The sequence below is a fragment of the Bacillus litorisediminis genome, from assembly GCF_022808645.1.
Classification (GTDB): Bacteria; Bacillota; Bacilli; order Bacillales; family JC228; genus Bacillus_BF; species Bacillus_BF litorisediminis.
In genome coordinates, this window is record NZ_JAKZKT010000037.1 from 1 (window position 1) to 43,712 (window position 43,712).

The following is a 43,712-nucleotide window of genomic DNA, read 5'->3' on the forward strand; positions in this document are numbered from 1 at the left end:
AAGAAATGGGAAGGTGGACACATCCAACAATGGGCCATGATCATGAATCAACTATTAGTTCACGACCACCTGAAGAAACGTGTGAAGAAATATCTAGAATAACTTACACACTTTTCTTGACAAGCCCATATTATAAACCATTTAGTTGTGATACCTGCAGATTCTTAAGCCCCTTCAACCTTAAAAATAACCACATATTTTTCCCCCTCAAATTCTTCAATTCTATAAAAAATACACATAAAAATTTGTTAGGATTCAACAAACTCCTCTAACGGCTCCATTTCATTTATATCAATCAATTTTTTTTCTGGTTCGAGTTCAATTTCTTCACCGTTTATTTCCTTGAAAGGATAAATGTATAAATATAGTTCTTCTATCTCTTCCAGATGAATATTTTTCGTAAGATTTAATTTTTATCAAACAAAAAGTTTGACTCTTTTCAACGCAGATAATTTAAAATAAAACCGTGAACAAATTTAAGAGAAAAAGAGGATTACGATGGAAAAAATAGTACTGTTGTTATTAGCCGTTATGGGTGGCGCTGCGGTAGCTATGCAAAGCCAGGTAAATGGGGGGCTTGGCAGAAAGATTGGAGTTCTTGAAGGATCTTTTATTTCTTTTTTAGTGGGGACTTTGATTCTATTTTTCGCTGTATTGTTTTTTGGAAAAGGGAATTTGCTGGCAACCTTCGAGGTACCGAACTGGCAGCTAATCGGCGGGTTATTAGGGGCATTATACGTTGCTATTACAATCTTTGCTGTTCCCAAAATCGGTGTCGCGTCCACATTGATTGCCGTGGTGGCTGGACAGATTGTAGTTGGCGCGATTATCGATCATTTTGGTCTTTTTGGCGGAACGCGAATTCCAATCGACCTTACGAAATTATTTGCGATTTGCCTGTTGTTTGCCGCTATTTATTTGTTTAATAAATGACATGATAAGACTTTACTGTACATAAGAAGATAGCACCTATTAATTAAGGTATACTGGTTGATGGAATATCCTAATTTTATAAGATGAAAGACGCTCAGAACGAACATTCTGAGCGTTTTGACTTTTAGCACTAGCGGACAGGGGAGTAGTCAGGGGACCTGTTCATTTCTAAAAACGAATCTCCTACACCTGATAATCCCTTTCAATTACAAAATGAGCACGATCTCCCCTAAAAATAGTTTTTGAATATTCTATTGGAGTTTCATCTGGAAGGTATGCATACGTTTCTAAAGCAAAACAAGGGGCCCCCATTTTAATTTGCAGCTTCTCTGATATATCTTGATCAGCGATGAATAATTCCAGGTGCTCAATTGTTTTTTTGATTTTTAATCCAAAGTGTCTATTTAATAACTGATATAACGATTTTTCGCATTCTTTTGCATTTAAGCCAGGGGCCTTATGCCAAGGAAGGTAGGCAATTTCATATTGTAATGGCTGATGATCCGCAAAACGAATTCGCTCTAGTTTATTAACAGGGTCACCCTGTTTTATCCCGAAAAATTTAGCCAGGAACACATCTGCCTGGATTACTTCTAAATTTAACACTCGAATCGAAGGATTTTTCCCTTGTGTTTCGAGCTGCTGTGAAAAGTGATTAACAGTTGAAGTTAAAGTTTGTTTTACTTTGCGATCAGCAACAAAGGTTCCTTTTCCTTGAGTGCGATATACATAGCCTTCCAATGTTAGCTGTTGAAGAGCTGTTCTGATAGTCGTTCTGCTTACCCCGTATTTTTTACAGAATTCTGCTTCTGTTGGCAATTGTGTATGGGGAAGGTATTCACCATTTTTTATCTTTTGTAAAATATCCTCTTTAACACGTGAGTGCAGGGCGTTTCCCTCATTAGCATGCTGCATGATCAATCCCCCTTTCTACCTTGCTATTACATTAAAAAAATAAAATTTCCAAGTATATTTAAATAGTAACACATATTATTACAACAAATAAACATACGTGATACAAATAATTTTATTTGTTATGACAAATTTATATATACATGTAATAACAACATATGATATGCTAACACTAGAAATCGTTTTCAAAAAATAGGAGGTGTTTGAATCTCACATGAAACTAGTCATCATAGGCGGGGGATCAAGCTATACACCAGAAATTATTGAAGGTGTCATTGATCGGCATCAAGAGTTCCCTGTTACAGAATTAGTACTTGTAGATATCGAAGAAGGAAAAGAAAAGTTAAACATTATTGGTGAACTAGCCCAGCGGATGATTGAAAAATCGGGTGTTTCCATCCAGCTTTCTTGGACACTTAATCGTCAGGAGGCGCTGCAGAATGCTGATTTCGTGACAACACAAATCAGAGTAGGCGGACTTGCTGCTCGAGCAAAGGATGAGCGTATTCCGTTGAGTCACGGTTTAATTGGTCAGGAAACCAATGGCGCAGGAGGAATTGTAAAAGCATTTCGAACTATTCCTGTTTTGATGGAAATTTGTAATGACATTTCCAGAATTTGTCCCAACGCATGGTTGATTAATTTTACAAATCCGGCGGGAATTGTAACGGAGGCCATATTAAAGTACAGTCCACATAAAAAGGTGATTGGTGTCTGTAATATTCCATTTAATATGAAGCACAGTGTTGCAGAAATGATGGGATGCAATCCAAATGAAGTGGACATTGAATTTATTGGAGTTAACCATTTTGTCTTCGGAAGAAAAGTGCTGATAAATGGAGCGGATCAAACCGATCAGGTTCTCCGCAAACTTTACGACAAAGAGTTGAATTATTCACCTGCCAATATTGTTTCATTGGGCTGGAAAAAAGAGTTTATCGAATCTATTAAACTACTTCCGAATCCGTATCACCAATACTATTTTCAAACTGAAGAAGTGTTAAAAAAGGATTTAAAGGCTTTTCATGAAAATGGAACGCGGGCCGAAATTGTTCAACAGGTAGAAAAAGAGCTGTTTCAAAAATATCAAGATCCTAATCTGCAAGTTAAACCAAAAGAACTGGAAAAAAGGGGAGGCGCTTATTACAGCCATGCAGCCTGCAGTTTAATGGCAAGCATTTATAACAACAAAGGGGATATTCAAACGGTTAATATCCAAAATCATGGAGCTGTTTTTGATTTACCATATGATTGTGTGATTGAAGTGAATGCCGTGATTACAAAAGATGGACCGAAGCCAGTTACGGTTGGAAAACTGCCGAAGCAAGTAAAAGCTATGATTCAACAGATGAAAGGCTTTGAGGAGCTTGTTGTGGAGGCAGCCGTAACTGGAGATTACAACTTAGCTTATGCATCCATGATTATGAATCCATTGGTTCGAAATGAGTCGAAGGCGAAAATTGTTTTAGATGAACTGCTGGAAGCTCATTGGGAGTATTTACCGCAATTTCATTGATAATAAAGGGGATGGATGAACATGAGTAAGTTTCAAAGATTCGAAGAAAAAGTTTTGCCGATTGCTGGAAGATTAGGTTCTCAAAGACATTTAGTTGCAATCCGTGATGGGTTTGCGGCTATTTTACCATTGATCATTATTGGATCTTTAGCTGTACTTATTAACAATCTGCCGATTCAATTTTTCCAGGATTTTATGCTAAATGTGTTCGGTGAAAGCTGGAAAAATCTTGGAGGTTATATTTGGAACGGGACGTTTGCGATTCTATCATTAATTATTTGTATAAGTGTGAGTTACAATCTTGCTAGATCCTATAGCGTGGATCCGTTAGCTGCTGCATTAGTTGGAGTGGGGTCACTGATTATTTTAACTCCGATGACAGAGGATGGGGGTATATCGATTCAGTGGATGTCAGCACAGGGACTTTTTGTTGCATTGTTTGTTTCTCTTGTTGGCACAGAAATTTTTAGAAAGCTAGCTCAAACCAGACTTACCATTAAAATGCCAGCCGGTGTTCCTGAAGCGGTCGCTCGCTCTTTTGCTTCCCTTATTCCAGCTATGATTGTTTTATTTATATTTGGATTTGTTCAGTTAGTTTTTATAGATATGATGGGAACAAGTTTACAAGACAGTATCTATAAAGTCATTCAAGCGCCATTCCAAAACTTTGCGGGAACACTGCCAGCCGTATTAGGAATTGAATTTACAAAATCATTTCTTTGGTTCTTTGGTCTTCATGGCTCAAACATTTTAGAACCGATAATTGAAGCGGCTTACTTGCCTGGTCTGCAGGAAAACATTGAGTTATTTGCACAAGGGGTATCTGCAAAAGATGTTCCAAATATTATAACAAAGCCATTTATGGATGTTTTCGTTGCAATGGGTGGAACGGGGACAGGGCTTTCACTCCTTATCGCCATCTTCATCATTATGAAAGCAAGGAATGCGAGAAGCTTAGGGAAAATGAGTGCACCTGCTGCCCTATTTAATATTAACGAGCCGTTAATATTTGGTTTACCGATTGTTTTAAATCCAATTTTATTTATTCCATTCATATTAGTACCGCTCGTCAATGTATCCATTGCCTATTTTGCAACATCCGTAGGTTTAGTTCCAAAAACAGTTGTCATGGTACCATGGACAACGCCTCCGATTATTGGCGGATATTTAGCAACAGGCGGTTCGGTAGCAGGCTCGATTTTACAATTAGTGAACTTAGCTGTCGGTGCATTAGTTTACCTGCCATTCCTTAAAGTGCTGGATAAACAAATGCTTATAAATGCTGCTGCAGCTAAAGAAAAGTCAATAGATTCTGAAAAGCAGCAGGATATTAAGATGTAAGAAGTGAATAGTTTGATAAGGAAGAATAGGGAGGAGGAGACTATGAAACTAATCGTAAATGCTGATGACTTCGGTTACACTCCAGCTGTTAGCTATGGAATATTGGATGCTTTCAAAAATGGGATCGTCACGTCCACTACCATGATGTGTAACTCGCCTTATATGGAACATGCTGTTGAACTTGCCAAACAAAATCCTGGTTTAGGGGTTGGTGTTCATCTTGTTTTAACAAGCCGTACACCTTTGTGTGATGATGTACCTTCTTTATTGGATGAAAACGGGAAATTTTATCATCAAAGTCAGATCTTTGAACACGCGAAGGAAGAAGATATTGAAAGGGAATGGACGGCACAGATTGAAAGGTTTTTGGCAAGCGGCCTGAACCCAACTCATTTAGACAGTCACCATAATGTGCACAGTCATCCCATTGCCTTTCCAGTAGCGATAAAACTTGCTTCAAAATATGGGTTGCCGATTCGTAATGCCTTGAACGATAATTTCGATTATGGTTCCGTTCGAACGACGGACATCATGCTGCGTAAGTTCTATGGGGACCATGTAACTTATGAAACATTAGAGGAACAGTTAAAGAGAGTGGCTGCTAAACCGCAAACCGCGGAAATCAACTGTCACCCGGGCTATATAGATGAAGAACTGCGATCACAAAGCTCATATGTCGACAAAAGGACCGTTGAATATACCCTGTTAACGTCGGAGCGAATTAAGAATTTTGCCAAAGAGCTGAATATCGAGTTTACCACATATGCTGCAATTTGAAATAGGAGGGCTTTTTCGTGGATCCCACATCATTAGAAGGAATATCATTTCAGATTATTCTGCATGCAGGAAATGCAAGATCATCTTCAATGGAGGCAATCCAGCTTGCCAAGATTGGAAAGTTTGAGGAGGCTATGGAAAAAATAGCAGAGGCTGATCAATCCTTTTTAGAGGCTCATCATGCCCAAACTTCTCTTTTAGAAAAGGAAGCTAATGGAGAAAGCCCAAGCCTATCGATTTTACTCGTTCATGCACAAGACCATCTCATGACAGCTATGACTGTAAAAGAAATGGCACAGGAATTTATCGATTTATATAGAAAGTTCGGGCCGTTGGGAAAATAAATGGATAGGGGGGTTCTTCGTGAAAATCATTCTAGTCTGTTCGGCTGGTATGTCAACGAGTATGTTAGTCCAGCGAATGAGAAAAGCTGCTGAGGAAAAAGGGGTATCTGCCACTATTCAAGCTACATCTGAAGCTGATCTGGTTAATCATTTAGATCAAGCAGATGTCATATTGGTTGGTCCACAGGTTAGATATCTGGCACCAAAGATAAAAGAAAAGGCTGCTCCACATGGGGCTCAGGTTGAAGTGATTGATTCATTAGCCTATGGAATGATGGACGGCGGAAAAGTTTTTGAACAAGCGCAGAAATTAGTGGAAATAAGTAATTAGAAGTTTTTAAAGAGACAAGTACCTGGAATATTACTTGTCTCTTTTTCATTAAGATAAAATAGCAGTGAAGAGGAACCTATCTTAGTATTTGCATAGTTCATGAACCTTCTCTGGATTATTTCTTGGCAACCGTTCATTCATTGCGGTCACTGGTTCCGTTATCCATATAAAAAACAGGGTTTCTTCGAACTGAACGGACGCTAGTTCCGTTATCTAGTGAAAATGACGGCATTTTATATAAAAATGGCCAAATAACGGATTTCCTGTCCGTAAAATCTTTGGAATCCCCTTATTTTGTTTAAATAACGAATCTCTTGTCCGTAAAACCACCCACTTATTTTATAGAATCCCAAATAAACCGCTAGTATCGCTCTCAAACTGATGCTTTTACTAGTTTCTTTTTATTTCTGCTGTTATTTTCAAAATAGAAAACTACGAAAAGGAATGAAATGCCTCCGAGCAGTCGGAACACGGATGAGATAGACATGGCTTTAATCATTCCAAGATAATCTAGTAATAGGACTCCCAGCTGAGGAGCTATGCAGCCGATAAAAGCAATCATAAGATTATAGTTTGCTAGATAAGAGGTTCGGTGCTGATTAGGCGAAACCCGGAGAACCTGGTTAAAGAGAAGCAGTGTGGTTCCGGACACGAATAATCCCGTCCATAAATTGGATAATGCTAAAACATAGAGATTCTTTGTAAGAATAGTCAGGATGGGAGCCGTTGTCATTCCAATCGCACAGACGAAAAGCATAGTGGAGTTTCCCCACTTATCCGCCATTTTTCCCCACCATTTGTAACTCACAATTTGTGCCACTTGATTTAAAACCGTAAAAATACTAATCCATAAAGCATTCGCATGAGCATAATTGATTTGATAGATTGTAAAAAGCGGCCAGGCCATTTGCCAGCCAAAATTAAACACACAAGCACAAACCAGAAAATAAAGATAGGGTTTATGTTTAAATGTTTTGAAGATGGTTTTGAACATACCTTCCGGATTTTTTTCAGATTTTTCCCCATGTTCAATGTGCTTCATCAAAAAGTAAATTTCAGCCAAGCCAAATAAGAATCCAACTATAAAAAGGGCTTGAAACGGATACGGGTCGTTGCTGTCAAACAGATTAATCATTAATCCAGCAGCAATCGTCGTGATCATCCCAACTATCGTCAATATCCGGCCACGCTGGCTAAAAAACTGACCTCTCCGTTCATCTGGTATGAGATCTCCAATCAGGGATTGCCAGGATAAGGTTGAGACGGCAATTGGAAAATTCATCACAGCAATCATCACCACAAGCACCCAAGCTTGGTTTGCCATTGGAATAAGCGGAACAAACAGGAGAAGCAAGAATAAAAAACGAGCCGCAAAAATATTAATGGCTGTAAATTTCTTTTTTGATTCAAACCGATCCATCCAAATGGCTCCTGGTATCATGGATAGAATAATCATAATGGATGGCAATGAACTGATTAATCCCACTTGTTTATTCGATGCATCGAGAACTTCAATTGCAAATAAAGGGATAAAGTTCGTTATAAAGCCTACGATAATGATCGAGAAAGCCCCGTTATAAATACTCAGCCTCTCATTCTTGTGGATTTCTTGCGGTGCATAGTTCATTGGGATGTCCTCTTCTTTCTCCCTAATATTTAGAGAACCGAAATGTTTTCCAGATGATTTTACTCCTCTCCATAGGGTCTGGCAAGAAGATTTTTTCGGTTTTTAGAATTTTTTTACACTTCATCATTTAGCTTTAGAGAGAGTGGATTATACTTATTAAAAGGAATGAAAGTTAGAGGTATTTAAGAGGGAGTCAGTAGAAGTTTCACCACTTGCGCAGATATAAAAATATCCAAGTCACAACAGCATATATTCCAAGGACGACAAACAGAGTAAGGATTCTTTCTCCCGCTGTACCATCAGCCAATAACACGGGTCCTAACCCAAAATAGGTAATCAGCAGATAAACAGGAACAAACAGCAACCAAAGCCACCATTTTTTCATTCCGATTCCTCCTTCCATTTTTTATTGTAATGTATGTCCTTGCTACATATAGTATACGGAAAATCGTATGTGGTTCGAAAAAAAATGGCCAGTAACCAACTAACTCTTTCAATCTAAACAGTTGGTCTGGCCATGGCGGTTATTATTGATCCTGAAAGTACACCGTTTCGGGTGATCCGGTAGAAGTATGTTCATTTACCCATTCCTGGGCAACTTGAGAAAAATGGGACCAATCCGAGATTTGTTCCCTATTCTGATTGAGCCAATTGAAGCAATATTGCGGATCCAATCCTTTTTCTTCACATTGGGATAAAAAAGCAAGAACATTGGATTGATTGCAGTTCTGCCAAGACCCGCATGTTTCTTTAAATATTTCCTCTACTTTTTCCTGTATAGGTTCTGGGGCAGTCATTCAAATTTCCCTCCTTATATTAATTCATAAAATTTCAGTTATAGTATGTACAAGGATAAAGGAAACAAAGCCAAAAAATTATTTTTGTTTAACGCAGGAACAATTTTTGGTTTTTTAATGAAAAGAGAATAACCTGACCTTACATGTGCGTAAAATAGTACCGCAGACGGACAAGTTCCTTTCAACAATTCTATAAGAAGGAGTATAATAGTTTCGTACTCGCATTTTCGAAAAATTGAAGTGATGGATACAAACTACATAAGAAGGATCTGAAAATATGATTGGATTAGTCATTATATTGTTGCTTGTATTGTTTTTGCCGTTCCTTGTGAAAAAAGTAGAGCATAATTTAGAGATTTTCCTTTTTATCATGGGGGTGGCTGCAGCATCCGTTAGTGGCATGATGAATGGGCATGTAATAGAAAAGGCTTTCGTTGATCCCATCAAAATTACGATTGCGGTATTTGTTGCGGGTTTGCTGACAAAATGGCTGCAGGTACCCCTTGAGAAGGCCATTTTATCGGTCAGCAAGGCATTATCCCCACGGATATTTGCTGCTCTAATCGTGATTGTGTTAGGGTTGCTTTCTAGTATCATTACAGCCATTATAGCTGCGATTATACTAGTCATCATTATTAATGTGCTGCGTCTTGACCGGAAATCAGAAATTCGATTGACGGTTTTAGCCTGTTTTTCTATTGGATTAGGGGCTGCTCTAACACCAATAGGCGAACCCTTATCGACGATTACCGTTAGTAAACTTAATCAGGATTTCTTTTACCTTTTAGAATTGATTGGACCTGAAGTCATTCCTGCCATTGTGATTTTTAGCATTTTAGCTTGGATAGTTGTTAAGCCAAATGATAGTTTTGATAGTTTACATGGAAACCAACAAGCTGAAAGCTATAAAGAAATTATCATCCGTTCCGCAAAGATCTACTTGTTTGTTATGGGTCTTACTTTCTTGGGTCACGGTTTTGAACCTTTAATTAATGAATATGTTCTTGGATTACACCCAATGCTTTTATATTGGATTAATATGATTTCGGCTGTTTTAGACAATGCAACACTTGCTGCTGCTGAAATAAGTCCTGAGATGGATTCTGAAACAATCCGTGCCATTCTTTTGGGCCTTCTTATTAGTGGCGGTATGCTGATTCCAGGCAATATTCCAAACATTATTTCTGCTGGAAAGCTTAATATTACAAGTAAAGAGTGGGCACAATTTGGAGTTCCAGTTGGCCTTGTAACCATGGCCGTTTATTTTGGTATCCTTTTCATTCTTTATTAGGATTTTTTCCTTTAATTCTCAAGAAATTCCAAAAAAATTTTTTATCTTGTCCAAACAAATTGCCTTCTATTGAATAAGTTATAGGAGACCCACTGTAAGGGGCGTGGAGGATGTATAAACGGGATGCAGCAGGGAATGGCAATGATATTTAGATGGGCTGTGAATGCCATCTGCTCCATTTTTTAGGGTGTATACCGAAAAATTACTTCGCCGCTTTTGAACCGGAATTCCTCCATAATCTAGCCATTCTTTGCTAGTATGGTCAGCACAAAGTTGCTGACCATTTTTTATGGCTATTTATTCAATCCAAACCGTTCAGGTCACTTAAATGAATAAGCAAAAATGAAAAAGCGTATGATTCGATCTCATACGCTTTTTCCAGGGGGGTGAACATGGTAACAGTGGAGGGAACTATGTCAAGAGATTTTCGTCTCTTACTACATAATATGGAATTAACAAGAGAAGGCTTGGACAAGTGTAGAAAATTAAAAGTTAAATATCGAAATTTATAAGGATGTACGGCTGGGGAGACCTATTTTAAATGAAGAAAAATTCAATTTCTATAAGCCATTCTTATCTGAGTACTCATTTTCATAGTTTAAAATAAATAAAAAAATAAAAAGGAAGCGCTTGTACGCTTCCTGAGTCTGTCAACTATGTGGTTAAGCTTAATATCCGTTATAGAAGGAAGTACCTACAATAATTAACAGAATAAACAATACAACCAATAAAGCGAACCATGCGCCGTTGTGTCCACCAGACATTTGTTTTCACCCCCTACTTCGTCTAATACAACCTATGTAATTGCCCCTTAAAACGATTAGGACAAACGGTTAGATAATGGGAAAAATGAGTAAAATGCACAGAAAAAAATCATTTTTTCAGGACAAAAATGAAGATGTGATACAAAATTTGGCATTAATTCATATGGGGACCTGAGTTCCTCGGTGAATTACATAAATATCAAAAACATGGGTCAACTATGAAAGTTTTTTTATTTCACCCTGCCCTTTTTCACTCTTTCCGTCTATTTAAAAGGTGAAGGGGGGTGAGACGTATGGCAACTGCAAATCTATCAGAATCCCGGATTCGTCTATTCTATGATCATGGATTAGACCAGGATGGGAAGCAGGTCCTAAAGTCGAAATCATACAATGCAGTGAAGGAGTCAGCTACGGCAGATCAAATTTTGGCCACTGCACAGGCTATAGCGACCCTCAGTTCTGTACCGCTATTCTCAGTAGAAAGAAATGACACAGCCGACATTACAGCCTAATGAGGGGACGATTTTAACGAAGGGAGGGGAACTTTAAATGGCTAAAACACTAGAATTAGAGTTTGGTACGCAAATGGGGAAGGTAAGCCGAATTTCGATTAATGACCCGATCGAACCGGTTGACCCAGTTGCCGTTGAACTGGCAATGAACACGATATTAACGCAAAATATTTTCCAATCAAATAGCGGCGATTTCGTGTCCATCCTAGGTGCCAGACTGGTTGAACGCAATGTAACTGACTATGAATTTGGAGCATAATGTATGAGGGGCTGTATCCTAGCAGCCCCTTTTCTTATACTGGGGTCAGACCCCAAATAAGATGGAGGTGATACAATTATGGATCAGTGGATCTCTCTTGTGGGTGAGGTGGGATTTCCGGTGGTCGTGACTTTATTCTTGCTCTATCGAATCGAAAATAAGCTCGATACGCTGATACATTCCATCCAAAGCCTTCCGGAAAAGCTCCACCATTAAGAAGATTGAAATCCTCGCTAAGATGGGAGGATTTCTCTTTTTGTTAGCCTTTTTATGGGTGATATAATAGTTAGGATTAAATAAAGAAGGATATCACGATTCTTGTGTCCAATATATGAATAGAAAAGAACGAATGTTCGGAGGGGACCAAATGAAATTTATTCACACAGCCGATTGGCATTTAGGAAAGCTTGTCCACGGTTTATACATGACAGAAGACCAAGCATACATACTGGAGCAGTTTACTGAATTAGTAAAACATGAGGAGCCTGATGCCATCGTCATTGCCGGGGATTTGTATGATCGTTCAGTACCGCCAACGGATGCAGTCAATCTGTTAAATGATGTACTTTTTACATTAAATGTAGAATTAAAGATACCAATTGTAGCGATTGCGGGGAATCATGATAGTGCGGAGCGGCTATCCTTCGGTTCCTCCTGGTACAGACATACTCACTTCTATTTAGAAGGAAAGCTGCCAAATGCATTCCAGCCTGTACATATAAAAGGAGTCAACTTTTTTCTTGTTCCTTATGCAGAACCAGCAACGGTGAGAGAGGTGATCGGAAATCCAGCTATAGCGACCCATGATGAAGCGATGAAGGCGATCATTCAGCAAATCGAACCATCTCTATCATCGGATCAACCGAATGTATTAGTGGGACATGCCTTTGTTACCGGGGGCCAGTCGAGCGATTCGGAACGGACACTTTCTGTAGGTGGAGCGGAGCATGTATCAGCTGAAAATTTTGCACCTTTTGCATACACAGCTCTTGGCCATCTGCATCATCCGCATGCGATATCCCATCCGACTGTTCATTATGCGGGGTCTCTATTAAAATATTCATTCTCTGAAGCGGGTCATAAGAAGTCGGTTTCGATTGTTGAGATTGATGAAAAGGGTGTTGCACACAGGACGGAACGGTTTTTAAAACCGAAGAGAGACATGCGGGAAATTGAAGGATATTTAGATGAATTATTAGATCCGCAATATTATAAAAATCAAAAGACTGAGGACTATCTGAAAGTAAGTCTTTTGGATGAAGGAACATTGCATGATCCGATTCAAAAATTACGCCATGTGTATCCTAACGTTCTTCATTTAGAGAGAAAAGTAGAGTGGATGGATGCGAAGCAGAAACAAATTTATCAAACGGTTCAGCAAAATAAAATGTCAGAGGTTGAGCTGTTTGAAATTTTTTATCAGGAAATGACAACGGCCACCTTCAGCGCTGAAAAGAAAAAATGGCTCGAACAGGTGATTGATGAAGTGAAGAAAAAGGAGAGTGTAACCTTATGAGACCTCTTCAGTTAACGATGCAGGCATTTGGACCGTATGCTGGCCAGGAAACGGTTGACTTTACCGTTTTACAAAACAAGCGGATGTTTCTGATCTCAGGGAAAACGGGTTCCGGGAAGACGACGATTTTTGATGGCATCAGTTTTGCTTTATATGGAAAGGCGAGTGGAGAAGATAGGGTCGGGCCGGAATTACGCAGCCATTTTGCCGACGATGATTGTCCGACAGAAGTGTCTTTAACCTTTACGCTCCGACAAAAAAACTATTACATTTGGAGAGCTCCTCAGCAAGAAAAAAAGAAATCCCGCGGCGATGGATTTACCACAATCGGGGCTAAGGCGGAGCTTTATGAAGTAAAACCGGATGGCAGCCGTGTTCTGTTAGGATCCAACGTGCGCGAAGTCGATGAACAAATAAAAGAACTGATGCAAATGGATTTTCATCAGTTCAAGCAAATCTTGATGATTCCTCAGGGAGAATTTAGAAAACTGCTGACCTCTGACAGTAAAGACAAAGAGGTCATTATGCAGAGGCTCTTCCACACCGAAACCTATAAGAGAATTGAAGAAAAGCTAAAAGAAAAGGCGCAGGAGTGGAAGCTGAAAATTGAAGGGACCCTGGCTGAAAGGGAACAGTGGCTCAGGGATGTTAATGTCGTAATAAACGAAGAATTAAAGGATGAGATTGAATCCGAAAATATTCATTATGATAAGGTTCATGAATTATTAGCAGCTGAGATTGAATCGATACGGGACAAGCTTTTACAAGAGAAAGAAGAAGTTGAGAAGAAACAAGTCGAGCGGGATCATCTTCAGGCTGCTCTCTTGCGAGGAGAGCAAATCGTCGAGCAGTTTAAGCATAAGACCCAACTGGAGAAACAAAAACAGGAGCTCGACGCGAAACTGGAGTGGGTTCAATCATTAGAACGGTCGATTGAAAATGCGAGAAAAGCAGAGCGTCTATTTCAGCAAGAGGAAGTTTGTGTCCGTCTGAAAAAAGAAGAAACCCAGGTTGAATCCTTCAAAAAGGAGCAAACGGAAAAAAGAGATTCATATCTGCACATGATGCAGGAGCTAGAAGCGAAAATCGAAAAACTAAAGGAAAATGAGCCGTATCAAAAGAAGCTCACTAATGAAATCTTGCAGTTAGAAGGGCTCCGAAAAGAGATGGAATCCCTTCAAAAAGTTCAAGAACGATTTATCGAGCTGCAAGTTAAAGAGAAAATAGCAAAGCAAGAAAAACTAGAGATCGAAAAACAGCTGAAGGCCGAAAAAGAGAAGGTTAGTGACGGCCAGAAAAAAGAAAAAGAGCTTCATCAGAAGCAATTAGCCATCTATGAAATAAAAGCGCAAGGCAAAGCACTTGTCGATGCTCTGAAAAAGATGGAAAATACGCAAAAGCTTATCATTTCAATTGGAAATTTAGAACTCTCGATCGCGGCTAAGAAAGCGGAATTGGAAAAACTAGAAGTTCAATATAATAAAGAAACAGCTGAAATTGAAGCGCTTGAACAGGAATGGAATCATCAGCAGGCGAGAATTTTAGCACATTCATTAACGGATGGAGCACCATGCCCCGTATGCGGATCTACTGAGCATCCGAAGAAGGCTGAGTTCACCGAAGAAGATACGTTTGATTCCAATGAATTTAAGCTTTATAAAGAAAATAAAAAGAAAACGGAGGACAAACTTTTCAAAGTAAAGAACGAGTACTCTGTTTTAGTGAACAAACGGGATTATGAGCAAAGTTTAGTCAAGGAGCAGCTAAAAGAATTACAGGAGTTTCAAGTAAACATAACACAGGAATCATTGCAACATCACATAGCAGAAATTCGTGAGCAAATTCGGGAGCTTAAGCAACAGCTTACAGATACAGAAACGGTGCAAAAACAACTCGAGACTCTGCAAGATTCGATTGAAAAATCACAAGCGCTCGTTGTTCAATTAGAAGAAAGCAGCCGGAAAGCTATAGAGACCGACCATCAAATTTCACAAGAGCTGCTTGAAATCAAATCTCAGCTCAACTTTATCCAAAAATCATTGCCTGAAGATATTCAGTCGTTTGAAGAATATGAAAAAAAACTGAATTCTTTAAAAGCAAAACTAAACCAGATCGAACAAGAATGGGAAAAAACACAAAAAGCTTATCAGGATATAAAAGGATATTATAATACGACACTTGGAAAACTCGAAAGCCTTGATGTGCAATTAGCTGAGATTCAAAAAAGCTTAAAGCAGGAGAGAGAGCTATTTTTAGAACAGCTAAAAGCGGAAGGCTTTGAGACGTACCAGGTTTATGAACAGTCGAAAATGAATCCGGATCAAACCAAAGATTATGAACAAAAGGTCCGCTACTATTGGGAGGAGATCCGTTCTGTCACTGACAGATTGGAGGATCTAAATCGGATTCTGAAGGATGTAAAAATGCCAGACTTAGCGGAATTGAAAGCTAAAGCGGAAGCGCATGAACAAATTCTCAAGCATGCTCAAGACAAGGTTTCAACACTTTCTTATCAGCTGCAAAGAAACGAAACCATCTTAGATAAAGTATCAAAATTAACGGAACAGATCCGTGAGCATGAAAATCAATATAAAATCATCGGAGAATTAGCAGACATTTCGAGAGGGCAGAATACATATCGTTTATCATTTGAACGATTTGTGTTAGCCGCTTTTCTAGACGATATATTAAAGGTTGCAAATGGCAGGCTGAAAAATATGACGAGCGGCCGCTATATGTTAATCCGTAAACCAGACCGCTCAAAGGGAAATGTTCAAAGCGGACTTGAGCTTTTAGTGTATGATCAGTATACGGGTCAGGAACGCCATGTGAAAACATTGTCCGGAGGGGAAAGCTTCAAGGCCTCATTAGCTTTAGCTTTAGGATTAGCTGATGTAGTTCAGCAATATGCAGGCGGCGTTTCGCTTGAAACTTTGTTCATTGATGAAGGGTTTGGTACACTAGACCCTGAATCATTAGATCAGGCCATCGAGACTCTTTTCGAGCTGCAAGGCAACGGCCGGCTCGTTGGCATCATTTCTCACGTGCCAGAACTAAAGGAAAGAATTGATGCCAGACTGGATATTATCGCCACACAAACAGGCAGTACAACCAGATTTAACATTGAATCACCCGTTGTGTAGAGGCATAAAACTACATTAAAAAAGGGGTTCTCTGAGTGAAAACAATTGGAATTGACGCAGGGGGAAGCTTGTTAAAAATTGTATATGAGGAAAGTGGACGCCATCATTACAAATGGTTTCCAATTAATGAAATCAATCAGGCCATTTCTTGGCTGCAAATGTTGACCCCTGCTGCTGACTTTAAAGTGACTGGCGGAAAAGCCCATAAAATTCAGGAAAAACTAGGAGGTGCTAATGTAACTCTAGTTCCAGAATTTGACTCCGTCTGTATAGGTACACGTGAATTGATGATAAGAGAAAAGATTCAAATACCGGATCGATACTTGATTATCAGTATCGGAACTGGTACCTCCTTTTATATTGTCCAAGGGGAGAATTTTCATCGTTTATTTGGCTCTGGGATTGGCGGAGGTACAATCAATGGATTAAGTCAGTTATTGCTGCAGGAACGAGATTTTTCAAAAGTGGTGCAGCTAGCTCAACAAGGAGAGCGGGGAAGTGTTGATCTTTTAGTGAGAGATTTATATGAAGATGAAGAACCGCCAATTCCTGGAAACCTGACAGCTGCCAATTTCGGAAAGCCGGACCTTCGAGAAAGCAAGAAAGAGGATGTCGCAGCTGCGCTGTTTCAAATGATTGGGGAAACGATTGTCCTATTGGCCAAACAGTTTTCCGAGCCTTTTGGGGTTAAAAAATTTGTCTACGTAGGCAGTGCGATCGCAAATAATCCAGCTTTGCAGCAAGTGATCAGCAGCTTTGACGGAATGCTTCAGCATGAAAGCATTTTTGTCGAACACGGATCTTATGCAGGAGCACTGGGAGCGATCACGTATCAGTCATGAATAATTGGATAAAAGCTCCTTTCACGGGGAAAAGTACACGTGAAGGGAGTGTTTTTACATGAAAAAACGTGACCATGCAAAAGATGAACCAACCATTGCAGAAGGCATGAACACAGAAGATCAGTTACAAAAGGATGCAACTCCTGAAGAAATTGAAAGAGGGGAATATACGAGCGTAACGACTTTATCATTAGATGAAAATGACCCAAGTTAATAGGTAATGGAAAAATAGCAGCATTTTTTTAAAAGGATGGCTGCTATTTTTTTATGATTTATCTTGATCGATTCAGTTGATTATGGACAAAAGTAGATAAAAAGGAATTTTGGTCTCTAAAGGACGGAAGCAGGTGTGTTTTAAAGAACCTAAAAGGAAGGATAAACAAAAGAAAGTCTTGTATACTATCCCTTAATGATAAACCTAGCTTTTAAAATGGTAAAATAGGGTAGAGGTGGTACAATGAAAATTCAGGGAATCAATCATTTATTGTTTTCGGTTTCAAATTTAGAAGAATCGATTCATTTTTATCGAGAGGTGTTTGGTGCTAAGCTGCTGGTGAAAGGCAGAACCACTGCTTACTTTGATTTGAACGGACTTTGGCTTGCCCTCAACGAAGAAAAAGATATTCCGCGCAAGGAAATTCACCATTCCTATACACATATTGCTTTCTCGGTAGAGGATAAAGACTTTGATGAAATCTATGAAAATTTGAAAAAGCTTGATGTACATATACTTCCAGGCCGGACAAGGGATGACAGGGATAAAAAATCAGTCTATTTTACAGACCCCGATGGCCATAAATTTGAGTTTCATACCGGTACTCTTCAGGATCGGCTCGATTATTACCGCCAAGACAAGACGCATATGACTTTTTATGATTAAGAACTCACTATCGAAGCTGCGGTACGTTCTTGCCGAATTCACCTCGCTAATGTTAAGTTAGAAACTATCAATTTAAAATCGGGGGTTAGTTACTATGCATTATGATGTAATTGTTGTCGGTGCAGGTTCTATGGGGATGGCAGCAGGCTATTTTTTAGCAAAGAGTGGTAAAAGTACGTTATTACTAGATACCTTTACCCCTCCCCATAATCGAGGAAGTCATCACGGCGATACGAGAATCATCAGATATGCCTATGCGGAAGGAGAAGAATATGTTCCGTTAGTTCTGAGAGCTCAAAAATTATGGGAGGACTTAGAGAATGCGACGGGAAGACCATTATTTCTGCAAACAGGGGTTCTTAATGTTGGCGAAGAAAAATCCGAGTTTATCCAAAACATAATTAAGAGCTCTAAGACTTACTCGTTGCCGCTTGAAGTTATTGATGCAAATGAAGTGAATAAGCGCTGGGCCGGTATTTCATTACCCGAAGATTATATTGGCTGCTTTGAACCGACATCTGGCGTGCTAAAAAGCGAGGCTTGTATTGAGGCGTATCGCGAACTGGCTGACCAAGAAGGAGCAACTATTATAACCAACAGCAGAGTAAAGGAAATGTCTGTTCATGACAATGGCGTGACTATTAAAACCAACAACGAGACCTTTACCTCAGATTCATTAGTGGTATCAGCCGGAGCCTGGTCGGGAAGTCTTCTTTCAAAGCTGGGATTGCAGCTTCCGCTTACCCCGGTAAGAAAAACATTTGCCTGGTTTGAAGCAGAGGAAGATCTATACCGCCATCAAACATTCCCAGCTTTTGCATTTGAAACCACCTTGGGTCTTTATTATGGATTTCCGAGTATTAATGGCTCCGGATTAAAAGTCGGCAGACATGACGGGGGAGAACGTATCAATCCCGACGAATCCATCCCGGGATTTGGGGAGAACCAAGGAGATGAAGGGGATCTAGTGCAATTTTTGCATAATTTTATGCCTGGAACCAAAACTTTAAAAACCGGAAAAACCTGTATATATACACTGACTCCCGATGAAAAATTTGTAATTGATATACATCCTGATTATCCAAATGTTGCAATTGCTGCTGGTTTTTCAGGTCATGGCTTCAAATTTGTCAGTGCGGTGGGGGAGGCTTTAAGTCAATTAATCATTTCAGGGAAAACCAAAATCGATCTTTCGCCATTTGCAATGAGCCGCTTCATAAAGTGAGAAATGATGGCGATCTGTATCAATGAGAAAAGGGATTGCCGAAACAATCCTTTTTTTAACCCGTTAATATATCTTCACTCGGATATTTTATTTTTTCTGTTTCTGGTCTTGCTAGTGAAAATGCCAAGGTCAGAGGTCCTAATTTACCCAAAAACATGACAAGAACAATAATGAATTTCCCAATCACAGATAAATCTGCCGTAATCCCCATAGAAAGACCCACGGTTCCAAAAGCAGAAATAACTTCAAATAACAGTTTTAAGAAGGGGATTGGCTCGATAATGTTTAATAAAAAAACAGCTAAGAAGATAAACAAATTACTGATTGTCAAAATCGCCAGAGATTTGAAAACGGATTTATCTTTAATCGTCCTTTTTCCAATTGTAATATTCCGCTTTTCCCTTAGAAACGTTAAAACGGATAAAACAAGGACAATGAATGTTGTTAATTTAATTCCTCCCCCAGTCGAAGCACTCCCTGCACCTACGAACATTAAGAGAAGCATAAGTGTAATGGTGCCTTCATGCAAACTTGCAATATCAAGAGAATTAAAGCCAGCTGTACGCGGCGTAACTGCCTGGAAATAGGCTGCCCACATTTTATCTCCCAAAGATGGCAACGTCCCAAATGTGTTTGGATTATTGGATTCCAGAAAGAAAATAACGATAAGTGCGAACAAATTAAGTACTATCGTACCTACAATCATTAATTTTGAATGTAGACTGAGTCTTTTAAAATTCCGCTTGTGCCGTATATCAGACAAGACTGTGAATCCAATTCCACCAATTATAAATAGGAAAGTGATAACTAGATTTACCACTGGGTCTCCCACATACCTCATCAGGCTATCTGGCCAAATTGAAAACCCAGCATTATTAAAAGCAGAAATAGCGTGAAAAAAACTATAATAGATTCCGTTGTCCCAACCGTATTCGGGTACCCATCTCATTGCGAGAAGGATCATTCCAATAAGTTCAATGGTAAGGGAATAAATAAATAAGTTTTTTACTAATTTTATCACTCCGCCAAGGGAGGTTTGATTGAGAGCTTGCTGTACAATGATTCTTTCTTTGAAACCAATTTTTTTGCCGAGAACAATAAAAATGAGGACGGCGAATGACATTATTCCTAAGCCGCCAACTTGTATAAGCATAAGAATGACTAATTGACCAAAAAGGGTATAGGCAGTTCCTGTATCCACCACCGCTAGACCAGTTACTGTCATAGCCGATGTCGCTGTAAAAAGGGCATCTATCCAACTGATAGAATCGGCAGTGGCAAAAGGCAGTTTAAGCAGTAATGCGCCTATAATAATAAAAAATATAAATACCAATACAAGCAGCTGGGAAGGATTTAGATTTATATATTTACCTTTCATATTAGACACCTTTGTCTTCAAATCGAGCGATATCATTATTATGCCCAATCACAATTAACACATCGCCGTTTTGAATGATTTCCTCAGCAGAAGGAGAAACGATAAATGATCCATGACGCTGTATACCCACAATTGTACATCCGTAATGTGCCCGAATATTTAGCTCACCTAAGCTTCGTCCCACGATCTTATCTGTTGCCACAATTTCCACGATACTGAATTCTTTGGATAACTCGATAAAGTCGATCATTTTCTCGGATACAATATGATGGGCGATCCTTCTGGCCACATCACGTTCGGGATGGATTACTCTGTCAACTCCAATTTTTTCAAGAACTTTTGCATGACGATCATCTTGCGCTTTGGCCCACACCTTCGGGATCCCAAATTCTTTTAATAACAATGAAGTTAATATACTGGACTGCATATTATCCCCAAATGAAACAAAGGCATGATCGACATTGCGAATTCCAAGTTCATTGATCGTTGTTTCATCAATGACTTCTACACATACAGCGTAGGTAGCATATTTAGAATACTCATTCACCTTAGTCTCATCTTTATCGATTGCGATCACTTCTATGCCCATATCATAAAATTCTTTGACAATGGTGCCTCCAAACCGTCCCAACCCGAAAACAGCAAATGATTTTTTGTTCATTTTTCTTATCCCTCTTAGTTTTTGATTAGTATTTCAAAAATTTGGAGCAAAATACACAAATAAAAAACCACAGGGAACTCCCCGTGGTAGGTGATCATTTATAAAATTGTTACTTAAAATCGTCCCATGTAAAATCAATCGTTAACATTCCTGTATGTTCTTTAGAATCAGATGGCTCCATATTTTTCGTTGCTAATTCCGGATTTCGAAAACAGACAAGTTCCTTGTAATACCCAAACATTTTGCAGATTTCTGGTCTGACCGAATGAATGCCGCATCTGTCTTTGTTGATATCGTAGAAAATGCAGGTTCCAAAATATCTATTTTGACTTTCAAGCTCTGAACGTATTTTTGAAGGCATAGTTTTAATTTTCTTTTTAATTCTTTTCAGCTCGTTTTCAGTGACAGGAACCGGGCCGCAACACAACCCTTTACATCCTAAACAAGGTAATGACTCCATCAAACACAGCCCCTTCTATAAAAATTTGTAATTTAGACGGTTTGTTCACCCATTTTTAAACACAAAAAAACTGTTTAGCAAAACATCTAAACAGTTTTAGTGGCTCAAATATAAATGGAATATTTTCCTAGATGCTTTTATTATACCATTTATTTGGAGTTACAGTCTATTTTTTTTGAAGACAAATTAACCAATTTTCGATTCGAAACCGTTAAAATTTACTCTCGGTATGATGGAATTTACGGGGTCGGTAGCGGGAAGTTTAATTTAGGCAGAGGGCAGTGTAATTTCGGTAGGAGGAAAATAACTCTTGGAAGTGGGGAGATGCATTACAATAGGAAAACAGTCCTGATTAAACAACTGATTTGTAACTGAAAATATAACTATTGACCTATCCTTAAATGCTACATTTGTAATATTAAAATAATTCAGAAAAAGTGGTATGATGCACTCAAGTTAGTAATCCTAACTAACAAACTATATAAAGGAAGGAGGGCAACTTTCATTTGTAAAAACAATTAATGAAAGGGGTTACATAGGTGAAAAAGATATGTAAGCTTTTAGTATCAATCTTGTTATTAGTTGCTTTTCTGCCGCCTTTTCAAGGGGTTTCTGCAACGGACGAGGAACCAGATGCAGAGCTTTGGAACGTGTTGAAACCTCTTAGTACGACTGTTACTTTTTTAAATACGGGTGCACATCCGGATGATGAAAGAAGTGATTTTCTTGCTTACTTGTCAAGGGGGCTAGGTGTCAAAACAGCTAGCTTAATCGCCAATCGGGGGGAAGGCGGCCAAAATGAAATTGGAACAGAACTAGGAAATGCCCTTGGGATTATTCGTTCCAATGAAATGATTGAAGCAGCCAAAATTACTGGTGTAAAAGCCTATCATTTAAGTGACACTACATCCGATGCGATCTATGACTTTGGATTTTCAAAATCACCTGGCGAAACCCTTGAAAAATGGGGAGAAGATGTCACCTATGAACGGCTTATTCGTTTTATCAGAACGTACAAGCCGGATATTGTTATGCCTTCATTCCGAAATGTAGATAGTCAGCACGGGCATCACCGCGCTATAACCATTTTATCTTTACAAGCATTTGAAGATGCAGCTGATCCAGCGGTATTCCCAGAACATTTCGAGGAAGGGTTAACACCTTGGCAAATTAAGAAGGTCTATTTACCTGCAGCTTCAGACTCAGTTCCAGAGAAATCCACCTCGATTGAAATCGGGATTTATGATCCAATTTATCAAATGACTTATCCGCAGCTTGGTGAGGAATCTAGATATATGCACAAGAGCCAGGGTATGGGTAATGATATTCCGGCTGAACCTAGACAAGTTAAAATTGAACTTGTAAAAGCAACTGATTCAGCTAATAATCCTGATTTATTTGCTGGTATCCCATATAATCTTGCGGACTGGGCCGAGGTTGTGCCACAGGAGGAACTAAAGGACCAATTGGTTGAACTTCAAAGGAACTTAGATGAAATTGTGGAACTTTATCCAAATCGGGAAGCAATCTTGCCTAAAGTTCAAAACGCATTAAAAGATGTGGAAAGATTAGTAGCTTTAGTGACAAAAGCTGAATTAAATGAAGACATTAAAGTGGATTTGCTCCATAAGCTTGAAATCAAGGCTGAACAGCTAAAAGAGGCAAGCTTTGTCTCATCTAGTCTTGAAGTGAAAACAACCATTGATTCTTATGTATTGACTAGCGGTGAGAAATCAAAGGTCACCATGACCATCACCAATAATGGTGAAAAGGACATCCATGAAGTCCAAGCATCTCTTGTTTTACCTGAAGGCTGGAAAAATAGTGGTACTGAAACCATCTCGAAGTTAAAATCAGGTGGTTCTGAAACCATTGTATTTGACATTCAGGTTCCTGATGAAGCTGATTATTTTGACCCGTATGGTGAGCCAACGATCCAAAGCAAAATTGCTTTTAAAGAAAACGGGTACACGACTGAATCCGTTCAGGAGCTTGAAGAAACGGTAGCGGTTTTACCAGAATTAAGCCTAACTCCGACTCCGCAAAATGTGATCGTAAACACTGCCGATATTCAAGACAAGATCCCTGTTACTGTTAAAGTGAAAAATTACTTTGCTGGAGAGAAACATGCAACGATTTCCTTAAATCTCCCTGAGGGCTGGTCAAGCGACCCGGTTGAAACCGAACTAACCTTTTCAGAAAGATTTGAGGAAAAGGAAGTGACCTTTAACCTAACTCCACCAGCACATATCGAAGCGGGAGATTTTGAAATTGAAGCTCTAGCAATAGCAGACGGTAAAACATTTAATACTACTGTACAAGAGATTTCTTATGATCATATTAAAGATTCGTATTACCAATATCCTTCGGTCATCAATGGAGTAGCTTTTGAATTATTAAAGCCAGATCATCTAAAAATCGGATATGTAGAAAGCGGATTTGATAAAGTAGCGGACTACTTAATCAATGCAGGATTTGATGTTACGAAATTGACAGAAGAAGACTTATCATCAGGAGACTTATCTCAGTATGACACGATTGTAACTGGGATTCGGGCCTATCTATCAAGAGAAGACCTTGCCCAAAATAATCACCGATTATTAGAATATGTTGAAAATGGCGGGCATTTAGTGGTTCAATATCATAAACCAGATGATAATTGGAATATTGAAGAAACAGCGCCATACCCAATCACGATCGGGAGTCCTTCAATTAGATGGCGCGTTACCGATGAAAATGCCGCTGTTACCGTAACCAAACCGGATCATAAACTCTTTAATTATCCGAATCAGATTACAGAAAATGATTGGGCCAACTGGGTTCAGGAAAGAGGACTGTACTTCCCAATGCAGTGGGACTCCAACTATGAAACATTCCTAACCATGGCAGACCCAGGCGAAGCCCCATTCGAAAGCGGCATTCTCCTAGCCCAATATGGCCAAGGAACCTACCTCTACACCAACTTAGTCTTCTATAGACAAATGGAAAGCCAAGTCCCAGGCGCCTACCGAATCTTTACGAACCTAATCAGTTATTGAACAGAGGTGAAACAGAGGGGTGAAACAGAGGGACGGTTCTTCTGTTTCAGAAACAAGGGTGAAACAAGTGAAACATGGGGACGGTTCTTGTGTTTCAAAATCATTTGAAATGTAATAGAAAATGGCTCGATTGAATTCTGATCGAGCCATTTTTTGTGCGTTCTACATTAATTTATGTGCCGCTCCGTGACGCTTATGAGCCGCTCCGTGACACTTATGTGCCGCTCCGTGACACTTATGTGCCACTCTGTGACACTTAAGTGCCGCTCCGTGACGCTTATGTGCCGCTCCGCATCATTTAAGTGCTGCTCCGTATACTTTATGTGCCGCTGCGGACCACATATGTGCTGCTCCGTACCGTTTATGTGCCGCTGCGGACCACATATGTGCTGCTCCGTACCGTTTATGTGCCGCTGCGGACCACATATGTGCTGTTCCGTACCGTTTATGTGCCGCTCGCATCATTTATCTACAGCACCGTACTCTTAATGTGCCGTTCCGTACCGTTTATGTGCCAATCTGCAGCATTTATGTTCCAATCGCTATTTTTTTACAAGAAAACAAATATCAACTTGTAAAGTGATTAGTTCGTTAGATTTATCGATCTAATTTTCTTGTATAACGTTTCAGAAAATTCCCCTGAAAATGGAATATTATGTTAATATCGAATTATGGTTCAGTCATAATAAAATTTTCAATTCTGAACTAATCATTCTTGTACAAATGAGGCGATAAAAATGAAAATTTACAACACCGTTCCTTATTTTTTAGAATACTACCAACCTACGGAGAAATTTCTAAAACACTATCATGAAAAGTTTTCTCCTCACTTCAAAGAATACCTCTTATATCACTGTAAGAACATCAAAGAGAAAATGAAAATTGCCCTTCAAAAGTATCCTGAGAAAATGAGTGAGATTAAAGAGTGCAATCAAAAAATTGAACTTTTAATACATGAAATTGTGGCAGCTTACCAAGAAACCTATGATGTAAAATTTATAAAGGATGTTCATATTATTGTTGGCTGTTATGGATCTAATGCGTTTACTCATCGACAAATTATACCTGATGTAACGTTCTGTTTAGAGAAGCTTTCTTCAAAGGTTGAGCATTTAAAAGTGATTATTGCACATGAGTTTGGGCACGTGCTTCATAATCTAATATCGGATCAAGCCGAAATGGGTTGGTCGAAGCTTAATTGGACTCATCCGTATACATGGTTGTTGCAAGAAGGCTGTGCTACGTATTTTTCTAGGAAGATTACAGAGGCTGACGAAGCGGTTTGCTTTTCTTTTGATGATGATGGGGAGGAATGGCTCCAGTTTGCGAAGCATTACCAACAAGAAATTATAACTACTTTTAAAGAAAATCTGCTGATACTAACAGATGCAGAGATTAAGAAAGAATGGTTTTCCATTAACGGTGGTACGAAATTTAGTCATACACGGCTTGGTTATTATATCGGTTATAAAGTCATAGAGTTATTGATTGAAAAATATGGAGAGTTTAAAGCGGTTACGTTATGGAAAGAACCGAATTTTTTAGATGAAATGGAGCAGGTGTTGTTAGAATTTACAATTTCTAAATAAAAACAGCCACTCCGCTGCTTTTTATTAGCAAATATAAAAAAACTTAAAAGGGGGATTAGAATGATATTTAATTTCTTTAATAATAGTTTCTATTATATTTTCTACGTATTGCAGGATGGTTGAAAAAGTAGTTATTTTCATGTAATTCCGAGAAATAATGATGAACCTTTTGCTGGATAAGGACTTCGTTATTGGTTAAAGCTACCTGAACCAACAAAAGAGATAAGTTACAAATACAGAAATAAAAGGGGGGAAAATATGTTATTAATTCTATCTATTGTATTAAGTACATTTTTAGGGTTTTTATTGCTTTCGACAATGGGTCCAATTTATGGAGGAATTATGGCTTTTGGAATTGTTGCCGGATGTTTATTTAGAGGGGTGTATTTACTTAATGAAATAAACCAACATATACTAAAAAATCCAGTGAAAAAGCATCAGATTCAAGATTATGTAAAAAAAACAGAATAGGGTTCGTTCTTATGCATCGATTTTGATAAAAAATTCATATAATCGTTGGGGCATTATTATTAGGTTCAGGAGAAGCTACTGAAAAGAAATATAAAAAAAAAATCAACATGAACAAGTACGCTAAATAAGCACTTTTGTTGATTTTTACTAGTGAACTGGTTAGATAAATAAGAATTTTTAAATACCTTTAGTGAAAGAACACATACTATCACTGAGGTGATTATATGAAAAAGCTATTAATATCTTTAATGATCATTGGATTTTTGCAAACAAGCTCTCCCAATAATTCGTGTGCTTTTGAATTGCCTATAGACTTGTCCGAAGAAGTTCTCATTAAGCAATTACAGGAACCGATTCTTTCAGTTGTAGGTGCAGATTGGTTTAGAGGCAAAGAAAAAATATTAGACATGACTCAGGATGAAGGAGATCATGATGCTTTTTTCGTTACAGTTCAAGTGGTAACCTTCCAAGGACCGCATAATCCCCCTTATATGCAAGAGATTATAACTTTTAAAATTAAGGACGATAAGGTAAAACCTACAGATTATTTTAATAAAGTTATACCAGAGAGTGAGTGGCATAAATTCGATATACCGTAAGTTTTATCTCAAAAAATGGTATTGAACTGACAACAACTCCCATTCTGTTTCAACTAGTGGATACATTAGGTGAGTAGATTTTTCTTTAGGGGAGGGGAGAACTTGAGAATTTTATATTTTGCATTATTGGTTTTTCTAGTTGGATGCTCAACTTATTCTAATGAATTTACTGTGTCAGTGGAAATCACAAAAATTGATAAAAATTTGATTTTTGTAGGCCAATAAGATACAGACATGCATCTGATTTTGAAATGGGTCAAAAAGTAAAAGTGACCTTAATTGACAGGACAAGTGAAGATGTTTGGGACTACACTGATTTTACCGTGAAAAAAATAGAAATTATTGAGTAATGTTGAAAAAATAACTATCTTTACTTTTGAAGTGACCAAGCCAATGGTCAAATGTTAAATAAAAATTTATTCGTTTTTATAGAAATAGGATATCGAATTTATAAGAATGATAATAATATAAGTAAATATCCAAAGAGACAAACACCAATTAACAAGAGAAAAAAGATTTGAATCTGCAGTATCAATTAATTTCGGGGGTTCTTTAAGTGAAAAAATTATTTATGCTGGTACTCACTTTATTTTACCTTGCTGGTTGTGCGAACATAACCTATGAGGAAATAGAAAATGCTGATTTATTTATTGATAATGCTTTAATCTCTATAGGTGATGTTGATAAGACATTTGATAAACAAAAGATAAAATATAGTTTCTTCATTAACAACAAAGGAAATATAGAGGTGAATGAGGACTCTATTGGAATTGTTTTAACTGATTGGATTAATGACAATCTGATAGAAAGCAAAATTACATCGGCAAGTATAAATGAGGGCTACATAATAGTCAGAGGTTATGTGATTTTCGGCACAAAAGATTTGACAAAAAAGGAAATTTCACTAAAAGAACCTTTTATATCTGGAATTAAAATCCGCACCAAAAATGGCAAAGAAATTTTAATTAACCATCATAATGAATAGTCAGTTTATACCTATTCAGTAATGAAGAATTTATTTATTACATTGGAAATAGACTATTGTACTCTTTTGATAATAATAGACTTCTATTGTATGATAAATTTGTGATGCTAAAGTTATATAAAAATTCTTATTTGCAGAGGTAAAATATGAAAAGTCTATTACGTGAGATTAAATTAGAGGGCGGCTTTAATTTCCGGGATTTAGGTGGCTACCAGACAAATGATGGTCGTACGGTAAAATCAGGAATGTTATTTCGTTCAGGAAATTTAAGTAGATTGACAGAAGCCGACCGGGAAATTGTCAAACAATTGGGTATCAAAAAAATCTGTGACTTGCGGGGTATGGACGAGGTTGAGAGATTCCCAGATCCGATTTTTGATGATATTACTTGGCATCACACACCAATCCTTTCAGAAGAAAAGATGTTAGGACAGGTTGGAGACGATACTGATTTTGCAGACCAGCTGAGGAATACCAAACCAGGGGAACTTTTAATGAATTTGAATCATCATATGGTTACCTACAAGAGTGCTTTCCAAAACGTGTATAAAGTTCTTTTAACTAAACCGAGTCAGCCATTACTTTTCCATTGTATGGCAGGAAAAGATAGAACTGGTGCTGTAGCTGCAGCGATTCTTAGTATTTTAGGAGTTCCCCGTGAACAAATCCTAGAAGACTACTTGTATACAAACGAAACACTGGAGCAAATGGCAGAAAATTTTACAGAGATTGGATATAATAACCTGCCAAATATCGATCAGGACGTATTAGATGCCTTGTTTGAGGCTAGAGCAGAGTATATACATGCCTTTTTAGATGGGATAGATACTAAATATGGAAATATAGATTTATATGCAAAGGAGATGTTGAATCTTTCAGAAGAAGATATAAAAGTACTTAAAAGCCAATTATTAGAGTAAGCAGCTGGGCAGCGTTAATCTAGAAGAAAAGGTTAACGCTTTTATTGTACAAACGTCTTCTTACGAAGAATCTTTGAATAATGAAGAAGGTTAGTGAAACTCTTATAAACGGAAGGACTTATTTAACTTCCCTTAAGCCCTTCCCATCAATGATATCTTGAATACCTTCTTCACAAACTCCGTATGAACGCCAAGAACAAGTTTTACACACGGTTTGTATATCGGATGGAACGGCATTCTTTCGGATACCAGCCTCAATGTCCTCCCATCTAAGAATTTGCCCGATACTAAGCCCCAACTTCTTTAAAATAACCTCATCTCTGTTATAAATATTGTCATTTTGGCAGTGGTATTCACCTGAGTTAGGGTACTTTTCACATAAATGATCAGGTCCCTTTACAAGCTGAATCCGCGTCTTGGGGTTGTTTCGCAAGGTTTGATGCAAACGTGTCATATTTTCTACGTATTCTTGAGAATAGCCCATTCCTCGATATCCCAAAAGGCAAAAAAGATGATGGCCTCGCAGCTTATACATAATTTCCCCCTCCAGTTCGACCCATTCTATTAAATTATATGTTAATTAAAAGAAACAATCAGTTATTGCATCTAATTGATCATAACATATTACAGTTGGTTAGCAGGATAGGGAAAGACAATAAGAATAATAGTGATTTATGCGAAGGTTTGTATCAATATTGATATTTATAACCACATGAAAATCGTAATTTATGTGTTCTTTTTTATTTAGTCGATAATTTTCAGAAAACAGGAATTTTTGTTTGGAATATTATGTTAAAATTGTGTTGTAGATCTAAAATAAATGAAGCAACTTTATACAATAGACTTTATCGAGCTTTGTAAGATAAGGCGGTGAACTATCTATGAAACAAGAAGTCCCATCAAAGTGGATCCCGTATATCAGCTACTTTTCCATGCTAGAAGAAGCTGTGAAATGGGAGCCTTTGCGTCAATGGAATTTATCTGATGTTTGGCGTGTTACTCTTAAATCTGGTAAAACGGTCGTTGCAAAGTTAGGAAATGAATCAATGGCGGGAGAGTTAAAAATATATAAATCCATTTTAGAGCCACTTGATCTACCCTGTCCGAGATTATACGAATCGTATGAAAACTCTACAAGTAATGTTTTTTTAATGGAAGATCTCGGACGAACTACAGTTGAAATGAAACCGACTGCAAAACACTTCACAAATGCTGCTCGGACATTAGCTGAGATACGAAATACGGCTAGAAGCCGTTTAGGTTCCCTAGAGTCCTTGGTTTACAGCGAGTATTACAAGCGACAAGAGCAGGTATTGTATGACTTAAATTTTATCATAGAAAGTCACGTATTATACTCGGATGATGAACTTGATTTGTTAAGGTCTTGGTTGGAAAAGCTACCGAAACACCTTGTTCGTCTTTATGGGGGATCCTCTGTAACCATTACTCATAACGAATACAACGCCAAGAATCTCATGATTGTTAATGAGTCAATCGTCCCGATTGATTGGTCAAACGCTTATCTCAGTCCACATTTGGGTGACCTCTATTGTTTAATCTGCGAGGCAGAGGGAAGTGGTATTGAAAAGTCGGTCGTAATCGGAGCATACAGCGAGCTAGACAATATTGATGACATTGAATGGCAAATTCAAGTTGGGGGGATATGTTGGCTAATTCGTGGTCTTTGTTGGGTTTGCCAAGAAGGCATACACAAGGTTCCAGTGACTCGTTCATGGATTCCTAAAATGATTACTTCAATATATGAGTGCTTTGAACAACTTTGATTTGGACATCAGATATTGCGTTAACCGTGCATTCCTTTAAATAGGGATGTTGTTTCCTCTTAAAGTAACGGGGCATGGGTCGTTAAATAATGAAGATTTTTTAAAGGTGAAGGAATGATAAAGCTAAAAGATTTTAACCAATTCAAATGGATCCAAGAGGAAAAAGAAAGTATTGATTTTGAAAATTGGAAAGGTTGTAAAGTTTCGAATTTATTACCCGCTAGATATAATCATTATTGTAAGATTATGCACCCAATCTATCTCGATTCGACGATAAAAGATGAATCTCTTTTGTGGAGTCAGTGTAATCCAGATGAACCGGTACAATTTGTTTTTGGTGAGAGGCTAACTTTAAAAGAATTAGCTGAAAAATATAAACTTCATTATACAAAAGAGATAAGCACCTGGACAATTTCACATTTATTAGGTGGAATTCCAAGGTATTTATTTATTCCTGAGGAAGGAAGTATTGATGAAAAAACGCTTCGTGAACTTGTTTCAGTTTTGAAACCCTTTACGAAAGGAATCCAATGCTACTTTCAATATCATTTATTAAAAATAGTTCATAGCTTTCCTGGAAAAATTGAAAATGGACAGTTGTATTACGGAAAACTAGAAGATGTTTTCCAGTTGTATGAAATGGGAGATGGAAGAAGATTCGGTTCACCAAGTTATTGGTGGGCTGAGGACAAAAGTTGGTGTTTGCACACAGATTTTGATTCGGATTTCTCCCTGCTGGGAGGAAGCAAAGAAATAGTAGAGGCTCTCCTATCCAATTATGAATTGGAATGCATAGAAGTGGACGTGTCCACAAGGGTTGATAACAAAGCAGATAAAAAGAATCTTCATTTTTAATTCTTGTTCATCTAAAGGGTCAGTTGGTTACAAGAAGGAATAACTATTTTATGTAGGTGCAGGGAGGATATCTTATGATATATAATCATCAAAATAAAACAATTACCACTGAAAGGCTAGTCCTAAGACTGTTTCAAAAATCTGATGCAGAAGCAGTAACTAAGCTTTGTAATAACTATAATATTTATAAAAATACATTGTACTTGCCTTATCCATACTCTATAGAGGATGCTTTATCGTGGATTGAACACCATCTTGATCATTTTATTGCTAATAAATTATTTGAATTTGCCATAACAGATAAGGAAAGCGGAGAATTATACGGGGCAATAGCGCTAACTAACAACCACAAGTTTAATAATGGTGAAATGGCTTATTGGATTGGCGAAGAATTTTGGGGAAATGACTATGCTACAGAAGCAGCGCAAGCTATATTACAATTTGCATTTGATGAAAAGCAATATCATAAGGTATTTGCTCGTCACTTTAATTCAAATCCAGCTTCAGGAAGAGTTATGCGAAAGTTAGGCATGAAAAAAGAAGGGATATTAATCGACCATGTGAGGAAAGAAAATCGATATGAAGATCTAGTTCTTTATGGGATTATTAACTCCATAGGATAATCGATCTTATATTACAAAGGCAATATTTAAGAGTATAGAGAGGTGAAATGTATGAGTTCACAAGAAGAGTTAGGTTTGCTCGAAAGTGCACGGAATGTCTGTCTTGCTTTGCCTGAAGCTGTTGAGCATATCGATGGTTTTGGTCACACTACCTTTCAGATCAATGGAAAATCCTTTGTGAGATTAGGTGAAAGCGAGAAAGGCTCCAGTCTGTCATTCAAATCCAATCGAGAAACGCAAGAATGGTTGCTGCAGAAAGAGTATTTCTTCAAAACTCCCTATATAGGGCATCATGGCTGGGTATCAATACGCAATCCGCGTAAGGAAAACTGGGTTGAACTGACCGAACTGATTCAAGAAGCTTATTTACTTGCGGCACCAAAGCGTTTGGTAAGGGAATGGATGGAACTGCATAAGAAATAATCCTTTTTTCTATGGAGAAGTATATATGTTTTGCTGTCTTAATAGCTGTACAACCATCTTTCCAATTTGTCTGCCTAACCTTAGGCCTTCTTCGTTGTCTACTTTGAAATGGACACCAGCGTACAAACGAGATTGAGCACATTCTTCCATTAACTCTATGAGTCTAGATGACTCTCTCGGAAAGAAATAGCTTAATATGACTTCTGCACACCCGGCAACAGTAGCATGAGCAGAAGGATAGGCAGGGAAACGTGGCGTAAACAGCACAGTAGATAGGTTTCTGCCATATTGATTTGGACGTGCTACATCCCATAGATATTTAAAATACCAGGACATGACAAATGCATCATTTATGGAAGCGTGAACATATCCTAGTAATCTTGCTATATTCGGTGATCCTATTCTATACTTTCGAGCTAAGTCGAAAATCATGTGACTGATATGCTCTGTTATTTCACCTGTTCCCCAATATCGTGCGATTTGTTTTTGTTGAGGGGTTAAAGAGTACAGTGTTTGTTCTACGATGACTAGTTCTGTTTCCCAATCAATATTACGGGGATTTCTAATTTCCCAATGGATACGTTGACCAAAGGAATCTAAAAATGTATGATCTCCAACCCTTGAAATAAAAAACATTGGCCAGTATCCTACTTCTGAAGAATTATTGGCAGGGGGGAATTGCTCTCCTTCATATGGATGTTCTGACCATCTTCTGTAATTTAATCGCATAATGCATAAACCCCCTTAGTATGTTCCTTCTAATTCCTTATGATTTAGAGGAATCATATATGTTAATCATTTCGGTGGGAGATGATCTTTTTTGTCATTCTTTTCAGAATATAGGGAATTCGATTGGAATGATATGTTAAAAATTAAAATGAGCTAAAGAGACGGAGTGAGCATATTTGGGTTCAAGAATTATGCATTATTGTATTTCATCCATAATTGCTGACAAAATGAAAATTAAAAATAAAAATGAATTTATGTTAGGAGGAATAGCCCCGGATATACATGGACTAATGGGGGTTCCCAAGGGTTTGACACATTTTAAAGATAGAAATGGTGCTAAAGATAGACACGTAGATTACATAAAATTTTATAAAACATATAAGGATGTGATCAATGAACCGTTTTATCTTGGGTATTTATGTCACTTAATTTCTGATGAAGTTTGGTTAGATATGTATTTTAAAAAAGTCGATTACTTATCGCCAGAGCAATGGAAAGAAAAATTACATACATGTTATAGTGATTTTGAAAGATTAAATGGAAGAATCATCGAACATTACTCCTTGAAATTTCTTCAGCACACCATTCCAAATATAGATATAGAAGGCTACGATACCAAGTTTATACCAGTTTTACTTCAATTGATATCCAACGACTTTGTAATGAATGAAGAATTAATGAATGAGCAACTGGAGCTTTTTAACAATGACAATAGTGAAATTATTGAGTATATTGACAAGTCAGTAAATGAAAGTTTAGATTTTGTAACTAATGTTGAAGTTATGGTAAATAGCTCTTCAACATAAATAGAAAGGTCGTGATGAAAGTCATTTTTCATTGTTTTTTTTGTTGTTTTCAGAAAATTTTGACCCAATACTGGGATATTATGTTAAAATTGGTTTATAAAACTGAAATTAACAATTTTTAGAGAGAGTGTGAAAGCCAATGGGTCAAAAGAAGCAAAAAACCCATATTCCCTTTCGTTTGAATATTATATTCTTTTGTGTGTTTTTGTTATTTTCTGTTCTCATTTTTAGACTAGGCGTTGTTCAAATCGTAAATGGGGAAACGTATTCGAAAGCTATTCAACGAACAGAAGAAATTACGGTAAACAATTCCGTACCGCGGGGGAAAATGATTGATCGATACGGGAAGATAATCGTTGATAATATTCCGCTTAATGCGATCACGTATACGCAAGAACAATACGCTGATCAGCGTAAGATGCTTGAGGTAGCGGAACGGTTGGCGTTACTGATTGAAAAAGATACTGATGATTTAACTGAGCGGGAAAAGAAAGACTTTTGGCTGATGACCCATCTGGACGAAGCTGAGGCCCTTATCACGGAAAAGGACCGTCAGGATTTAAAAGACAAAAAGATTAATAGCCTTTATCAGGTTCAGTTGGAACGAGTAACTGACGATCACATTAAGTCTCTTACGAAAGAAGAACTAGAAGTCGCTGCAATCTACTTTGAGTTTATTGGGGGTTATGCTCTCACCCCACAAATTGTTAAGAATGAAAACGTTACTGAAGAAGAATTCGCAGTTGTCAGTGAAAATCTAGCAGCTCTTCCGGGTGTGGATACAACAACAGATTGGGAAAGATCCTATAAATTTGGTGATACATTGAAATCCTTATTAGGAAAAGTATCGTCTGCTGAAGAAGGAATTCCGCAAGAAGAAAAAGACTATTATACGTCACGCGGATACAGTTTAAATGACCGCGTTGGACTCAGTTACATAGAAAAAGTATATGAAGACCTCTTGCATGGGCAAAAGGCAAAGGTTAAAACCGTTACTGATAATAATGGAAACATTATAGATACAGAAGTGATTTCTGAAGGGGAACGGGGTAAAGACCTAATCCTGACGATTGACATGGAGCTTCAGCAAAAAGTTGAAAAAATAATAGAAGAAGAACTAATTGCAAAAAGAAATAATTATTCAAATACTGATTATTTAGATCGTGCGTTTGTAGTGATTATGGATCCTTACACCGGTGAAATACTGACGATAGCGGGAAAACTGTATCAAAAGAATGAAACAACCGGCAAAATGGAGATGCAGGATTTCGCGTTAGGAAATATTTCAACCTCCTATGTTATGGGTTCCGCTGTTAAAGGTGCAACAGTATTAACTGGATATGAAGAGGGTGTCCTAAGAGTTGGGGAAAGTTTAGTCGATGAAGTGATTAAAATTAAAGCTACTGATCCTAAAAGTACCTTTGGAAGACCTCTAGGAAGTATCAATGATCTTAGGGCAATCTACAAATCTTCAAACGGTTTTATGTATAAAATTGCGATCGGTCTTGGAGATGGAAACTATCAATATGACCAGCCATTGTATCTGCGAGAAGATTCATTAGATATCTTTAGAAGAAATTTCTCACAATTTGGCCTTGGAGTACCGACGGGGATTGATTTGCCAAACGAGCAAGTAGGATTCAAAGGTGAGTTTGGTGCGGGTTTAGTATTAGACTTTTCAATAGGAAATTATGATACCTATACACCGCTGCAAATGGCCCAATATGTTTCGACGATCGCAAATGATGGGTATCGGATGAAACCGCAGTTAATCAAAGAAGTAAGAGAACCTATCTTAGACCAAGAACATTTAGGACCGATTCTGGATACCTTTGACCCAGTAGTGCTAAATCGCTTAACGATGACACAAGAAGAAATAGATCAGGTACAATTCGGGTTTTATCAGGTTATGCATCATCCGGAAGGTACCGGAGCGTCTTTCCGTGATCTTCCATATGAACCAGCCGGAAAAACAGGAACGGCCGAGACATTTGTCTATGACCCAGATTTAGGAAAAAGCGTTCCAACTACTAATCTTTCATTAGTCGGTTATGCACCCTATGATAATCCTGAAATAGCGTTTGCCGTTGTTGTTCCATCCGCCTATCAAGGCACTATACAATCCGGTCACCATATGAATTTAGATATCGGAGAAAAAGTATTCAATGCCTATTTCGAATTAAAACAAAGCCGGGACAGTGAAAATGAGCCTGTTCAAGGCATTGAATATTGAAGAATACAAGAAGGGCATGAAACAATTCGTAAGGAAAATGAACACGGAATTTCAGAAGAAGAAATCATTCAATAAGCACTGGAAACACCTTAAAAACAAAAAACCAGATGTGAAGAGGCACTCACTTCAGGTTTTTTGTTCGTATATCCATATTGGAGACGCCTTTTCAAATAAAATGAAAGAGCCTGAAATATACAAGTTTTAAGCATGACTTGTATAATCCAGGCTTTTTTACATGCATATCACATACAGCCATAATCAGCATTTTTAAATGCAAAATACAGAAAAGGGAAAAAAGCTGAAACATTCTATTAACAAAAACGTACGTAATTTATGAGAATCATAGGATCCTAATAACGAACAAAGGGAGAGATTCATTTGAAAAATCCAATACGAACAAAATGGACTGTAATCGGGCTAATCATTTCTTTGTGTATTCCTACAATGGCGATGGGAAAGGAACCAGCTGGCAGCTCTAGTTCAACAAACCAAATTATGAATCTAGTTGAAAGTTCTGAAGCGATGAGTATACCTAATGCTCATAATCTACTAAGTATACCCATGAGTGTTCCTCAAGAGCAAAGTCTGCTCACTGGGAAAGGCCACATCTTAGAATCCAATAAATCTCAAAATCGTTTCGAACAGAATGCAGTTCAATTTGTTTCTAATATGGAAGCGAGTAACTATAAACAAGCCTTAAAGTTGTCATCTCAAGCCTTGAAGAAATCAATCTCCGAACAATGGCTGGAAATCTACTGGACCACACTGAAACAACAATTACAACCACAGGCAGGGTCATTTATCGGTTTCGGGGGAGTTGAAGTCAAGGAATCAAACCGGGTCCATACTAATGTAGAAGTTGAGCTTCAATTCGAGAAAGCAACGGTTCCGTTTACACTTAGATTAGACAAGAATAAGAAAGTGGATGATTTTCTATTAAATACGTCTATGGGTCCGGTTGCGTCAGACCCTGTATACAGTAATCGTAATTCCTTTACTGAAAAAGACGTTGTGATAGGAAAAGGAGATTTTGCGCTGCCTGGAACGCTGTCGATTCCAAAAGGAGAGGGACCATTTCCGGCAGTTGTTCTTGTCCAGGGGTCAGGTGCAAGTGATAAAGATGAAACAGCGTATGCATTAAAACCATTCCGCGATCTGGCGCACGGTCTTGCTTCAAAAGGAATTGCTGTATTACGTTACAACAAACGGACATTTGAACATACAGTAAAAACAACAGCTGATCAAAATCATACAGTTGATAAAGAAACAACAGATGACGCCATTCTAGCAACACGTTTACTTGAAAAAGAGGCAAAAATAGACGATGTGCAAATTTATATTCTGGGTCACAGCCAAGGCGGTATGATGGTGCCTCAAATGATCAATCAAGATAAAAGGCAAAATATTGCCGGTGCCATCATAATGGGCGGACCCGCACGAACTATTCAGGATGTTGTTCTTGATCAATTTGAATATCTTCTTTCAATTGGCCAAATTACACCTGAGGACTATGAGTTTTTTACTGCCCAATTTGAAATGTTAAATGATCCGGATTTCTCAGGAGAAAATCCTCCTGAAGAATTTCAGCTTGGTCAGGCAATGTTTTGGGATTCGATTAATGATATTGAAGCAGCCGAGATGGCAAAGGAACAGAATGAACCATTGCTGATAATTCAAGGAGAGCGAGATTACCAAGTGGTATCAGACATCGAGATTCCTATTTGGAAAGAGGAACTTTCTCATCGGGACAACGTTGAATATCGGTTATACCAAAAGCTAAATCATTTCTTTACAGAAGGTGAAGGGGACATCAGCACACCGTTTGAGTATCTTTCCCCAGCCAACATTCCGGAATATGTAATTAATGACATAGCTGAGTGGGTAAAGTCTAAACCCGATAAAAGTGAATAAAAAACTTGTTGATCACCCATCTTTCGTATATGATGGGTGATTTTCCGTATTGAAAATAGGAGCTCAGCTGATTAGCTTGATTAGTAGATTAGTTAATAGAATTTAAATAAGACGTGATTGAAGTGGAAATTCGTTCAGACTACTATAAATTATCTCCATTCATCAACGAGTACTGGGGCGGAAGAAATATATCTGATATGCTGCCAAAATTATTTTTTAACCATTTTTTCTTTTTAAGCTAAAATGGCATATAAAAAAAGTCCTGCTAGAATTTATTTAGGGACGAAGTATTACCGTTTAAGAGATGATATTTATTAAATTAAAGGGAAGCGTTGATCCAAAAAGATGAAGGGTTAACGCTTTTTTCGCTAAAGTTATTTTACTAATGAAACAGGTGAATTGAACAAACTTACAAAAATGGGTTACTTAACATTAAATAATGAGATTAAAAAAATGAAACCAATTATTATTTGTTCATGTCTAAAGAGTGATGAAAGGAGGTACCACAGTGGGAAACAAAGAATTGCATGCAATTTACCCAAATGACGAAATCGTTATCGATTATCAAGATACAGGAAAAGTAATTGAGCAGCTAATGGAACTCTACGCCGAGAAGGTCTACCTGCTTGCTTATTCTTTTGTGAAGGATAGAGGTTTGGCAGAGGACATTTCACAAGAGGTTTTTTTAAAGGCTTATAAATATCTAGGCCGTTTCAGAGGAGAGGCGTCTTTAAAATCCTGGATATATCGCATTACTGTTAATACTTCCAAAGATTTTTTAAAGAAAAAGAGCTTGAAGCAACTGCTGTTAAAAAGTAGCTTCCTTGAAAATTTCAAGAGAACTGAAAGCACTGAATCCTCTTTTCTTAAAGCTGACCGGAATGAACAGCTCCTGCAAACAATCATAAATTTGCCGATGAAATATCGGGAAGTCATTGTGCTCCATTATTTTTATGATGTAAAAATTAATGAACTTGCCGAGACACTTGAGTTAAATTCAAATACCGTAAAAACAAGGCTTTCTAGAGGGCGAGATATACTGAAGAGGAGAATGCAAGCGATGGAAGGAGATGAATTTTAGTGGAAAAAGAGCTAAAAAAGATATATGAACATTACCGGAATAATTACTTTAATGATCAAGTAGCAGTACGGATTGAAGATAAAGTCCACCAAAATATTAATAAAGAAAATAGTATCCAGAGTGAGAAGATGCAGCGCAATATATTCGCAAAGAAAATATCCTATGTGATTGTTTCTTGCTTAGTTTTATTCGGGCTCTTTATCGGATCTGCATTTGTTTCACCAACAATGGCAGAAGTAGCCTCCAAAATCCCATTTTTAAGTAAAATTTTTGAACAAAAGCCAATTTATGAGGTTTTACGGGAGAAACTCGAGGATAAAAACTATGATATTGTCGGGACAGGATATAGTGTTCGAGAGAAAACTTATTATGTGACAGTAAAAGGATCAGGGGAATATTACAATCAAGTAAAAGAAGAAATTAAAAAAATCACAGAAGATGTTATCTCTTCCAGAGGATACGATGATTTTAAGGTTGAAGTAGAGCAAGAGAGGACAATTGATCCTGAAGTTGATCCAGCAAATGATCCTTCATATCGAGATATCGAGCTTTCGCTTGATGTATTGCAAGAGGTTGTCCCCAAATTGCAGCAAGAGGGCTATAAAATTCATAATTACGGTAGCGGCTATACGGGTCCAGATGCTAAAGTTATTAGGTTAGATGTGGACATCGAAGATACAGAAAAACGAACGGAGGAAATCGAGAAGGCAATTTTTGAAGGTATTAAAAAGCAGGATATTCAAAAAGAAGTTTCGATTAAATTCCACCCATTTAATGTTCATGAAAGGGAAATTGAGCAAAAATGGACTAGTGATATACTGCCAGTTATTTGGGAAGGCATGCTAAGTAAAAAAGAGTACAAAACTAAAGGCGTTGGGTACTCCTATAAGAAAGGTACTATGAACATTTTTATAACAACAACAATAGATAAGTCAGACAGCGAAGCACCTGAACTAGCAAAAAATATCGAAACTGTCATTCGTGATTTCCTGCAATCAGATGACTTAAAAGATATTGTTGGTGATACACCTTATAAAATTGTCATTAGAGATAAAGATAGTAAAGATATTAACTAAAAAACAAGACGGTACCTCCAATATGGAGTATCGTCTTGTTTTTTATAAATTTTTAAGATCAAATACAAAACCAAAGTAAATAATATGTTAATTGTAAGAAGATGCGTTGTTTAATAACTTGGATGAAGCTGCTTTTAGAGAGAACCCTGTATCTAATCCCGATACGAAAAACTCGACTGCATGGCACTTATGGCAGCATTGCTAGAATTGAAGATATGACAATGAATATTTTGTATCACAGATGATTTTTTTTCATGTTTCATACAAACTCGATCTCAGGACTGGAATATTATGTTAAAATTGGTTTGTTAGATCTAAAATTAACGGTACAGGTTATTTGAAGAACAGCAGGAGATATGAAAAAGGAGTTGATTTCAATGAAAACAAAAGTCAAACACCCATTTATCTACTTTTTAATAGAACCCAATGTCGTTTTGGTTTATCGGATCGAAATACAAAATTATATAACGATTTCGGATTTGAGTAACTTGAGCATGTGTAAGACATTTCAATTCAATCATCGTGATGATTTTGAAACGTTTAACTACAGTGAAGGAAAGCCAGATGAAGGAAGAGCGTTTTATTTAAATCAGGATGACATGAACAAGATGGTGGAGGAAATAAATAAGCATATTCAAAAATATCGACATTTAAATGGGCTGGGGAATCAACTTGGTGCGGTTCATATCGTTACGTCTGAATCTGCAGCTGGTTCTTTAAGAGTAGGACTTGAAAGACCAAAGACAGTAATTGGATTTCCAGACTCTTTTTCGATTGGACCATTGTGGAAATTACATGAAAAAATAGGTCAATCAAATCGAAATGAATGGTTATTTGAAAATATTAATTATGAGCAGGAAGATTATGAATATGAAAATAAATATACCAATACATTGCGTGAGATTGAGGATATAGCAAATCATGTACCAATCTATATATGGTATGGAAATAATGCTGATGAACAAACAGTTCTCCGTTTTTTCCTCTATTTATTGAGAGACAAGACTAATGAGATATTTCTTATAAACGGAACTGAACTCAATGAGAGATTTTGTGCAACCGAAGAAGATCAATCTTTTCTCCATACAAGTCAAATAGAGCCAAAAAAATTAAGAATAATCTATGAAAATAATAAAGAAGAGAAACCCTTATCAGATCAAAAGAGAAATCAATTTCATAAGGAATGGGAAACACTTTCCCAAACAAAAGAAGTGTTACGTTTGTGGAAAAACAATCAAATTAAAGGTGTACCAGAATATCATTATGATCCACTCATCATTGAAACAATTGAAAAGCTACATCATAAGCAGGGAATAAAAGATTTTATTCAGACTGGAAGTGTAATTGGAGAAATAGTTAAACAAATGAATGCGTATATAAATATTTTCTTTTTAGAATATCGGATTCGGCATTTAGTATACAGTGGAGTACTCGCGTTAAAGGGAATACCCAAATCAATGAGACATTATAGTGTAAAACTTCTCTGATTCTTCCCCTCGCGATTTACGATTGAATTGATTCAAGATGAAGTGACGCATTTTGGTGAAATTATTGCATAAAGAAGCAGGTTAATGGAAGAATGAGAAACTCTAAAGAGAGGAATAAAGGGAGATTAAATAATGATTATACGTCATGTTTTTTCAATCGTTGGTTTGGTGATCGCATCTATTATGGGAATTTACGCTCAAGATATCACTTATTTTTTAAATGAGAAGTACCCTGAACTAGGGCTAGGTGTAGTTATAACGGTTCTGACTTTAATGAGTATCAGTTTGTTTCTTATCATCTTCATAAATACCAGATAAAACGTCTCTTTTCTATGTTTATTCAAGTTTGTTTATAGGTGTCCCCATTTCATCATTTTCCTTTTTTGTTTGGGCGATGTGGATGGGTTAAGGTGAAGATCTGAAAAAAACATGGCTAATCTTATGGGGTGCGTTGATCTAATAAAGGACTAACGCTTTATTTGTTGGAAGTTAGTTCGCTAAAGGGATTGTATAGTATAGGGACCAATGAACAAAACTAATAGCCAATGAACAAAGTGAAGAAGGTGGGTAAATCAATGACTTACCAGCAAGGGCTAAATCAAATAGAAAAAGCGGTTCAAAAAATTACTGAAGCCAATCAGCTAACTGTTGAATCGGTTATGAACGTTTCTTATTTACGTGGCAATGGTGGATAGCATTGGCTATGATGATTGTTCCTTGGATTATTTGGGTGATATTTCGCGACCGTAAAAATTCAGCCCGTCTATTTTCTGCTGGTTTACTAGTCATGGTAATATCTGAAATTCTGGATGCGATTGGTGTTAGTATGGGAAAGTGGGCGTACCCAGTAAAAGTGATACCTGTAGCCACCGTGAGTTTTTCATTCAGACTTTCCGTTTTACCTGTCTTAACTATGTTGTTGTTACAATTTAAACCTCGATTAAATCCATTTATAAAAGCAATTTTTTACGGTGGATTTGGTGCATTTGTTGGTCTGCCACTGTTAGCTAGTATTGATTTGTATAAGAAAATTGATTGGGCGTATACATATTCATTTTTTATTTTATCTACAACGTATTTACTTGCTCACTGGTTTAGCCGAAGGAATTCCTTTCAAGAAATTAACAATAATAGAGGAGAAAACGCTAATTTATTGTGAAATGGAAAAGAAAGAATGGTTATCCTCTTATTAGCCTTAGTATAAGAATTTGCCGGCAACAGATAATAAATAAAAAGGAGGGTAAACGTAATGTCACAGGACGGCAAAAATATACATAGAAAAAAACCTGGTATAAAGGATTATATGGATAGTGAACAAATTGAAGATCATTTAAATAGCGATAACGCATTTAGCGATAAAGGGTTAAATAATGCACGTTCAACTAATGAAGCTGTGAAGAACAGAAATCAATAGAGGAAAGATACATAAATCGCTGAACAGAAAAAAACGAACCCCGGGAGTGTAATATAAACTGTGTAAGTAAGGAATACGTACGGTTCCTTACTCACACAGTTTTTTATTTGATAGAATAATAAGTATAAAGCTAAAGGAGTGTTTTCAATGGGGAAATTGAAAAGAGATCCGAACTCCGT

At 37.5% G+C, this 43,712-nt stretch carries 46 protein-coding genes and 1 pseudogene; 37 read left to right on the forward strand and 10 right to left on the reverse strand.

Annotated features, from left to right (window positions below; all coding sequences use genetic code 11):
- The first annotated feature begins 498 nt into the window (after positions 1-498).
- Entirely contained in the window at positions 499-933 is a 435-nt protein-coding gene (locus MLE14_RS16655) for a DMT family transporter (RefSeq protein WP_243299545.1), read from the forward strand.
- A 183-nt stretch (positions 934-1,116) separates the two neighbouring features.
- On the opposite strand, the gene MLE14_RS16660 is transcribed toward MLE14_RS16655, so the two are convergent.
- Complete coding sequence (locus MLE14_RS16660; RefSeq protein ID WP_243299546.1) at positions 1,117-1,848, reverse strand: GntR family transcriptional regulator; 732 nt, start codon at positions 1,846-1,848, stop codon at positions 1,117-1,119.
- A gap of 211 nt (positions 1,849-2,059) precedes the next feature.
- Here MLE14_RS16660 and MLE14_RS16665 point away from each other — a divergent pair, with 211 nt between their 5' ends.
- The 5 genes from MLE14_RS16665 to MLE14_RS16685 are packed head-to-tail and all read left to right on the forward strand — an operon-like array spanning position 2,060 to position 6,154.
- Positions 2,060-3,361 (forward strand): 6-phospho-beta-glucosidase, encoded by a 1,302-nt coding sequence (locus tag MLE14_RS16665; protein ID WP_243299547.1) that lies wholly within the window; start codon positions 2,060-2,062, stop codon positions 3,359-3,361.
- 21 nt (positions 3,362-3,382) lie between these two features.
- On the forward strand, positions 3,383-4,702 hold the full coding sequence (locus tag MLE14_RS16670; RefSeq protein WP_243299548.1) for a PTS sugar transporter subunit IIC: 1,320 nt from the start codon (positions 3,383-3,385) through the stop codon (positions 4,700-4,702).
- Positions 4,703-4,744: 42 nt separating this feature from the next.
- Positions 4,745-5,479: a chitin disaccharide deacetylase gene (chbG, locus tag MLE14_RS16675; protein ID WP_243299549.1), complete on the forward strand. Its 735-nt coding sequence runs from the start codon at positions 4,745-4,747 to the stop codon at positions 5,477-5,479.
- Between the two features lie 17 nt (positions 5,480-5,496).
- The gene (locus MLE14_RS16680) at positions 5,497-5,823 is read left to right on the forward strand and encodes a PTS lactose/cellobiose transporter subunit IIA (RefSeq protein ID WP_243299550.1); all 327 of its coding nucleotides are present in this window, start codon (positions 5,497-5,499) and stop codon (positions 5,821-5,823) included.
- 19 nt (positions 5,824-5,842) lie between these two features.
- Entirely contained in the window at positions 5,843-6,154 is a 312-nt protein-coding gene (locus MLE14_RS16685; RefSeq protein WP_243299551.1) for a PTS sugar transporter subunit IIB, read from the forward strand.
- Between the two features lie 373 nt (positions 6,155-6,527).
- On the opposite strand, the gene MLE14_RS16690 is transcribed toward MLE14_RS16685, so the two are convergent.
- The 3 genes from MLE14_RS16690 to MLE14_RS16700 all read right to left on the reverse strand — a co-directional run bounded on the left by MLE14_RS16690 (position 6,528) and on the right by MLE14_RS16700 (position 8,578).
- Positions 6,528-7,781, reverse strand: coding sequence for an MFS transporter (locus MLE14_RS16690; protein WP_243299552.1), 1,254 nt, complete (start codon positions 7,779-7,781; stop codon positions 6,528-6,530).
- Positions 7,782-7,986: 205 nt separating this feature from the next.
- Positions 7,987-8,166 (reverse strand): DUF6954 family protein, encoded by a 180-nt coding sequence (locus tag MLE14_RS16695; protein ID WP_243299553.1) that lies wholly within the window; start codon positions 8,164-8,166, stop codon positions 7,987-7,989.
- Positions 8,167-8,308: 142 nt separating this feature from the next.
- Entirely contained in the window at positions 8,309-8,578 is a 270-nt protein-coding gene (locus MLE14_RS16700) for a hypothetical protein (protein ID WP_243299554.1), read from the reverse strand.
- 277 nt (positions 8,579-8,855) lie between these two features.
- On the opposite strand from MLE14_RS16700, the gene MLE14_RS16705 reads away from it, so the two are divergent.
- The gene (locus MLE14_RS16705; protein WP_243299555.1) at positions 8,856-9,869 is read left to right on the forward strand and encodes a DUF1646 family protein; all 1,014 of its coding nucleotides are present in this window, start codon (positions 8,856-8,858) and stop codon (positions 9,867-9,869) included.
- 668 nt (positions 9,870-10,537) lie between these two features.
- Here the strand turns inward: MLE14_RS16705 and MLE14_RS16710 are convergent.
- Positions 10,538-10,633, reverse strand: coding sequence for a YjcZ family sporulation protein (locus MLE14_RS16710; protein WP_243299556.1), 96 nt, complete (start codon positions 10,631-10,633; stop codon positions 10,538-10,540).
- Between the two features lie 293 nt (positions 10,634-10,926).
- Here MLE14_RS16710 and MLE14_RS16715 point away from each other — a divergent pair, with 293 nt between their 5' ends.
- The 9 genes from MLE14_RS16715 to solA all read left to right on the forward strand — a co-directional run bounded on the left by MLE14_RS16715 (position 10,927) and on the right by solA (position 19,010).
- Positions 10,927-11,145, forward strand: a complete 219-nt coding sequence (locus tag MLE14_RS16715) for a DUF1659 domain-containing protein (RefSeq protein WP_243299557.1) — start codon at positions 10,927-10,929, stop codon at positions 11,143-11,145.
- Between the two features lie 37 nt (positions 11,146-11,182).
- Positions 11,183-11,404 (forward strand): DUF2922 domain-containing protein, encoded by a 222-nt coding sequence (locus MLE14_RS16720; protein WP_243299558.1) that lies wholly within the window; start codon positions 11,183-11,185, stop codon positions 11,402-11,404.
- A 78-nt stretch (positions 11,405-11,482) separates the two neighbouring features.
- The gene (locus tag MLE14_RS16725) at positions 11,483-11,620 is read left to right on the forward strand and encodes a YvrJ family protein (RefSeq protein WP_243299559.1); all 138 of its coding nucleotides are present in this window, start codon (positions 11,483-11,485) and stop codon (positions 11,618-11,620) included.
- Positions 11,621-11,771: 151 nt separating this feature from the next.
- A complete protein-coding gene (locus MLE14_RS16730; RefSeq protein ID WP_243299560.1) occupies positions 11,772-12,920 on the forward strand; it encodes an exonuclease SbcCD subunit D in 1,149 nt (382 codons plus the stop codon).
- Positions 12,917-16,063, forward strand: a complete 3,147-nt coding sequence (locus MLE14_RS16735) for an SbcC/MukB-like Walker B domain-containing protein (RefSeq protein ID WP_243299561.1) — start codon at positions 12,917-12,919, stop codon at positions 16,061-16,063. The genes MLE14_RS16730 and MLE14_RS16735 overlap by 4 nt, the downstream gene beginning before the upstream one ends.
- Positions 16,064-16,098: 35 nt before the next feature.
- The gene (gene coaW, locus MLE14_RS16740) at positions 16,099-16,905 is read left to right on the forward strand and encodes a type II pantothenate kinase (protein ID WP_243299562.1); all 807 of its coding nucleotides are present in this window, start codon (positions 16,099-16,101) and stop codon (positions 16,903-16,905) included.
- A gap of 58 nt (positions 16,906-16,963) precedes the next feature.
- On the forward strand, positions 16,964-17,119 hold the full coding sequence (locus MLE14_RS16745) for a hypothetical protein (protein WP_243299563.1): 156 nt from the start codon (positions 16,964-16,966) through the stop codon (positions 17,117-17,119).
- A gap of 243 nt (positions 17,120-17,362) precedes the next feature.
- Positions 17,363-17,785, forward strand: coding sequence for a FosM family fosfomycin resistance protein (fosM, locus tag MLE14_RS16750; protein ID WP_243299564.1), 423 nt, complete (start codon positions 17,363-17,365; stop codon positions 17,783-17,785).
- A gap of 94 nt (positions 17,786-17,879) precedes the next feature.
- Complete coding sequence (gene solA, locus MLE14_RS16755; protein ID WP_243299565.1) at positions 17,880-19,010, forward strand: N-methyl-L-tryptophan oxidase; 1,131 nt, start codon at positions 17,880-17,882, stop codon at positions 19,008-19,010.
- A 55-nt stretch (positions 19,011-19,065) separates the two neighbouring features.
- On the opposite strand, the gene MLE14_RS16760 is transcribed toward solA, so the two are convergent.
- The 3 genes from MLE14_RS16760 to MLE14_RS16770 form a co-directional block, all read right to left on the reverse strand.
- Entirely contained in the window at positions 19,066-20,388 is a 1,323-nt protein-coding gene (locus tag MLE14_RS16760; protein ID WP_243299566.1) for a TrkH family potassium uptake protein, read from the reverse strand.
- A 1-nt stretch (position 20,389) separates the two neighbouring features.
- Positions 20,390-21,049, reverse strand: coding sequence for a potassium channel family protein (locus MLE14_RS16765; protein ID WP_243299567.1), 660 nt, complete (start codon positions 21,047-21,049; stop codon positions 20,390-20,392).
- A 109-nt stretch (positions 21,050-21,158) separates the two neighbouring features.
- Positions 21,159-21,509, reverse strand: a complete 351-nt coding sequence (locus tag MLE14_RS16770) for a YkgJ family cysteine cluster protein (protein ID WP_243299568.1) — start codon at positions 21,507-21,509, stop codon at positions 21,159-21,161.
- A gap of 539 nt (positions 21,510-22,048) precedes the next feature.
- Between MLE14_RS16770 and MLE14_RS16775 the strand changes: the two genes are divergently transcribed.
- The 7 genes from MLE14_RS16775 to MLE14_RS16805 all read left to right on the forward strand — a co-directional run bounded on the left by MLE14_RS16775 (position 22,049) and on the right by MLE14_RS16805 (position 29,111).
- The gene (locus MLE14_RS16775; RefSeq protein WP_243299569.1) at positions 22,049-24,547 is read left to right on the forward strand and encodes an NEW3 domain-containing protein; all 2,499 of its coding nucleotides are present in this window, start codon (positions 22,049-22,051) and stop codon (positions 24,545-24,547) included.
- Between the two features lie 302 nt (positions 24,548-24,849).
- A complete protein-coding gene (locus tag MLE14_RS16780; protein ID WP_243299570.1) occupies positions 24,850-25,125 on the forward strand; it encodes a hypothetical protein in 276 nt (91 codons plus the stop codon).
- 159 nt (positions 25,126-25,284) lie between these two features.
- Entirely contained in the window at positions 25,285-26,136 is an 852-nt protein-coding gene (locus tag MLE14_RS16785) for a hypothetical protein (protein WP_243299571.1), read from the forward strand.
- 258 nt (positions 26,137-26,394) lie between these two features.
- Positions 26,395-26,607: a hypothetical protein gene (locus tag MLE14_RS16790; RefSeq protein WP_243299572.1), complete on the forward strand. Its 213-nt coding sequence runs from the start codon at positions 26,395-26,397 to the stop codon at positions 26,605-26,607.
- 224 nt (positions 26,608-26,831) lie between these two features.
- Entirely contained in the window at positions 26,832-27,206 is a 375-nt protein-coding gene (locus MLE14_RS16795; protein WP_243299573.1) for a DUF3888 domain-containing protein, read from the forward strand.
- A gap of 556 nt (positions 27,207-27,762) precedes the next feature.
- Entirely contained in the window at positions 27,763-28,191 is a 429-nt protein-coding gene (locus MLE14_RS16800) for a hypothetical protein (protein ID WP_243299574.1), read from the forward strand.
- Positions 28,192-28,337: 146 nt separating this feature from the next.
- Positions 28,338-29,111 (forward strand): tyrosine-protein phosphatase, encoded by a 774-nt coding sequence (locus MLE14_RS16805; RefSeq protein WP_243299575.1) that lies wholly within the window; start codon positions 28,338-28,340, stop codon positions 29,109-29,111.
- Positions 29,112-29,229: 118 nt separating this feature from the next.
- Here the strand turns inward: MLE14_RS16805 and MLE14_RS16810 are convergent, their stop codons facing one another.
- The gene (locus MLE14_RS16810; RefSeq protein WP_243299576.1) at positions 29,230-29,646 is read right to left on the reverse strand and encodes a DUF1284 domain-containing protein; all 417 of its coding nucleotides are present in this window, start codon (positions 29,644-29,646) and stop codon (positions 29,230-29,232) included.
- Positions 29,647-29,992: 346 nt separating this feature from the next.
- Between MLE14_RS16810 and MLE14_RS16815 the strand changes: the two genes are divergently transcribed.
- The 4 genes from MLE14_RS16815 to MLE14_RS16830 all read left to right on the forward strand — a co-directional run bounded on the left by MLE14_RS16815 (position 29,993) and on the right by MLE14_RS16830 (position 32,796).
- Complete coding sequence (locus MLE14_RS16815; RefSeq protein ID WP_243299577.1) at positions 29,993-30,895, forward strand: phosphotransferase; 903 nt, start codon at positions 29,993-29,995, stop codon at positions 30,893-30,895.
- 114 nt (positions 30,896-31,009) lie between these two features.
- Complete coding sequence (locus MLE14_RS16820; protein WP_243299578.1) at positions 31,010-31,750, forward strand: hypothetical protein; 741 nt, start codon at positions 31,010-31,012, stop codon at positions 31,748-31,750.
- 74 nt (positions 31,751-31,824) lie between these two features.
- The gene (locus tag MLE14_RS16825) at positions 31,825-32,373 is read left to right on the forward strand and encodes a GNAT family N-acetyltransferase (RefSeq protein ID WP_243299579.1); all 549 of its coding nucleotides are present in this window, start codon (positions 31,825-31,827) and stop codon (positions 32,371-32,373) included.
- Positions 32,374-32,424: 51 nt separating this feature from the next.
- Positions 32,425-32,796, forward strand: coding sequence for an MmcQ/YjbR family DNA-binding protein (locus MLE14_RS16830; RefSeq protein WP_243299580.1), 372 nt, complete (start codon positions 32,425-32,427; stop codon positions 32,794-32,796).
- Positions 32,797-32,805: 9 nt separating this feature from the next.
- Here the strand turns inward: MLE14_RS16830 and MLE14_RS16835 are convergent, their stop codons facing one another.
- On the reverse strand, positions 32,806-33,525 hold the full coding sequence (locus MLE14_RS16835) for a vanadium-dependent haloperoxidase (RefSeq protein WP_243299581.1): 720 nt from the start codon (positions 33,523-33,525) through the stop codon (positions 32,806-32,808).
- Between the two features lie 176 nt (positions 33,526-33,701).
- Here MLE14_RS16835 and MLE14_RS16840 point away from each other — a divergent pair, with 176 nt between their 5' ends.
- The 10 genes and pseudogenes from MLE14_RS16840 (at position 33,702) to MLE14_RS16885 (ending at position 43,533) form a co-directional block, all read left to right on the forward strand.
- Positions 33,702-34,331 carry a zinc dependent phospholipase C family protein gene (locus tag MLE14_RS16840; RefSeq protein ID WP_243299582.1) on the forward strand — a complete coding sequence of 210 codons (630 nt, stop codon included), beginning with the start codon at positions 33,702-33,704 and terminating at the stop codon, positions 34,329-34,331.
- A gap of 139 nt (positions 34,332-34,470) precedes the next feature.
- Positions 34,471-36,564: a peptidoglycan D,D-transpeptidase FtsI family protein gene (locus MLE14_RS16845; RefSeq protein ID WP_243299583.1), complete on the forward strand. Its 2,094-nt coding sequence runs from the start codon at positions 34,471-34,473 to the stop codon at positions 36,562-36,564.
- A gap of 372 nt (positions 36,565-36,936) precedes the next feature.
- The gene (locus tag MLE14_RS16850; protein ID WP_390629086.1) at positions 36,937-38,475 is read left to right on the forward strand and encodes an alpha/beta hydrolase; all 1,539 of its coding nucleotides are present in this window, start codon (positions 36,937-36,939) and stop codon (positions 38,473-38,475) included.
- A 122-nt stretch (positions 38,476-38,597) separates the two neighbouring features.
- Positions 38,598-38,702 (forward strand): annotated as a pseudogene (locus tag MLE14_RS16855) (GNAT family N-acetyltransferase); the annotation flags it as partial.
- A gap of 281 nt (positions 38,703-38,983) precedes the next feature.
- Positions 38,984-39,556, forward strand: a complete 573-nt coding sequence (locus MLE14_RS16860; RefSeq protein WP_243299585.1) for a sigma-70 family RNA polymerase sigma factor — start codon at positions 38,984-38,986, stop codon at positions 39,554-39,556.
- Positions 39,556-40,632 (forward strand): DUF4030 domain-containing protein, encoded by a 1,077-nt coding sequence (locus MLE14_RS16865; protein WP_243299586.1) that lies wholly within the window; start codon positions 39,556-39,558, stop codon positions 40,630-40,632. The genes MLE14_RS16860 and MLE14_RS16865 overlap by 1 nt, the downstream gene beginning before the upstream one ends.
- A 377-nt stretch (positions 40,633-41,009) precedes the next feature.
- Positions 41,010-42,119 carry a DUF1835 domain-containing protein gene (locus MLE14_RS16870; protein WP_243299587.1) on the forward strand — a complete coding sequence of 370 codons (1,110 nt, stop codon included), beginning with the start codon at positions 41,010-41,012 and terminating at the stop codon, positions 42,117-42,119.
- A gap of 132 nt (positions 42,120-42,251) precedes the next feature.
- On the forward strand, positions 42,252-42,437 hold the full coding sequence (locus MLE14_RS16875; protein ID WP_243299588.1) for a hypothetical protein: 186 nt from the start codon (positions 42,252-42,254) through the stop codon (positions 42,435-42,437).
- 385 nt (positions 42,438-42,822) lie between these two features.
- Complete coding sequence (locus MLE14_RS16880) at positions 42,823-43,278, forward strand: CBO0543 family protein (protein WP_243299590.1); 456 nt, start codon at positions 42,823-42,825, stop codon at positions 43,276-43,278.
- Between the two features lie 90 nt (positions 43,279-43,368).
- Positions 43,369-43,533, forward strand: coding sequence for a hypothetical protein (locus MLE14_RS16885; protein ID WP_243299589.1), 165 nt, complete (start codon positions 43,369-43,371; stop codon positions 43,531-43,533).
- Positions 43,534-43,712: the final 179 nt, after the last annotated feature.

What these genes read in the sequence shown, in the direction of transcription:
- MLE14_RS16870 (WP_243299587.1), top strand. Translation starts at nt 41,010, where the DNA reads ATGAAAACAAAAGTCAAACACCCATTTATCTACTTTTTAATAGAACCC.
- MLE14_RS16735 (WP_243299561.1), top strand. Translation starts at nt 12,917, where the DNA reads ATGAGACCTCTTCAGTTAACGATGCAGGCATTTGGACCGTATGCTGGC.
- MLE14_RS16785 (WP_243299571.1), top strand. Translation starts at nt 25,285, where the DNA reads ATGAAAATTTACAACACCGTTCCTTATTTTTTAGAATACTACCAACCT.
- solA (WP_243299565.1), top strand. Translation starts at nt 17,880, where the DNA reads ATGCATTATGATGTAATTGTTGTCGGTGCAGGTTCTATGGGGATGGCA.
- MLE14_RS16715 (WP_243299557.1), top strand. Translation starts at nt 10,927, where the DNA reads ATGGCAACTGCAAATCTATCAGAATCCCGGATTCGTCTATTCTATGAT.
- MLE14_RS16880 (WP_243299590.1), top strand. Translation starts at nt 42,823, where the DNA reads ATGATGATTGTTCCTTGGATTATTTGGGTGATATTTCGCGACCGTAAA.
- MLE14_RS16720 (WP_243299558.1), top strand. Translation starts at nt 11,183, where the DNA reads ATGGCTAAAACACTAGAATTAGAGTTTGGTACGCAAATGGGGAAGGTA.
- MLE14_RS16810 (WP_243299576.1), bottom strand. Translation starts at nt 29,646, where the DNA reads ATGTATAAGCTGCGAGGCCATCATCTTTTTTGCCTTTTGGGATATCGA.
- MLE14_RS16690 (WP_243299552.1), bottom strand. Translation starts at nt 7,781, where the DNA reads ATGAACTATGCACCGCAAGAAATCCACAAGAATGAGAGGCTGAGTATT.
- MLE14_RS16875 (WP_243299588.1), top strand. Translation starts at nt 42,252, where the DNA reads ATGATTATACGTCATGTTTTTTCAATCGTTGGTTTGGTGATCGCATCT.
- MLE14_RS16710 (WP_243299556.1), bottom strand. Translation starts at nt 10,633, where the DNA reads ATGTCTGGTGGACACAACGGCGCATGGTTCGCTTTATTGGTTGTATTG.
- MLE14_RS16660 (WP_243299546.1), bottom strand. Translation starts at nt 1,848, where the DNA reads ATGCAGCATGCTAATGAGGGAAACGCCCTGCACTCACGTGTTAAAGAG.
- MLE14_RS16770 (WP_243299568.1), bottom strand. Translation starts at nt 21,509, where the DNA reads ATGGAGTCATTACCTTGTTTAGGATGTAAAGGGTTGTGTTGCGGCCCG.
- MLE14_RS16745 (WP_243299563.1), top strand. Translation starts at nt 16,964, where the DNA reads ATGAAAAAACGTGACCATGCAAAAGATGAACCAACCATTGCAGAAGGC.
- chbG (WP_243299549.1), top strand. Translation starts at nt 4,745, where the DNA reads ATGAAACTAATCGTAAATGCTGATGACTTCGGTTACACTCCAGCTGTT.
- MLE14_RS16805 (WP_243299575.1), top strand. Translation starts at nt 28,338, where the DNA reads ATGAAAAGTCTATTACGTGAGATTAAATTAGAGGGCGGCTTTAATTTC.
- MLE14_RS16725 (WP_243299559.1), top strand. Translation starts at nt 11,483, where the DNA reads ATGGATCAGTGGATCTCTCTTGTGGGTGAGGTGGGATTTCCGGTGGTC.
- MLE14_RS16695 (WP_243299553.1), bottom strand. Translation starts at nt 8,166, where the DNA reads ATGAAAAAATGGTGGCTTTGGTTGCTGTTTGTTCCTGTTTATCTGCTG.
- MLE14_RS16795 (WP_243299573.1), top strand. Translation starts at nt 26,832, where the DNA reads ATGAAAAAGCTATTAATATCTTTAATGATCATTGGATTTTTGCAAACA.
- MLE14_RS16760 (WP_243299566.1), bottom strand. Translation starts at nt 20,388, where the DNA reads ATGAAAGGTAAATATATAAATCTAAATCCTTCCCAGCTGCTTGTATTG.
- MLE14_RS16825 (WP_243299579.1), top strand. Translation starts at nt 31,825, where the DNA reads ATGATATATAATCATCAAAATAAAACAATTACCACTGAAAGGCTAGTC.
- MLE14_RS16670 (WP_243299548.1), top strand. Translation starts at nt 3,383, where the DNA reads ATGAGTAAGTTTCAAAGATTCGAAGAAAAAGTTTTGCCGATTGCTGGA.
- MLE14_RS16845 (WP_243299583.1), top strand. Translation starts at nt 34,471, where the DNA reads ATGGGTCAAAAGAAGCAAAAAACCCATATTCCCTTTCGTTTGAATATT.
- MLE14_RS16815 (WP_243299577.1), top strand. Translation starts at nt 29,993, where the DNA reads ATGAAACAAGAAGTCCCATCAAAGTGGATCCCGTATATCAGCTACTTT.
- MLE14_RS16730 (WP_243299560.1), top strand. Translation starts at nt 11,772, where the DNA reads ATGAAATTTATTCACACAGCCGATTGGCATTTAGGAAAGCTTGTCCAC.
- MLE14_RS16885 (WP_243299589.1), top strand. Translation starts at nt 43,369, where the DNA reads ATGTCACAGGACGGCAAAAATATACATAGAAAAAAACCTGGTATAAAG.
- MLE14_RS16655 (WP_243299545.1), top strand. Translation starts at nt 499, where the DNA reads ATGGAAAAAATAGTACTGTTGTTATTAGCCGTTATGGGTGGCGCTGCG.
- MLE14_RS16700 (WP_243299554.1), bottom strand. Translation starts at nt 8,578, where the DNA reads ATGACTGCCCCAGAACCTATACAGGAAAAAGTAGAGGAAATATTTAAA.
- MLE14_RS16705 (WP_243299555.1), top strand. Translation starts at nt 8,856, where the DNA reads ATGATTGGATTAGTCATTATATTGTTGCTTGTATTGTTTTTGCCGTTC.
- MLE14_RS16765 (WP_243299567.1), bottom strand. Translation starts at nt 21,049, where the DNA reads ATGAACAAAAAATCATTTGCTGTTTTCGGGTTGGGACGGTTTGGAGGC.
- MLE14_RS16790 (WP_243299572.1), top strand. Translation starts at nt 26,395, where the DNA reads ATGTTATTAATTCTATCTATTGTATTAAGTACATTTTTAGGGTTTTTA.
- fosM (WP_243299564.1), top strand. Translation starts at nt 17,363, where the DNA reads ATGAAAATTCAGGGAATCAATCATTTATTGTTTTCGGTTTCAAATTTA.
- MLE14_RS16835 (WP_243299581.1), bottom strand. Translation starts at nt 33,525, where the DNA reads ATGCGATTAAATTACAGAAGATGGTCAGAACATCCATATGAAGGAGAG.
- MLE14_RS16665 (WP_243299547.1), top strand. Translation starts at nt 2,060, where the DNA reads ATGAAACTAGTCATCATAGGCGGGGGATCAAGCTATACACCAGAAATT.
- MLE14_RS16830 (WP_243299580.1), top strand. Translation starts at nt 32,425, where the DNA reads ATGAGTTCACAAGAAGAGTTAGGTTTGCTCGAAAGTGCACGGAATGTC.
- MLE14_RS16820 (WP_243299578.1), top strand. Translation starts at nt 31,010, where the DNA reads ATGATAAAGCTAAAAGATTTTAACCAATTCAAATGGATCCAAGAGGAA.